Source organism: Streptosporangium sp. NPDC020072 (genome assembly GCF_040631445.1).
Taxonomy (GTDB): domain Bacteria; phylum Actinomycetota; class Actinomycetes; order Streptosporangiales; family Streptosporangiaceae; genus Streptosporangium.
This window is the reverse complement of sequence record NZ_JBEYAB010000004.1, coordinates 191,050-245,932: the sequence shown is the minus strand read 5'-3', so window position 1 is coordinate 245,932 and position 54,883 is coordinate 191,050. Positions and strand designations below refer to the sequence as shown.

The following is a 54,883-nucleotide window of genomic DNA, read 5'->3' as shown; positions in this document are numbered from 1 at the left end:
TCCACGAGTTCGGCCAGGCCCTCGACAACCCCCAAGGGACCTACGGCATCGGGCAGTGGTTCCCCGGCACCACACCCACACCCCGCCTCGGCATGGACGAGCACACCTTCCTGACCGCCTACCACGACCGCACCGGAGTACTCCCCGACTACCCGGCCGTCCAGGCCGTGGCCGCCGCGACCATCGCCACCCACTGCGCGACAACCGCCGGGAGCACCTCACGTACCGCTCTGTGGCAGGCCGCCACCGACCTGGAGACCACCACCCTGTTCGGCGCCTTCAAAATCGACCCCCACACCGGCACCCAACGCGGCCACCAACCAGCCCTCATCAGATGGGGCCCCATCAGCCCAACGCCCCTCTAACCAGCCCACCACACTCAATTCACGGGACCGCGGGAGGCTGGCTGCTCACCTCGATCTGGCGATGTCTCCGTACAGATAGGTGGACTCCTCCAGCAGTTGCGGCGTCATCGTGATCCCGGTGAGGTGCTCGGCCAGGAGGAACGCCGGTCCTGCGTGGGGGTCGGCGATCGGATAGACGGGGGAGTCGATCCGTTCCATGACCTCTGCGAGTTCGTCCGGCATCTCCTCCGAGTAGCCTTCCTGGGGCGGGAACTCAAGCTGGACCTTCCCGTCTTTGATCCAGTGGGAGTAGCCCTCCTGGTGCAGAAACTCGAACCGGATCTTTCCGTCGTCGATCCAGTGGAAGTAGTCCATGCCCTCGATTTCGAGGTAGAAGTGGGAGACAAGGCGGGTGCCCGCCGACAGCGGCACGATGACCTCTTCGGTGACGCCAAGCCCACTGTTGGCCTCGACGAGGAGCACCCAGTCTCCAACGGAGGCGGCGCCGAAGGTCTGCCGCCGGATCAGCCCATCAAGTGTTATGCGAGAGCAGTTCTCAACCCGGGCGCCGAGCCGGACCATCAGTTCCTCGGGCGTCAGGCCGTGGACGTAGGTGAAGCAGTAGGCGTCCGCCAGGTCGGGGAAGCGCTGGGAGAACCAGGAGTGGTCGCCAGGAGTCGTGATCATCCCACCAGACTCGCAGCGCCCACCGACACAACGTGATTGATCGTTCCTGAGATGACAGAACGAGTGGCGAGGCCCCCGTGGGCTCGCCACTCGTGTGGTGCCTAGGCGTGGGCGGCCAGTCTCCGCGGAGTCCTCCTCCTCAGCGTCGCGACGCCCACGGCCGCCAGCCAGGTGGCGGCGATGCCGTTGAACATCGCGACCGCGCCCCAGCCGTTGGAGGCGTAGAACTCGTCGGAGTTGAAGCCGAAGAACATCGACGGCACCCCGGCCAGGTGCAGGGCGGCGATGGCGAACGACGACCAGCCGACCCAGCCGGGAAGGGCGCGGGAACGCAGCACCGCGTATCCGAAGGCGACGCCGAAGACGACCAGCATCAGATGGGTGATGGAGCCGTAGAGCAGGTAGGTGGGCACGGTGCGGGTCGGGTCGATCTCCTCGACGGCCTTGATGGCGCTGCTGCCCTCGATCCCCTTGGCGACCATGTCGACGATCGTCCACGCCACGCCCGCCGTACCGGCGACCGCGCCGAACCATTCGAACCGGGCGTCGGCCTGCGCGATCAGGGGCCGGACGCCGGCCATGAACACCAGGAACAGCGTGAGGGCGAGGAAGTTGAAGAGCGTACGGGTGAGGATCAGCCAGTCCGGCATGAGGCTGCCGGTCTCGACACCGCAGGCCGGGGGGTCACAGGTGGGGACCACGAAGTACAGGGGGAGTTCGGCCATCGCGAAAACGGCGCCGAGGACCGCGGCCAGGCCGATCCAGCGGCGCGCCACAGACGGGAACTGAATCTGTGCATGCCATGAAGTGTTCATGGCATGCACAGTAGCAACAACTGTGTAAGCCGTCTACTATTTCTCTTGGATCTTCGAGAGGACGCAGGCCATGACCCCACGCAAGAGTCACGACCCCGTACCCGCCGACCTTGAGGCGCTGCCGCCGGGCCTGGCCGCGGCCTGGGGCGTGGTCGACACCGGGGGGCGGCGCGGCCCCAAACCGGCGCACAGCGTCGAGAAGATCATCGCGGTGGCGACGGAGCTGGCCGACGAGGAGGGCATCGCCGCCGCCTCGCTGCCGAAGGTGGCCGCCCGGATCGGCGTGACCACCAACGCCCTGTACCGCTACGTCAGCTCCAAGGAGGAGCTCATCGTGCTCCTGGCCGACCGCGCCTGGGGCGACCCGCCCGCGTTGCCGGACGGCGACTGGCGGGAGGCGGCGGCGCTGTGGTCACGCCGACTGTTCGAACGCTTCATCTCCCGCCCATGGCTGCTGGACGTGCCGACGACCGTCTCCCTGACCCCGCACAACGCGGCCTGGCTGAACGCGCTGATCACCGTGCTCGGATCGACCGGCATGGCGGCGCAGCAGACGCTGAACTGCGCGTATCTCCTCGACAGCCACGCCCGGTACGGTGCCAACCTGCGGCGCAACACCCCGACACCGGCCGCGTTGCGCCGGGCGAATCCCGACCAGCAACGGGCGGTGCGCGCGGTCCGCGTCTTCCTGGACGGCCAGCTCCGATCCCGCGACCTGAACGCCGTCGCGGACGCGATGGAGGACCCGATGTTCCTCTCCGACGAACCCCCGCTCGACGGCTTCGAGTTCGGTCTCGCGAGGATTCTCGACGGCATCGAGGCATACGTGCGGCGGTGAGAATGCCGTCACGGCCGGCCTGCCGGATGGGACGCCGTCGAAGTGCGCAGGCCGTACGGCCTCCTCAGCGAACCGAGGAGGCCAGGCCGGTCAAGGGTCAGTAGTCGGCCAGGGCGTTGGGGCCCAGGAGGACCTTGAGGTCTCCGGCGAAGGCGCCGTTGGCGAGGTTGACCTTGTACTCCGGGGCGAGACCGACGAGGACCTTGCGCCGGTTGAGCCGTTCGACCATGAACTGGACCGGGGTGTCGCCCTTGTGGGTCCGGAACATCTGCTTCAGCTCGTCGACAAGCTTTCGGTCGATCTTGCTCTCCTGGAGGGAGATGACGATCGGGTCCTTGTCGCCGGGCTGGGGGACCTTGGAGATGTCGAGGAACTCGAAGGCGACGGCGTTGAAGCTGACGCTGGCGTCCTCGCCGTTCTCCCGGATACGGATCTTGCCGGTGCACGCGACGACGAGGTCGGGGGCGAGGTTGTCGCCGTAGAGCTGGTAGGTGGTCGGGAAACAGGGGACCTCAAGGCTGCCGTCGTGGTCCTCGATCTTGAGGATGGCCCAGACGTTGCCCTGTTTGGTGACCTTCTTCTCGACGCCGGAGATGATGCCGGAGATCTTGATCTCACCGCGTTCCCGGTCGGCGTCGCCGTTGAGGACCTGCGCGATCGAGTGGGTGCGGTTCTTCTCCAGAACGCGTTCCGCGCCGTTGAGAGGGTGGTCGGAGACGTAGAGGCCGAGCATTTCGCGCTCGAAGGCGAGCTTGGTCTTCTTGTCCCACTCGTTCGGCGGGACGACGACGGCGAAGGCCGCGTCACCGTCACCGGAGTCCTCGAAGGCGCCGAACAGGGAGTCCTGCCCCATCGCCTCCTTCTTCTTGACGTCGATGACGGAGTCGATGGCCTGTTCGTGGACCATGACGAGCCCGAATCGCGGGTGGTCAAGGTCATCGAAGGCTCCGGCCTTGATCAGTGATTCGATCGTGCGCTTGTTGCAGACCTGGACGGGGACCTTGGTCAGGAAGTCATTGAAATCGGTGTACTTCCCGTGTTCCTTGCGGGCCGAGATGATCCCCTGGATGGGACCGTCGCCGACGTTCTGAATGGCGCCGAGGCCGAACCGGACGTCCTCGCCGACGGCGGAGAACCGGAGGTTGGACTCGTTGACCGACGGCGGCAGGACCCGGACCTTCATCCGGCGGCATTCGGCCAGGTAGATGGCCATGCGGTCCTTGTTCGTGCCGACCGAGGTCAGGAGCGCCGCCATGTACTCGGCGGGGTAGTTGGCCTTCAGATAGGCGGTCCAGTAGGAGACGAGTCCATACCCGGCGGTGTGGGACTTGTTGAAGCCGTAGGAGCTGAAGGGTTCGAGGACGTCCCAGACGGCCTTGGCGTGTTCCTCGGTGAAACCCTTACTGATCATGCCGGAGGAGAACGTGGCCCACTGTTTGTCCATCTCCTCCTTCTTCTTCTTGCCCATCGCGCGCCGGAGGATGTCGGCGCCGCCGAGGGTGTAGCCGGCGAGCTGCTGGGCGATGGCCATGACCTGCTCCTGGTAGACCACCAGGTGGTAGGTGTTGCCGAGGATCGGCTCCAGGGCGTCCTTGAGGTCGGGGTGGATCGGCTCGACCTTCTGCGTCCCCGCCTTACGCAGCGCGTAGTTGACGTGCGCGTTCGCGCCCATGGGTCCGGGACGTCCCAGCGCGAGGATCGACGAGACGTCCTCGAACTCCGTGGGGGCGATCAGCTTGGTGAGGTCGCGCATCATGGACGAGTCGAGCTGGAACACGCCCAGCGTCCACCCGGCGGCCAGCAGCTCGTAGGCCTTCTTGTCGTCCAGCGGCACCTTGAGCATGTCGAGTTCGATACCGCGGTTGGCCTTGATGTTCTCGACCGCGTCCCCGAGCACGGTGAGGTTGCGCAGGCCCAGGAAGTCCATCTTGAGCGCGCCCATGCTCTCGCTGGACGGCCCGTCGAAGCCGGTGATGCGGGCGCCGTCGTCCTGCCGCATGAAGATCGGCATGACGTCGACCAGCGGCTGGGACGACAGGATGACGCCGGCGGCGTGGACACCGGTGCCCCGGGTCAGCCCCTCAAGGCCGAGCGCGGTCTCGATGACCTTCTTGACGTCGGCGTCCTCCTCGTACAGCTTGCGGAGTTCGCTGGCCTCGGCGTATCGGGGGTGGTCCTTGTCGAAGATGCCGCTGAGCGGGATCTCCTTGCCCATGACGGCGGGCGGGAACGCCTTGGTGATCTTCTCACCGACGGCGAAGGGGTAGCCCAGGACGCGCCCCGCGTCCTTCACGGCCGCCTTCGACTTGATCGTCATGTAGGTGATGATCAGCGAGACGTTGTCCTCGCCGTACCGCTCCGTGACATAGCGGATCATGTCACCGCGCCGACGCTCGTCGAAGTCCAGGTCGACGTCGGGCATCGAGATTCGTTCGGGGTTGAGGAACCGCTCGAACAGTAGCTGGTGCTCGATGGGGTCGAGTTCGGTGATGCCGGTGACGTAGGCGACCATCGACCCGGTGGCCGAACCTCGTCCGGGGCCGACCCAGATGCCGTTGTCGCGGGCGTACTGGCAGATGTCGGCGACGACGAGGAAGTAGCCGGGGAAGCCCATCGTCTCGATCACGCCGAGCTCGTACTCGATGCGTTCGAGGACCTCGGCGGGGACCGGGTCCCCGAACCGGCGCACGGCGCCGCGGGCGCACTCCTTGCGCAGCCAGCTCATCTCCGTCTCCCCTTCGGGGACGGGGAACTTGGCGGCGAGGTCCCGGTGGGCGAACACCTCTTCGTAGGACTCGACCCGTTCGGCGATCAGCAGGGTGTTGTCGCAGCCCTGCCTCCACAGCTCGTCGTGGTCGAGGCCGCGCATCTCCTCGGCGGAGCGGATGTAGTAACCGGCTCCGGAGAAGCGGAAACGGTCGGGCGCGTCGATCTGGGAGTTGGTGCCGACGCACAGCAGCGCGTCGTGGGCGGTCGCCTGGTCCTCGGTGACGTAGTGGGAGTCGTTGGTGACCAGCGGCGGGATGTTGAGTATCCTGCCGATCTCCAGAAGCTGGTCGCGGACGCAGGTCTCGATGAGGATCTTCCCGTGGTCCATCAGCTCCAGGAAGTAGTTCTCCTTGCCGAAGATCTCCTGGTACTTCGCCGCGTGCTCCAGTGCCTTGTCGAACTGGCCCAGCCGCAGCCGTGTCTGGACCGCGCCGGACGGGCAGCCGGTCGTCGCGATGATCCCCTCGTGGTACTGGTCGAACAGCTCGTCGTCCATGCGGGGGTACTTCTTCATGTGGCCTTCGAGCGAGGCCAGCGAAGAGATCTTGAAGAGGTTCTTCAGGCCCTGGGCGTTGTAGGCCCACATCGTCTTGTGCAGGTAGGTGCCTGACGCCGACACGTCACCGCCGACCCCGCGCTGTTCGTCGAACTTGCGCTGGTGCGGCTCTCCCCAGAAGACGGGCTTCTTGTGGAAGCGGGACTCGGGGCTCACGTAGCCCTCGATCCCGATGATCGGCTTGATCCCGGCGCCGGTGACCTTCTTGTTGAACTCGTAGCTGCCGAACAGGTTGCCGTGGTCGCTCATCGCGATGGCGGGCATGCCGAGCTGACTGACCCGATCGGCCATCTTCCCGATCTTCGCCGCGCCGTCCAGCATGGAGTACTCAGTGTGAACATGCAGGTGCACGAACGAATCAGCCACGGTTGATCTTGGCCTTTCGGGGTCGAGCGGTCGGTGCCCCAACCTTATCGACGCGGCTCAGTGGGTGACCCTTGTTACTCCCGGAAGCGCATGATCGACTTGTATGTCCGGCCCCGCCCTTCCATGAGCCCCGGTATGCCCATACGACATGGAGGTCTTGCGCGTGTTGGGACCACCTCGCAGAGTGAGGACCAGACCGCCCGCCCTAAGGCAAGGAGCCCCCATGATTCCCGATCTGACAGGCGCCGAGTTCCACAAGAGCAGTCTCAGCGGCACCCACGACGACTGTGTCGAGGTCGCCGTGAACCTCCCCGGCCTGGTGGCCGTCCGCGACAGCAAAGATCCCTCCGGCCCGGCCCTGGCCTTCGGTGTCTCCGGATGGGACGCCTTCATAGGCCACGTGAAAATTGGAACGTTCGATTTCTGATCGGCGACAACGTCTTCGCCGGGTTCCGGCCGAACAGCGGGCCGTGCCCCGGGCCACCATGGACCACTGCGGGCCACCGTGGGCGCCCCCGCGTACCACGATGGCCCGGCCCTCCCGGGCACCTGCTACGTCAGCGACTCGGCCGGGGCCACGATCGACGGGCCGCCGGTCTCCTCGGGGGCCCGGCCGAGCTGCCTGACCGGCCTGATCAGCAGGAGCGCCGCCGCCACGCCCAACGTCACCAGGGCGGACCCCATGATGAAGGTGCGCGGTTCGATCAGCGTGGTGACCGGACCGGCGATCGCCTGCCCGACCGCCATGCCCGAGACCGACCCGGCCACCTGGTAGGCGTTGACCCGGTTCATCACGTCCGGCGCGACCTTCGTCTGGACGCTGGTCGACCACATCACCGACCAGAACGCCATCGCGACCCCGCCGACCAGGTGCCCGGCCATCAGCATCGGCAGCGGCAGTCCGAGCGCGACCGACAGGGGCGCGGCCATGTAGCCGCTCAGTGCCGTCGCCCCGGCGGCCAGCGGCTTGGCCGGTCTGAGCCTGATCGCCACCAGCCCGCCCAGTACGGTGCCGAGGCCGAGCGCCGCCATCACCCAGCCGTAGTCGGCCCCGATGACCTGCGACGACAGCGGCACGTACGGCCCGATCACCAGAACGCCCCAGAAGACCCAGACCAGGATGGTCGACCACATCCAGTTCATGGCCCTGAACTCCTCCCAGCCCCTGCGCAGGTCGCCCAGCACGTTGGAGGGGCCCGGCTTGGGTACGGCGACCCGGATCAGCAGCAGGGCCACCCCGCTGACGAGGAAGGTCGCGGCGTCGACCGTGTAGACGAAGACCGGGCCGGTGGCGACGATGAGGACTCCGGCCAGCGCGGGACCCGCCAGCTGGGTGATCGCCTCGGCGATCTTCAGTGTCGCGTTGGCCCGTTGCGGGTCCTTCGCGACCAGGGGGACCATGCCGTTGATGCACGGTTCGAACGTCCCGGCGCCGATGCCGGAGAAGAACGCCATCGTCAGCAGCAGGGCGAGCGGCGGGGCGCCGTCCAGGAAGGCGACGGCCACGCATCCCTGGGTGACGACCCTGAGCGCGTCCGCGCCGATCATCAGGCGCCGGGCGCCGATCCGGTCGGCGAAGACCCCGCCGAACAGCATGACCAGCACGGCTGACGTGGTCCAGATCGCGAGCGTGTAGCCGACACCCGCGATCCCGTAGACTTCTCCGACCGCCAGCGCCGAGGCGACGGGCATCATCGCGTCGCCGAGCAGTGAGATCGTACGGGCTCCGAAGTAGAGGCTGAAGTTCCTCGTCCACATAAATCCTCATTCTGAGTTTCTCCAATCCAGGGCGCCGGTGTCCCGAATGACATCATTGGGTACATTTGAGCCATGTCCCTGGACTGCCCGGAACCACCCCCGGCCTCTCTCAGCCTGCATCGTGTGGTCGCCCTGGTCGCTCCGAAGCAGGAGCTCTACCCGGTCACCTCCGCCTCGGCCGTCTTCGGCTACCACGGCTCGGCGATCCCCCAGCACTACAGCTTCGGCCTGTGCGCCGAGCACCCCGGCTCCCTGCCCACCACCCTCGGCGTCCCCATCCAGGTCGACAGCGGACTGGAGGCCGTCGACGACGCCAAGACCGTGATCATCGCGGGCTGGAGCTGGGCTCTCACCCCCTCGCCCGCCGTACTCCGCGCGGTGTCCCAGGCCCACGCACGAGGCGCCCGCATCGTCGCCGTCGGCTCCGGGATCTTCGTCCCCGCCACCCTGGGGCTCCTGGACGGCCGCCGGGCCTCCGTCCACTGGGAGCTCTCCCGCGAACTCGCCGCCCGCCACCCCCGCATCATCCTCGACGACACCATCATCTACGTCGACCACGGCGACGTCGCCACCGCCGGAGCCTCGGCCGCCACCCTCGACCTCTGCCTCCACCAGGTCCTCCAGGAGTACGGCGCCGCCCACGCCATGCGCATCGGCCGTCAGCTCGCCGCCGGTCCGCACCGCGAGGGCTGCCAGCGGCAGTACCCTCCCCTGCCGACCACCGGCCCCATGCCGGCTCCCCTGGCGCCCCTGCTCGAATGGCTGCTCTCGCGCCTGCACGACCCGATCACCGTCGAGGACATGGCCGCCTACTCGGGCGTCTCCCCCCGGACCCTCACCCGGCAGTTCGCCGACCAGCTCGGCGTCCCCCCGGCCCGCTGGCTGCTGGAACGCCGCCTGGCCGCCACCCGCGCCCTGCTTGAGGAGACCGACCTGCCCGTCGAGACCATCGCCACCCGCGTCGGTCTCTCCTCGGCGGTCAACCTCCGCCGCCGTTTCCACACCGCCCTGCGAACCACCCCGGCCGCCTACCGCCGTTCCTTCCGCTGACGCCGTACGGCGCGGACCAGGACGCGCGGTGGCGGTGCGCCAACGGGAGAGCGTCGTCCAAGAAGCCCTCGGGCGGCAGCGGGCCGGTAAGCGGCATGTTGGAGGTCGTTCATCCGGGCGACGGCTTGCCGTAGGGCGCCGTCCTTATGGTGATGGTTCATGACAGCGGGTTTCGAGGACTTCGACCGGTTCCTGGAGGAGGCCCGCCGGGCGCTCGACGCGGCCGACCGGCCGCCGTCCGAGGACGAGCCCCCGGGCGGGAGGGGAACGGCCGCGGACGGGCGGATCGTCGCCGAGGTCTCGCCGGACGGCCTGCTCAGCTCGCTGAGGGCCGACCCCCGGGTCATGCGGATGGGCCTGCAGGAGCTGTGCGACCAGGTCGTGCACGCCGTCAACGCCGCGCTCAACGACCTGCGCTCGAACCTCGACGCCCGTCACGGGGCGGTGGACGTGACGGGGCTGACGGAGACGCTGGGCACCGTCCAGGAGGAGTCGATGCGGAGGATGAACCTCTTCGTGGAGGAGATCGGCGAGCTGGCCCGCCGGATCGAAGGACGCGGATGAAGCCCCTTGAGGTCCGCTCACCCAGCCTCCGTACGGCGTCCGGCGGACTCGGCGGCGTGAGCGGAGATCTGGCCGCCCAGGGGCGCGACCTCGGGTCCTCGACGGCCGCGTTCGGTTCCGGGCCCGTCGGCGGGCTGCTGGGCGACCTCCTGGGCCGGACGCTCGGCGCGATCACCGAGTCGCTGGAGTCGGTCGTGGCCGACCTGGGCGACGCCGGGCAGGCGCTCGGCCGGATGGACGCCGGCTACCGGCGAGCGGAGAGCCTCAGCGAGGAGGCCGTCAGCCAGGCTTCGCGTGGGGGTTCTCCAGCCAGTCCCCCACCGTCACATCGCCCTTACGGGACACCTGGTACGGCCTGGCCCTCATGACGTACTCCGGGGAGACCCCACCGGGGAAGACGACCTCGTCGTAGCTGGAGTTCGGCAGGCGGAGACCGGTGCCGCCGGGGGTTCGGATGTCGTACACCCAGCCCTGGCGACCGTACTCGTGCCACTGGAGATGGATCCTGTCGGAGTAGCTGGTGCTGACGTAGGCGGTCTGGCGTGAACTCGGGTCCAGGTGCTCGACGTATCCGTTCAGGTCGGTGTTGTGCGGGTTCTTCGGCCGGAAGCCCTCGGAGAAGATCTCGTCGGGATGCCGGGTGTCCGACCGGTAGACGGGTTCGCTGTCCCGCCGCCACACCGGCCGGGTGCTGTTACGGAAGGGCGAGCCTCGGAAGCCGGGACGCGGCCGGATCGCCGAGATGTTCACCTCGCGGTTGGCCGCCGCCCTGAGCGGGTCCCAGTCCGCGGGCCGGCCACGCAGCCGGCCCGCGCCGGTGCGCAGCAGCGCCATGGCGCGCCTCATCGGTTCGACCACGCCGCGCGAGAGGAAGCGGACGATGTCGTCCAGCAGCGTGCGCAGGGCTCGGCGGGTCCTGGCGACGGCCGCGGGCAGCGTCGCCGGCGAGGCCGCGGCTCGGGCTGCGACGACCACCAGCGCGACGAGCTGGGCGATCACCCCCAGCTTCCACAGCAGCGTGGCCACGGCCGCCGTCAGGAGGGCCAGGCCCACCAGCTCGGCGGCGTCGGCCAGCCGGTTCGCCCGGTCGGCGGGCGCGTTCTCCGCCATCCACGAGCGGTAGGCGTCCACCCCGTCGCCGGTGTTGTCCCGCCACACCTGGCTCGCGTACGCGTCGGTGTCGCGGACCGAGCCCCGCAGCCGGGCGGCCATCGCCGTGTACCGCGTGCCCTCCGCGTGCAGGAGGTCCTCGTCGAACCCCTCCGGCCACGCCGCCACACCGGTCCAGGCGAGCGGGGCCGCCAGCGCCTGCGGTAACTGGAGGGACATCGACGCTCAGCGGTCGTTCGGGTTGCGGACGCCCGACGGGCCCTCCGCGCTGTTCCGCCGGGAGCCGACCACGCCGTCCGGGTCGAAGGACGCGTCGATCGCGACGACCGACCTTCCGGCCTCCGAACGCGCCTCGGCACGCACACGGTCAGCGATCAGGGATGATTCGGGCCTCTCGGACATCGCGTGGAGCCTACTGGATCGGCCGTCCATGATCCACGCCACCGGAGACCTTGGAAGGCTCCTTCCCCGCCTGAGCCGTGGTTCCGAAGGGAAGGGCCGAGTCAGCGCAGGGGGCGGAAGAAGGTCCTGATGTCCTCCGTCAGAAGGTCGGGGGCCTCCATGGCGGCGAAGTGGCCGCCTCTGGAGAACTCCGACCAGTGCACGACGTTGTGCTCGCGTTCCGCGATCCGCCTGACCCCCGCGTCGCCTGGGAAGACCGCCACCCCGTGGGGCAGCGCCGAGTGCTCGGCCGCCGCGCCCCAGCTCTTCTGCTCCTCCTTGTAGAGGCGGGCGGCCGAGGCCGCGGTCCCGGTGAACCAGTAGACGCTCACGTCGGTGAGCAACTGGTCGATGTCCACCGCGTCCTCGGGGAGTTCGTGGGCCGGGTCGGTCCACTCCTTGAACTTCTCCACGATCCACGTCAGCTGCGCCGCGGGTGAGTCGTGCAGCCCGAAGGCGAGGGTCTGCGGCCGGGTCGCCTGGATGATCGCGTAACCGGCCTGGTCCTGGTTCTGGTACTGGCCGAGGCGGGCGAGTTCCTCAGGGGTGAGGCCCACGAACTCGGCCGGGTCGCCGGTCGGGAAGCCGAGCGCGCCGTTGACGTGCACGCCGACGACGTTCTCCGGTGCGGTACGGCCCAGCATCGGCGAGATGACCGCGCCGCTGTCGCCGCCCTGCGCGCCGTAGCGCCGGTAGCCGAGCCGGTCCATCAGCTCCGCCCAGGCCCGCGCGACGCGCCGCAGGTCCCAGCCGGTCTCGGTGGTCGGGCCGGAGAAGCCGAAGCCGGGGATGGACGGGGCCACGACGTGGAAGGCGTCGGACCGGGCGCCGCCGTACGACACCGGGTCGGTCAGCGGGCCGATGATCTTCATGAACTCGGCGACCGAGCCCGGCCAGCCGTGCGTGATGATCAGCGGAAGAGCGTCGGGTTCGGGTGAGCGGGCGTGCAGGAAGTGGATGTTCTGCCCGTCGATCTCCGTCGTGAACTGCGGGAACGCGTTCAGCCGCGCCTCGGCGGCACGCCAGTCGAAACCGGTGCGCCAGTAGTCGGCCAGCTTGCGCGCGTAGGCGACGGGAACCCCGTACGACCAGCCCACACCGGGCAGTTCGTCCGGCCAGCGGGTCGCCGCGAGCCGACCGCGCAGGTCGTCCAGCCGGGTCTGCGGGATGTCGATCTGGAACGGGTGGATCCGCAGGTCGTTGTTCATGTCCCTCACCGTAGGCAGCGGTTAGGACAGCTTCGGTCCTAGGCTGGACGTCATGTTGGAGACATCGGCGCGGCTGTTGCGGTTGCTTTCGTTGTTGCAGACCCCCAGGGACTGGTCGGGCACCGAACTGGCCGTACGGCTCGGCGTCTCATCCCGCACGGTCCGCCGCGATGTCGAACGCCTCCGCGACCTCGGATACGTCGTGCACGCCACCGCGGGCGCCCCCGGCTACCGGCTCGGGGCGGGGGTCGGGCTTCCGCCGCTGCTGCTCGACGACGAGGAGGCGGTCGCGGTCGCCATCGGGCTCGGCACCGCCGCCGTCTCCGGGGTGACGGGCATCGAGGAGACCTCCGTCCGCGCCCTGGCCAAGCTGGAACAGGTTCTTCCCGCCCGGCTGAGGAACCGCGTCGGCGACCTGCGGTCGGTCACGGTCCCGCTGACGGACCGGGCCTCCGCCGTGGACCCGGCCACGCTCACCGCGATCGCCGCCGCCGTCCGTGCCCGGGAGAGCCTGCGATTCGACTACCGCTCCCACGACGGCACCGAGGACCGTCGTGCGGCCGAGCCGTACCGGCTGGTCAACTCGGGGCGCCGGTGGTATCTGGTGGCGTGGGACACCGGCCGGGGCGACTGGCGCACGTTCCGCATCGACCGGCTGCGGCTGCGCACCCCGAACGGGCCGCGTTTCACGCCCCGCGAGCCGCCCGGCACCGACCTCGTCCAGTACGTCGCGGAACGGATCTCCGTCAATCCGTACCGCTACCGCGGCCGGTTCACGGTGCACGCCCCGGCCGACGCCATCGCCGCCCGGATGCCGCCGACGATCGCGGTGGTCGAGCCGACCGGTGACGACACGTGTGTCCTCAGCACCGGGTCGAACTCCCTGGACGAGCTGGCCATGTGGGTCGCGGGGCTCGGTGTCCCCTTCGAGGTGCACGACCCTCCCGAACTCGTCCGGCACATCCACGCCCTCGCCGCCCGCCTCAGTGAGGCGACCCGGTACGGCCCCCGGCCGCCGACGGTGTCAAAGGATCAAGCAGAATCGCCGTCATGAGTCTGAGCCTTGACGCAACAGGCCATCCGGCACGATGGCCGGGATATGCCACCGCCTTCTGGGGATTCGCCTTCGCCGTCCCGAGTTTCTGCTGGGCGCTCGGTATCGGCCTGGCGGGGGCCTCGACCACGCTCTCACCCCAGCTGGTCGAATTGGCCGCGAGGCAGGACTCCGGCTTCATCACGGCGTTGTGGGTGACGGGTGTGCTCAAGGTCGTCGGCGCGGTGCTGGGCCTGGCGCTCATCCGCCGTCGTCCCTGGGGGCACGGCATGAACCTTCTCCTGCAACTGATGGCGTGGGGCGCGGGGGTCCTGCTCATCTGCCATGGCGCGGGATTCGTCGTGAACGGAATTCTCGTCGAGACGAACGTCGTCGGCATCGATCCCGAGCTGCGGTCGATCAGCCGCTGGTACACCTACCTGTGGGGGCCGTGGTTCGTGGCCGGAGGGGTCGCCTTCCTCCTCGCCGCACGGGCCCACCTGCGCGGAGTCGCCGAACGCCGGAACGCCGTGATCGCGGGGATCGTCGGCGGCCTCGGCGCACTGGCGATCTCCGTCATGCTCCTGATATGGGGCCTGGGATAGTCCCATTCCCTTGACGAACATGCCCGGCCGGACAATGGCGATGACCGTCACCGGGCAACGATTCAACGACCGCGCCCTCGCGGGCGACCGACCCTCACACCCCGAGGGACCGTACGGCCCGCATGACACCCTTTCTGTCGTAGCCGCCGGTGGGGAGGGTGGCGCTGTGGACGTGCCGGATGACGCCGTGGACGTCGACGAGCAGGCTGCCCGACCGCTGCATCGCGCCGAAGACCCTCCTGTCGAGGCCGACCATCTCGTGGGGGGTGCCGCCGCGGGCGGTGAGCACGGGGAACGGAACACGCTGCCGGGCCTTCCAGGTGGCCGCCCGCTTCCTGCTCTCGGGGACCGCGATGAGGACGCGGACGTTCTCGGCCTCCAGGTCGTCGCCGCTCCTGACGAGGTCCTGGACGTTCCTGTTGCAGACAGGGCACGAGGTGGAGCGCACGAAGTAGAGCAGCACGGCGTGCTCGCCCCGGTAGTCGGACAGGCGGACGGTGTCGCCCACGGTGTCTTCGAGCACCATCTCCGGGGCGGGCGATCCGGTTTCGAGCATGGTGGAACTTCCCTTCGAACGTTCGGGGTCTTCAGGAGTCACGGCCTCAGGCTGGTCCGGAGGGCGGTACGGGCTCGGTGCAGGTGGGACTTCATCGCCGGGGTGCTCAGGCCGAGCGAGGTGGCGACCGTACGCCCCGGGTAGCCCAGCACGTCCCGCATGATCAGGACACGGCGCTGGACGTCGGGCAGCTCCTGGATCGCCTGCGCGAGCAGGCCGGCCTCCAGCCGCCGGAGGACCTCCTCCTCGGCGGACGCGGCCAGACCCGCCCCGGCCTCCTCGCCGTGGTGGTCGAGCAGCCGCCGGGCGCGGCGCACGCACTCGTTCCTGACGATCCTGAACATCCAGGACGCCAGTGCCGCCGAGGCCCGCAACGAGCCGATCTTGCGGAACAGGACGATCAACGCCTCCTGCGCCGCGTCCTCGGCGTCCTGCGGGGACGCGCACAGGTGCTCGGCGAACCGCCGTACATGCGGGTGGGCGCCGTAGACCACCGCGGCGATCGACTCCACGTCACCGCCCTGGGCGGCCTCGATGAGCTGCTCGCTCGCCCAACCACCGTCCACCTGGAACCCCCTTCCGGAAAAGGCCGTCCCCCATAAGAGGCTCCGACGTCCGAAAAGGATTCGCGAAACTGATGGGATGAACCAACTTCGGGAGATCGTGGGTCTGGTCGGCGACGTGCTGGGCTCCGGGGTCGTCGGCGGTTACCTCCACGGCTCCGCGGTGCTCGGCGGCCTCAGACCGGCCAGTGACCTCGACGTTCTCGTCGTCTCCCGGCGGAGCATGGACGACCGGGAGCGTGGCGCGCTCCTGCGGGGGCTGCTCGGCCTCTCGGGTTTCACCGCCGGGCTCCGGCCGGTCGAACTCACCGTCGTCGTCCAGTCAGAGGTCCGCCCGTGGCGTTTCCCGCCGACCGGCGACTTCCTGTACGGCGAGTGGCTGCGTGCGGAGTTCACGGCCGGTACGGTTCCCCGGCCGGAGCCGATGCCGGACCTGGCCCTGTTGGTCACCATGGTCCTGGCCGGTGACCGCCCTCTGACCGGCCCGCCACCGGCGCGGGTCCTCGACCCCGTCCCCCACGCGGACCTGGTCAGGGCGAGCCTGGCGGGCCTGCCCGGTCTGCTGGCGGAGCTGGAAACCGACACCCGCAACGTCGTGCTGACCCTCGCCCGGGTCTGGAGCACGCTCGCCACCGGTGAGATCAGGCCGAAGGACACCGCCGCGGACTGGGCTCTGCCCCGCCTCCCGCCGTCTCACCGTCGCGTCCTGGAACACGCCAGGAACCTCTATCTCGGCCACCGCTACTCCGAGGAGACCTGGCCGGAGGGCCTGAGAACCCAGGCGGGGCCGTACGCGGAAAAAGTGCTCGCCGAGATCGACCGGCTTTCTCCCCGCCCGAACTCACCGTGAGGGCCGGGCCGTGCAGAAATCGTCAACAACGACTACCGGAGGCGTCAACGACACCCCGGTCGCATATCGGCAAAATGATTCTCCGTACGGCATGCGACATGGGTGAAAAAAGGAGTGACACGGGTGAGGAAGCGAAGGGTTCTGGCCGCCACGGTGATGGCGGTGTCCACGATGACCACCGTGGTCACCGCGGCACCGGCGCAGGCCAAGGCGATGGACTGGGACAACTGCCCAGAGGGTTATGTATGCCTTTACGGCGACACCTACGGCAGAGGCCGTTACAGCAACACGCCGGGAACCGAAAAAGCCAATGTCGGCGCATTCATCAACGACCTGACGAGTTCCATCTGGAACCGCACCAATGACGCTGTGTGTTTCTACGAGCACACGAACTGGGGCGGTAGGACCCTGATAGGCGTCGGGCCGGGAGAATGGGTGGACAACGTCGGGGTCGCTGCCAACGACAAGATCTCCTCATATCGCGGAAATGTGTGGTGCAGCTGGTGACGGCGGCTCACGGCCAACGCACTTCGGGGGTGCGTTCCACGAACCGCGCGTACCGCTCGAACGCCCGCTCGACCTCCGCCCGGTCGCTTCGGTGGAGTGGGGTGAGCGGCAGGACGGCGACCCGCACCTGGTTCTTCACGAGGGTGCGTTTCCAGGTGGCCACGACCCGGCCTGCGCGGACCACGGTGGCCTGGAAGACCCCGTTGTTACCGGGGATGATGGCCGCCTTGTGCTCGTCGGCGACCATGAGCGAACGGTCCTTGTAGCCCAGGAGGTATTCGTCGAAGCCCGGCAGCACGAGCACCTCGTCGTCACCGGCCGGGGTGGGGGCCGTGTCGAGGAGCGCGGCGTCGGCATATGTCTCCACCCCGTCGACGGTCACCCTGGCCAGCGCGTCACCGGCCACGGCGATGCCGCGTTTGGCGTCGGCCGCGGTCAGGCCGGTCCAGCCCGCGAAGTCCTGCCTGGTGGTCGGCCCCCGGCCACGGAAGTAACGCAGGGCGACGGTGCCCAGCGCCTCGTCACGCTCCGGCCGGTGCGGGTCGGGAACCCACTCGTCGAGCAGCACGAAGCTCTGCTCGTTGCCGATGTTGGGGGCGATGCACAGCACGCCCCGCTGGCTGGCGTACCACAGCAGGTGGTAGCCACGCTGGCCACCGGTGTCGATGCCCTTGTCCTCCAGCACGGCCAGGCACTCCGACCGGCTCAGCCGTCCGCCCCCGGCCAGGGCCGAACCCAGCACCTCCATGGCCTGGACGGCGGTCTCCTCCGAGAGGCCGAGTTGCTCGCGCCGCCTCGCCGCGCCGTTCAGCACCCGGACGCCCATCAGCTCGACCATCCAGCGGGCGTCGCGGGGCGGGACGAAGTGGATGGTGCCGCGCATCGGCCACGTGCGCAGTGCCTCACGCCGCTCCAGCGCGGCGGTGACGTCGGTGACGGTGTGCTCGGGCAGCCGCGCGCCGAACGACCACAGCCCGCTGGCCAGGTCTTGAGCCTGCATCGCTCCGAGCCAGGTCACCACCTCGGCCACGGTCGTCGCCCGCGCCGCGCCGCCGGACGACCCGCGGAGCAACAGGCTGGACAGCCGCAGGCCGAGCGCCTGCCGAGGGGTGAGTTCCACCCGATCACCGTAGCCTTCGCCACCGACAATCCCGCCACCACACCGTCAGCGCGGGACACGGCCGAGGTAGCGGAGCAGGTCGTCGACGACCGGGGTGGCGGAGGGTCCGCCTACGGCCTCGACCACGGGGCCGTAGGCCCCCCACTGGCGCAGCGGTTCGACGATCTCCCGCGCGGCGGCGAGAAGGTGGCCCGCGAGCTCGTCGTCGAGCGGGGACGGCCTGCCCGTGGCGATCGCGATGTCCCACGCGTGCACGGCGGCGTCGAGCGCGCACATCACCGCGGCGACCGGGGTGGGCAGCTCACCGTGCGGCAGCGGCGTCGGGACGCTCTCGCTGTCGTCGGGCACCGCCGCCCACGCCGCGCCGGTCCTCTCGACGGCGTCCCCCACCAGCTCCGCCGCGGTGCCGTCGACGGCTCCTGAGGGCGTGAAGGGGTCGTAGGCCGGACCGTCTCCGACGCCGAGCATCTTCGCGTAGGCGAGCTGGTCGCCCGCGGCGTGCTGGATCACCTGGGTGACCGTCCACTCCGCACACGGGGTCGCGTTGTCCCATTCGCCGTCCCGCACACCCGCGACGCTGTTCTCCAGCGCCCGATACGAGGCGGCCAGCACCTCACGCCAGACGGGCCGCAGGGAGGTGACGGTGACGTTCATGATCTTGCCCTTCGGTCTCTTCCTTGCCTGTGACATCAGCCTATGGGCCCATTAGGCTAGTTTTATGCCTAATTACTGCCGGGGGTGAGGGATCAATGGCTTCGACGACGGCCCGGGTTCTGCGCCTGCTGTCCCTGCTGCAGGACCGGTCCCACACGGGCCGTGAACTCGCCGAGCGCCTCGGTGTCGCCGAACGCACGCTGCGGCAGGACGTCCAGCGCCTTCGCGAACTCGGCTACCCGGTGCACGCCACACGCGGGGCGGTCGGCGGATACCGGCTCGGACAGGGCGCGAAGATGCCTCCGTTGCTGCTCGACGACGACGAGGCGGTGGCCGTCGCGCTGGCCGTCGGCCTGGCCGAGGACGGATCGACCGGGATCGAGGACATCGACGCCAGCCTCACCCGGGCGCTCGCCAAGCTCCAGCAGATCCTGCCGAGACACCTGCAGCGCAAGGTGACCGCCCTGCGTTCCGCCACCGCGGTCGGGCCCGCCACGGTCGGCTCCCGCGAGCCGGACGCCCCGGTGCCCGCCGCCATCCTCACCGTCGTCGCGGCCGCGATCCGTGACGGCGTGACCCTGCTGGTGACCCGCGACGGCACCGAGACCGAGGCGGAGCCCTACCGCCTGATCAGCTGGCGCCGCCGCTGGTTCCTGGTCGCCTACGACCTCGGCGCGCACGCCTGGAGGGCGTTGCCCGTCGCCGGCCTGGCCCGTGTCCGGTCCGCGTCCCGCCACTTCGCCGCCCGTTCCCTGCCCGACGACGACCTCGTCGCCTTCGTCCTGCGCGAGGTCGCGCGGACCGGCTGGAAGGTCCACGCCCGTGTCACCGTCCTGGCCCCCGCCGAGACCGTGATCGCCCGCATCAACCCGGCCGTCGGCATCGTCGAGGCCGTCGACGCCCACACCAGCGTCCTCGTCACCGGTGCCGACGCCCTGGAGACCATCGCCGTCTACCTCAGCATGCTGATGATGGACTTCCGCGTCGACGGGCCACCCGAACTCGTCACCCACATCCGCACCCTCGCCCGCCGCTACGCCGAAGCCCTACCAGGCGACGGCGAAGCCTCATAGGCTCTGGTGCCCGTGGCCGAATCCTCCTCATACCTCGACACGACGGCGAACGCCTACGACGCCGTCGCCGTCCTCTACACCGAACTCACCAGGAACTACCTCGACCCCCTTCCGCTCGACCGCGCGGTGCTCGCCGTGTTCGCCGAGCTCGTACGGGACTCCGGCCCCGTCGCCGAGCTGGGATGCGGTCCGGGGCGGACGTCCGCGCACCTCAGAGACCTGGGGGTGGACGTCTTCGGCGTCGACCTGTCACCGGTGATGATCGACATCGCCCGTGAGGCGTATCCGGACATGCGGTTCGAGGTCGGTTCCATGGACGCCCTGGCCCTGGCCGACGACGAGCTGCGGGGCGTCCTGTCGTGGTATTCGATCATCCACGTCCCGCCCAGGGAGGTGCCCGCGTACTTCGCCGAGTTCCGGCGGGTGCTCGCGCCCGGCGGGCACCTGCTGCTCGGCTTCTTCGAGTCGGAGGGCGATCCGGTCACACCGTTCGACCACAAGGTGACGACGGCCTACCGATGGCCGATCGACGACCTCGCGAAACTGGCCACCGACGCCGGATTCCTCGAAATAGGCCGAATGCTCCGTGAACCCCTCGAAGGCGAACGATTCCGCCGGGGCCACCTGTTGATGCACTAGTCACCTTAGAAAAAGACTTAAGGCCATATTTCGGGATTCGAGGCATGGGGCTGCCGGCTCAGCCCAGGTCGTTCACACCGCCACGGCCGAGATACGCCCTGCACGGACACGGTTCCTACCGGGTCAGAACCGTATCCGCGAACTCTAGGGGCGCAGCACGGCCTCGGCGCCGCCGTCGGCGTAGAGGATCTGTCCGGTCATGAACGCGTTGCCGGGACTCACCGTCCAGGCGAGCAGCGAGGCGACGGCCTCGACGGGGCCGGGGAAGCCCAGTGGCTGCGGCATCAGGGCCTCTATCAGCTCCCTGGCGGCCGGGTCGTCGATGACGAACCTCCTGGCGGTCTCGGTGTCCACGACGCCCGGGGCGACGGCGTTGAGCGGGATACCGGCGCCCGCCCAGTCGGGACCGACCGCGGCGCGGCGCAACCACCGGTTGAGCGCCAGCTTGCTCGACGTGTAGACGGTCTGGCCGTTCCCGGCCTCGACGATCTTGGCCGCCTCCTCGGCCGCGGCCTCCTCGTCCAGCGACAGGCAGGCCTCGACCAGGCCCTCGTCCGCCGCGACGATGGCGCCCAGCGAGGAGACGACGACGGCGCGGGGCCGTTCCGAGCGGGCCAGCAACGGCCGGACCGCGTCGAGTGTGGCGAGGGTGCCGAAGAAGTTCACCCGTACGGGGGCCGGGCTCAGGTCGCCGACCCCGGCCACGGCCACCAGGCCGTGCACGGTGCCACCGGAGGCGGCGGCGACGCCTTCGGCCAGTCGCTCCCGGCCTTCCCGCGTGCTCAGGTCGGCGAGCACGTCGGCGTCGTTCAGGTCACAGCGGATCACCCGATCGCCTCCCGCGGCGAGGAGGTCGGCTGTGACGGCGCCGATGCCGGAGGCGGCGCCTGTGACTACGTAGGTACGCGGTTCGTTCTTCACGTGATCACGGTAAACACATATTCACGTTGTCGGAGCAACTAGAACGGCCGAGGCTCCGTTGCCGCCTTCGTGAAACCGGAAACCCCGTCCGGTCGACCATCGCGAAAAGGACTCACGTCGCTTATTCAAAAACCATGCCCGGGAGGTCAGGCGCCTCGGCCAAAGGAACGACATGGGCGATCATCCGGGAAAGCCGGGACCCCGGGCCAGGCCTTTCGAGACACCGACCGGCCCGCGCCCCGACAACGACTTCTGACATCGGCGGCCTTCGCCCCCGAGAAACGCCGAAGCCCCCGAGAAACGCCGAAGCCCCCGAGAAACGCCGAAGCCCCCGCCAGGAAGGCAGGGGCTTCGGTGCGGAAAGATCAGCGGAGGATGAGGGCCATCGCTTCCGCGCGGGTCTTGTCGCTGCTGCGGAAGTCGCCGCGGACCGCCGAGGTGATCGTCTTCGCCCCGGGCTTGCGGACACCGCGCATGGTCATGCACAGGTGTTCGCACTCGATGACGACGATGACGCCCCTGGGCTCCAGCACGTTCATGAGCGCGTCGGCGATCTGGGAGGTCATCCGCTCCTGCACCTGGGGGCGCCGGGCGTAGACGTCGACGAGGCGGGCGAGCTTGGACAGGCCGGTGACCTGCCCCTTCTCGTTGGGGATGTAGCCGATGTGGGCGACACCGTGGAACGGGACCAGGTGGTGCTCGCAGGTCGAGTAGACCTCGATGTCCCTGACGAGCACCATCTCGTCGTGGTCGACGTCGAAGACCGTGGTCAGGACGTCCTCGGGGGTCTGCCCGAGCCCGGCGAACTGCTCCGCGTAGGCTCGCGCGACCCGTGCCGGGGTGTCCCGGAGGCCGTCACGGTCGGGGTCCTCTCCGATGGCGTAGAGGATCTCGCGGACGGCCTTCTCCAGCCTTTCGGAGTCGACCTTGAGGGGATTGACGCTCACACTCAGTTCCCGTCCCTGGGGACCACAGAGTCGGTGTGCCCGGCGCCCGCGGGGAGCGCTCCGTTACCCGACTGCTCCTTCGGGGTCAGGATAGGCGGCCGGTTGGAGGGCAGCCGCTTGCCGTACCCCGAATAGGAGGGGCGCTTCTCCTTGACCACGACGGGCGCGAAGATCTGCAGCACCTGCTCGCGGGAGAGGGTCTCCTTCTCCATGAGTTCGAGCACCAGGTTGTCGAGCACGTCACGGTACTCGACGAGGATCTCCCACGCCTGGTCGTGCGCGGACTCGATGAGGCGGCGGACCTCCTCGTCGATCGCGGAGGCGATCTTCTCGGAGTAGTCGCGCTCGTGACCCATCTCACGTCCGAGGAAGACCTCGGCGTTGCCCGCGCCGAACTTACGGGCGCCGAGCTGCTCGCTCATGCCGTACTCGGTGACCATGCGGCGGGCGATGGAGGTGGCCTTCTCGATGTCGTTGGAGGCACCGGTGGTGGGCTCGTGGAAGACGAGCTCCTCAGCCGTGCGGCCGCCGAGCAGCATCGCGAGCTGGTCCATCATCTCGGAGCGGGTCGCCAGGAACTTGTCCTCCATGGGCAGCGTCATCGTGTAACCGAGGGCGCGTCCACGGGACAGGATCGTGATCTTGTGGACCGGGTCGGAGTTGGGCAGCGCGTGCGCGACCAGGGCGTGTCCACCCTCGTGGTACGCGATGATCTTCTTCTCCTGGTCCGACATGACGCGCGACTTGCGCTCGGGACCGGCCATCACGCGGTCGATGGACTCCTCAAGGGTCTCCATCGTGATGAGCTTCTGGTCGGCGCGGGCGGTGAGCAGCGCGGCCTCGTTGATCACGTTGGCCAGGTCGGCACCGGTGAAGCCGGGCGTCCGGCGGGCGATGACGTCGAGGTCGACGCCCTCGGCGAACGGCTTGCCCCTGCCGTGCACCTTGAGGATGCCCTTGCGGCCCTCAAGGTCGGGGCGGTCGACGGTGACCTGGCGGTCGAAACGCCCCGGGCGCAGCAGCGCCGGGTCGAGGATGTCGGGCCGGTTGGTCGCGGCGATCAGGATGACGCCGCCCTTGACGTCGAAGCCGTCCATCTCGACGAGGAGCTGGTTCAGCGTCTGCTCGCGCTCGTCGTGACCGCCGCCGAGACCGGCGCCACGGTGACGACCGACCGCGTCGATCTCGTCGATGAAGATGATGGCCGGAGCGTTCGCCTTGGCCTGCTCGAACAGGTCGCGCACCCGGGAGGCGCCGACACCGACGAACATCTCGACGAAGTCGGAACCGGAGATCGAGTAGAACGGGACCCCGGCCTCACCGGCGACCGCCCTGGCGAGCAGGGTCTTACCGGTTCCGGGCGGGCCGTAAAGCAGGACGCCCTTGGGGATCTTGGCGCCGATGGCCTGGAACTTGGCGGGGGCCTGGAGGAACTCCTTGATCTCCTGGAGCTCCTCGATGGCCTCGTCCGCGCCCGCGACGTCGGCGAAGGTGGTCTTGGGGGTGTCCTTGGTGATGAGCTTGGCCTTCGACTTGCCGAAGTTCATCACCCGGGAGCCGCCGCCCTGCATCTGGTTCATGATGAACAGGAAGAACAGCACGACGAAGACGATCGGCAGGAAGCTCATCAGCAGGCCGAGAAGGAAGTTGTCCCTCGGCACGTCGACGGTGTAGCCCTTGGCGAGCTTCCCGGCGTCCTTGGCGGCCTGGAGCTGGCCGGTGAGCTGGACACCCTGGCCGGTCACCCACGAGGAGTAGTAGCGCTTACCGTCGGTCAGAGTGACCTCGATGCGCTGGTCCTTGTCGATGACCTTCGCATTGGAGATCTTGCCCTCGTTGATCCAGCTGACGATCTGTGAGGTGTCGGCCTTGTCGATGCTGCCGTCGCTGTTCCACATCGTGGTGACGAGCAGGAGCAGCACGACGATGCCCAGGATCCACAGCAGTGGCCCACGTGTAAATCGCTTGAGATCCATCCGATGCGGAACCCCGGCGGGCCCGTCCCTTCCTGACCATGGCCTGGCAACCCCGGACGGAGCCCGGGGCTCGCGGTCTCCCTAACCGCTCCAACTGACGACCAAGAGTTGGCGGGCGAAGCCGCCCTCTTGATCGTCCGAAGGTACACCGGTGTGCCGCACGGAGTAACCGCCCGGACAGCACCGGCTTTGCCCTACCAACGTACGTCAGGTGGGCGTGTGTTCCCCTCCCCTATGGCGAATGTCGTACGCAGGAGGGGCAGACTTCGCCCAGGGCGTACTTTTTCAGCTGGCCCCATACACATGGGGCGCGAGGGTCCCAATGAAGGGAAGATTGCGGTATCGCTCTGCGTAGTCGAGGCCGTAACCGATCACGAACTCGTTCGGAATGTCGAATCCGATGTATTTCACGTCGAGCGGCACCTTGACCGCGTCCGGCTTGCGCAGAGCCGCGCAGATCTCCACCGAGGCGGGGTTTCGGGACTTCAGGTTGTGCACCAGCCACGAAAGGGTCAGGCCGGAGTCGATGATGTCCTCGACGACCAGCACGTGCCGCCCGGCGATGTCGGTGTCCAGGTCCTTGAGAACCCGGACCACGCCCGAGGTCTTGGTGCCCGCGCCGTAGGAGGAGACCGCCATCCAGTCCATCTGGACCGGCAGGTGGAGTGCTCTCGCCAGGTCGGCCATGACCATGACCGCGCCCTTGAGCACGCCCACGATCAGCAGGTCCCCTCCCGCGTAGTCCTCGTCGATGCGGCCCGCCAGCTCCTTGATCTTTGCCTGGAGCTCTTCTTCGGTGATGAGGACCCTTTCGAGGTCCTTGCCCATGTCGGCTGCGTCCACCTGGGATTTTTCCTTACGAGATGGGGCTTGCTGGGTGTCTGGCGAACACCAGGGTGCCATACCGGCGCACCACCCCAATCCCTCCGGGGACCTCTACGCGGCGCTGCCCCCGCCACGCGGTGACCAGGCGGTCCACCTGGAGGACGTGGGCGGCGGCGAGCGTCCCCGGCGGCGATCCGGCCTCGATCGCCGCCCTGCGCAGCACCCGGCGCCGCACCGCGGAGGGCAGATCCACCACCTCCCGTACGGCCAGCACCACCGCCCCGGGTTCGTCCGCGATATCGCTAAGAGCTGAATCACCCGCGCCCCGGGCGACCGCCTCCGCGTACGCCCGTCCGGCCCAGCCGTCAAGGGCGTCGGCGTCGTCCCGGCACAGGTCGGCGGTCCTGGCGAGCGCCTCGGCGACGCCGGGCCCCAGTTCGTCCTCAAGGGCGGGCAGCAGCCGGGTCCTGACCCTGACCCGGGTGTAGCGGGGATCGCGGTTGTGCGGGTCCTCCCAGGGGCTCAGCCCCATCCCCGCGCAGGCGGCCGCGGTCGTCCGCCTGCCCAGCCCGAGCAGCGGCCTCAGGTACAGCCCCGCCCGCGCCGGCATCCCGGCCAGTGAGCGGGTGCCGCTCCCCCTGGCCAGGCCGAGCAGGACGGTCTCCGCCTGGTCGTCCCTGGTGTGTCCGAGGAGCACGGCCGCCGCCCCGAGGCGCTCTGCGGCCTCGGACAGCGCGGCGTATCTCGCCTGCCTGGCCGCCGCCTCCGGCCCCCCTTCCGTCCCGACGCGGACGCGCACCGCCTCAGCCGGGTCGAGGCACAGCGAGGGGGCGAGCCGTACGAGGTCGCGGGCGCGGTCGTCGGAGCCGGGCTGCAGGTCGTGGTCGACGGTGAGCAGTCCGGCGCGCAGCCCCGCGCGGGGGGCGACGAAACCGGTCGCCGCGGCCAGCGCCAGGGAGTCGGCGCCGCCGCTGCACGCGACCAGCACGAGAGAGCCCGGCGCCGTGCCGTCCAGCGCGAGCCGTACGGCCCGGCGGACGTCGGCGACGGCGGGAGGCGGACCCATGCCCGCCATTGTCCGCCCTGTGACGCCTCTCCCACGCCAGGCCGGGCCCGGGAGCACTCCAGGCGAGGCTCGGGGGCACTCCGGGGAGGGCTCAGGAAGGGCCTGTCAGGCCGCCGGGCCCTCCTCCGGGGCGACGGCGGTGCCGTTGGCGCCGGGCAGGGCCCGGGTGCCGACGACCCTGGCGATCCAGCGGCCGGGGTCGCCGATCTCGTCCTGGGTCGGAAGCGTCTGCGGGGAGGTCCAGATCTTGTTGAAGTCGTCCATCCCGACCCGCTCGACGACCGTGCGGACGAAGGTCGAGCCCTCGGCGTACTGCTTCATCTTGAGGTCGACGCCGAGCAGCTTGCGGACCGTGCGGTCGAGCCGGGAGCCACCCTCGCGGCGGTGCTGGAACTTGGCGCGGATGTCGGCGACGGTCGGCACGACGGCGGGGCCGACCGCGTCCATCACGTAGTCGCCGTGTCCCTCGACCAGGGTCATCACCGCGGTGAGCCGGTCGAGGATCTCCTTCTGCTCGGGGGTCTGGATCGCGTCGATCAAGTTGCCCTCGCCGCCCCTGACGGCGTCGGCGACCGCGTCGGCCGCCGAGCGGAGCCGGTCGAGGAGCGTGCTCAGGTCCATGTCGGAGGCGAGCAGGAAGTCCGTCATCTGGGAGCGGACGTACTCCCTGAGCCAGGGCACACCGGTGAACTGCACCCGGTGGGTCTCCTCGTGCAGGCAGACCCACAGCCGGAAGTCACGCGGGTTGACGTCGAGCTCCTGCTCGGCGTGGACGATGTTGGGCGCCACCAGCGTCAGACGGCCCGCGGGCTGCCTGCCCGAGGGGTCCGGGGGCAGGAACAGCTCGTACTGCCCCAGGACGCGGGAGGCCAGGAAGGCCAGCACCGCGCCGACCTCGACCCCGGTGATGCGGGAGCCGACCGCGGTCACGATCGCGGGCGTCTGCTCCTTGCGGGCGGCCATCCGCTGGGTCAGCGGTTCGAGCACCACCCGGAAGCCCTCGACGTTGGCCTTGATCCAGCCCGGCCGGTCGACGACGGTCGCGGCCACGGGCGCGGTCTCGGTGTCGATCCGGGTGAACTCGCGGACGTGCCCCTCGGCGATTCTGGAGAGTTGCCGCAGCTCGGCGACCGCCCTGCGGGCCTCCTCTCGGCTCACTTGCGGCCCGGGGCGCACCAGGCGCGTTCCGGTCGCGACGGCAAGGTCCCAGTCGATCACCTGCATACCGTCCACCGTACGTGGTATCCGTACCGCCCGCGCGGTCAGTGTCGTCAATCAGCCTGCGGCGACGATGGCGGCGAGCCTGTCGAGGGCCGCCTCCGCCTTGCCCCAGCCGGGCGGGACCTTGTCGGCCATGAAGGCGAAGGTCACCAGGCGTCCGCCGCGTGTCACGGTCGTCCCGGCCAGCGCGTTGACCCCGTCCAGGGTGCCGGTCTTGGCGCGGATGAGGCCGTGGACCGCGTCGTCCTTGACGAAGCGGTGCCCCAGCGTGCCGGTGAACCCGGCGACGGGCATGCCGCTGATCACCGAGTGCAGGTGGGGGTTGGCCGGGGAGGTGGCCGCGGCGACGAGCCTGGCCAGGGCGGCCGGGGCGATGCGGTTCCTCGGGGACAGGCCGCAGCCGTCGAAGACCCGCACCCCCTGGGCCAGCTTCAGCCTGCCGAGCACCCCGAGCACGGCCTGCGCCGCCCCCTCGAAGGAGGCGGGCCTGCCCTCCTTGAGGGCCACCTGCCTGGCGAGGGCCTCGGTGAGGTCGTTGTCGCTGAGCGTCAGGGCCCGTTCGACCAGGGCGTAGACGGGAGCCGAGTCGACCCTGGCGATCTCCTGGGCCTCCTTGGGCGCCCTGACCCTGGCCTTGGTGACCTTGGCGGCCTTCACGCCGTACTTCGTCAGCAGCGAGACGAACGTGGCGTAGGCCGTACGGGAGGGGTCGGAGACCCGCTGGTGGCTGCCCGGCGCGACCTTGCCCTCGTCGATCGCGAGCGCCGTCACGGGGGCGACGCTGCCCTCGGGCACGTAGCCGGGCTTCCAGGTCGGGGCGGTTCTCGGGCCGGTGTAGAGGCTGTCGTCGTAGGTGACGTTCACCGTGGTGATCCCGGTCGCCTTGAGCGCCCTGGCCGTACGCATGGCCAGGGCGGCCAGCGAGGCGGGCTGGGGGTAGACGCCGGGGGTCTTCCTGGCGCTCAGCGTGGGATCGCCCCCGCCGACCAGGGTGATCGACTTCGACGTCGGGCCGCGCACGACGCGGGTGCTGATCGTGGCGTCGGGGCCCAGGGAGGCCAGCGCCGCGACGGAGGTCGCGACCTTGGTCGTCGAGGCCGGGGTCACGCCCGTCTCGGCTCCGCTGCCGAAGAGCAGGGCGCCGGTCTCGACGTCGACGACCGCGGCGCCGACGCTGTCGCCCAGTGCGGGGTCCCCCAACGCCTTGGTGAGCTTCGCCGCCAAAGTACCCTTGGCAGGGAGAGGTCCGTTCCCCCGCGCGGCCAGCACCGGACCCGCGGTGATGACCGGGACGGGTGGAGGCGGCTCTGCCGAAGCGACCGGTTCGGGCGCCTTCTCAGTCAGCTCGTCGCTGGTGAGCAGGTGAGCGCCGGCCGCGACGACGAACAGTTGCAGCAAGACGAGAGTGACCAAGGCCACCCCCCGCTCGCGCCGCATTATGTCGCCGACCTCTCATCATTCGATACTTCTACGAGACATTAACGCCCATCCGGGGGTGCCCGGGGGCTTGAGCGGAGGAACACGCGGTGGAGTTCGACGTTCTCGTTGAGATTCCCAAGGGGCAACGGAACAAGTACGAGGTGGACCACGAGTCCGGCCGCATCAGGCTCGACCGGATGCTGTTCACCTCCACGCAGTACCCCGCCGACTACGGCTTCATCGAGGACACCCTCGGCGAGGACGGAGACCCCCTCGACGCTCTGGTGCTGCTTCAGGAGCCGACCTTCCCGGGGTGCCTGATCAAGTGCCGCGCGGTCGGGATGTTCCGCATGACGGACGAGAAGGGCGGTGACGACAAGGTGCTGTGCGTCCCGGCGACCGACCCGAGGATGGAGCACATCCGCGACATCCACCACGTCCCCGAGTTCGACCGCCTGGAGATCCAGCACTTCTTCGAGGTCTACAAGGACCTGGAGCCCGGCAAGTCGGTCGAGGGCGCCAACTGGGTCGGCCGCGTCGAGGCCGAGGAGGAGATCGCGCGGTCGATTAAGCGCGCCGAGGAGGCCGGCCACCAGCACTGATCCGCCGCCTGTCTGACACTGCGGATCCGCGCCCTCAGGCGGGGCGGGTCGCGCCGATGAGGTCCTTGCGCCACATCGGCGCGACCCGGACCACGTCCCCGGTCTGCGGGGCGTGCACCATCATGCCGTTTCCGATGTAGATGCCCACGTGCCGGATGTCGGCGGGTCTACGGGTACCACGGCCGAAGAAGAGCAGGTCCCCACGCTGCAGCCGGTCGTACGGCACGTGCCTGCCCGCGGTCCACTGGGTGCCCGTCCAGTGGTCCATCTTGACCCCGACCCTGGCCCAGGCCTGCATGGTGAGCCCTGAGCAGTCGTAGCCGGACGGTCCCGCGCTCGCCCACACGTAGGGCTTGTCGATCTGGGTCAGCGCCCAGTCCGCGACGACGTTCCCGCGTGTCTGCTCCGTGAGCGCGGCGACCTGAGTCGTCTGGACCGGCTGAACGACCTGGGTCGTCTGAGCCTGCTGGGCCTTCTGCGCCTGCTGGGCCGCCGCGCGCGCCCTGGAGCGCCCCTTGGCCGCCCTTCGCCTCCTCCTGGCCGCCTCCCGCTCGGCGACCAGTCGCTGCGCGGTGGTCAGCGCCGTCTCGGCCTCCGTCCTGAGCCGGGCGCGTTCCAGGCTGAACCTGCGGACCTCGGCCGCCTGCCCGACCACGTCAGGGCCGAATCCGGAGACGGTCGTCCCGCTCTCGCCGTCCGGGCCGACGTTTCGCGCCTGGACCAGGATCTCGTCCTCGTCCACCTCGGGGTCCGGCCCCACGGCCGTTGCGGCGGAGGCGCCAGGGGCGTCGGGGAGGGCCGAGGGCGCAGGGGCCGGCCCTCCCGCGCGTTCCAGGGCGACCAGTTCCTCCAGACGCCGTCTGGCCTCGTCCAGCCTGGCCGTGGCGTCGTCCAACTGTTTACTTCGCTCGACGGCTGCGGAGCGCGCCTCGGCGACCTCCTCGGCCGTGGGGCCGGTTCGGGTCTGGGACCAGGCCGTGGCTCCTGAACCGGCTTCCACGCCCGCGACCAGGCAGCATGCCAGTCCGGAGACCACCGCGACGACGTGACAACGCCTTCCGCGTACGGAGTGCATATTTCACCTCTCCCATAACGCCAACGAATCAGCGCATATCGCTATGTGTCACTGCATGACAGCTCGCTTGACTCCAGATTCCCCATAGTCACTCTTCGCACACATGTAACACACATAACGCGATCGGCGTCGTTCAGTGGGATTTCCTCTCAGGCGCATCAGGCATGGAAAATGCCGGGAACAACGCCCGAAGAAGGACCTTTCCCGCACAGATCACCTGGTTCTCCCCCAGCCTTCATTACTCCCACATTCCCCGAAATTTCCCCCACCTTTTAAAAAGGCCAGAAAGCCTGGAAAAATCACATCGAAAAGCGTGCACAAAAAAGGGCTCCGGGTCTGCGGAAGACCCGGAGCCCCACCAAAAGGGTGAAACACACTAAATGCCCGAAAGGCCCAACGTCACGGTCTGGCGTCCCCCGCGGCCATTCCCTGCCTGCCCCGGTCCCTGGCGAAGGCGGCCGTCGTCGGCTTGACCGTGTGTACCGGCACGCTGCCGCCCAGCGCGAGCTGCTCGTAGGGACGGCTGCTCGACCCCCAGGTGTGCGCCTCGACCTCGGCCTTCGCGATCTGCTTGGTGTTCGGGACGCTCTCGATGTGCATGACGAAACGCCGCGTACTGTCCGAGCGGACGTCGTCGACGAACGCGCTCCCGCCGCCGAGCAGCTTGCCGTCCTTGTCCCGCAGCAGCGCGGTGACCTCCAGGCTGCCCGCGGGCAGCCGGTACGGCGTGCCGACGTAGCCGACGACCACGTAGCCGTTCTCCCTGCGCACGGTCATCACGTCGGTGACCGGGAACGGCTGGAAGGCCGAGACGATCCGCCCGGCGAGCCGCCACTCGGCGGGCCGGTAGTCGATGTCGACCCGGGTCGGCTGCTCGGTGGCGACCACCTCACCGCTGAACGGCAACAGCCCGGCGGGCGGCACGGCGTCCAGGGGCTGCTGCAACCGGATGATCTCCTTGCCCGCGGCGTCCTTGGCGATCACCGTGGCCACCACGTTCTCCCCGAAATGCCAGGGATTGCTGTTGGCGAGCACGCCGGCCCAGTTCACCACGTACCCCCCGTCCTTCTTGACGACGGACGAGACCTGCTCCTTGACCGTGAGCGGCTTGAGCGGAGCCGCCTCCCGCTGTTCGGGACCGGTGGAGCATCCGGCCAGGAGCAGCAGGGCGATGGCGCCGACGATTCGGGTACTGTGCGTCACATAGCCGTGATAACCCGTGGTTATTCGGGCTCACACCGGACACGCACGCCTCGGGGGAATTCTTTAACTGAGATTCCCTATGCCGGATTATTTGTACAGAATCCCCAAAGGCATGTTTCAGCGCTTCCTGACCACCCGGGTCTCGTCCCAGACGGGCTCCGACGACTCGTAGACCCTGCCGTCGGAGCCGAAGACCAGATAGCGGTCGAAGTCCTCGGCGAACCAACGGTCGTGGGTGACGGAGAGCACCGTCCCGTCGAAGGCGTTGAGCCCCTCCTGGAGGGCCTCGGCGCTGGCCAGGTCGAGGTTGTCGGTCGGCTCGTCGAGCAGCAGCAGGGTGGTCCCGGACAGTTCGAGCAGCAGGATCTGCAGCCTGGCCTGCTGTCCGCCGGACAGCGTCTCGAACCGCTGGTCACCCACGTCACCGGCCAGCTCGTAGCGCGAGAGCGCCTTCATGGCCTCGTTGCGCAACTTCGCGTGCTCGGTCATGACGATCTCGCAGGGCGTCTTGCCGAGCAGCTCGGGACGGGCGTGGGTCTGCGCGAAGTGACCGGGCACGACCCGGGCCCCGAGCCTGGACAGCCCGGTGTGCCGGATCTCCTCCCCGGCCAGCAGGCGCAGGAAGTGCGACTTGCCCGAGCCGTTCGAACCGAGCACCGCGACCCGCTCGCCGTACCAGACCTCCAGGTCGAACGGCTTCATCAGGCCGGTCAGTTCGAGGCTCTCGCAGATCACCGCGCGTTTGGCGGTACGGCCGCCGCGCAGGCGCATGCTGATGTTCTGGTCCCTCGGCGCGACCTCGGGCGGCCCGGCCTCCTCGAACCTGCGCAGCCGCGTCTGGGCGGAGTGGTAGGCGGCGGCCATGGTGTCCATGTACTTCGCCTTCTGGCCGAGCATGACGACCAGGCGCTTGAGCTTGGCGTGCTCCTCGTCCCATCGGCGCCGCAGCTCGCCGAGGCGCTCGTTGCGGTCCTTCCTGGCCTGGGCGTAGGTGGCGAAACCGCCACCGTGGATCCAGATGTTTCCGGACTCGACGGTGACGATGCGGTCGGCGGCGTTGGCCAGGAGCTGCCGGTCGTGGCTGACCAGCAGGACCGTCTTGGGCGTCTCGCGCAGCGCCTGCTCCAGCCAGATCTTGCCCGGCACGTCGAGGTAGTTGTCCGGCTCGTCCAGCAGCAGCGTCTGGTCGGGCCCGCGCAGCAGCGCCTCAAGGACCAGCCGCTTCTGCTCACCGCCCGAGAGCGTGTTGACCTCGCGGTACTTGCACCGGTCGTACGGCACGCCGAGCGCGGCCATGGTGCAGGTGTCCCAGAGCACCTCGATGTCGTAGCCGCCGACGTCCCCGTAGTCGGAGATGGCCTGCGCGTAGCGCATCTGGGCCTTCTCGTCCTCGCGTTCCATCATCACCAGTTCGGCGGCCTCAAGCTTCTCCGCGGCCTGCCGTACGCCCAGGGGGGAGACGCCGAGGAGCAGGTCGTGCACGGTGCGTCCGTCGCGGATGCTGCCGATGAACTGGCGCATCACCCCCAGGCCGCCCGAGCTGGCGACGCTGCCCTCGACGGGCTGGAGGTCGCCGGAGATCAGGCGCATCAGCGTCGTCTTGCCCGCCCCGTTGGGGCCGACGAGCGCGGCCTTGACCCCCTCGCCGACGCGGAACGACACGTCGTCGAGCAACGGCCGTCCGTCCGGGAGAACATAGGTCAGATGGCCAACCTCAACGTGCCCCACGCAAACCCCTCCTCAGGTCCTCGCGCAGGGTATCCGCCGATGTGAGAGGTTCGCACATCATTAATCCGCCGGGTACGGCGCCCGTACCCGGCGGCGGTCGGAGATCCTCGTCCCTGATGACCTCGGGGACCGTCTCCCGGCGCCCCCGCAGGCCGGAGAACAGGCCCTAGTAACCGGTGCTGAAGCGCTCCCTGACGAAGGAGCCGTTCTCCAGGACGTCGATCAGGGCCGCGGCGTAGTCGGGAACGGTGATGCGGGTGGCGATGCCGTCGATCGGGGTGTCGCCGCCCCTCACCTGGTAGACGCCGGTCCGCTCGCCGTCGACCAGGTAGGCCGGGGGCGGGCTGCCGTAGGACCAGTCGAGTGCGTCGCCCTCGGCCCGCAGCAGGTCGAGCGCCTTCGCCTGGGACGTGGCCTCCTCCAGATACTCCTTGGGGAAGTCGGGGCCGTCGACGAAGCGCTGTCCCGGGGCGGCCTCAAGGCTGCCGCCGCCGCCCACGACCAGCACCCGTGTCACACCGGCTCCGGGCAGCACGTCGATCAGGTTCCGTACGGCCCCCGGCACGTCCCCCTTCACGGCGAGGACCACCGCGTCGTAGCCGGACAGTTTCTCGGCGACCGAGGCGGGGTCGAGCACGTCGATCGCGACGCCGTTCTCCAGCCCGGAGACGTTCCTGGCCAGACCCACGGCCTCGTGGCCACGGTCACCGGCCTCCTTCAGTACGGCCGAGCCGATGTGGCCGGTCGCTCCGACGACTGCGATCTTCATCCGTTGTCCTTTCCGACACGCTCAAGGAAGTCGGCGATAAGAGGGGTTATTTCCGGAAGTTTCTCTTCGAGAGCGAAATGGCCGGTATCGAAAAGGTGCAGCTCGGCCTCGGGCACGTCCCGCAGGTACGCCCTGGCCCCCTCCGCGACGAAGAAGGGGTCGTTGCTCCCCCAGACGACCAGCGTCGGCGGCCGGTTGGCGCGCAGCCACTCCTGCCACTCGGGGTAGCGCGCCACGTTGCTCCGGTAGTCGAAGGCCAGCGCGACCTGCGCCTCCTTGCGACCGGGCAGATCGAGGAAGTGCTGGTCGAGGGTCCAGCCGTCAGGAGAGATCGTCTCCGGGTCCGACGTCCCGCCCTCGTACTGCCCCCTGGTCGCCTCCAGGGTCAGCAGCCCCCGGACCTGGTCCTCCTGACCCGGGCCGAGCGCGATGAACCCGCGCGCCTGCTCACTCAGCCCCTCCTCGTAGGCGTTGCCGTTCTGCACCACCAGGCCCGCGACCAGCTCGGGCCGCCGTACGGCCAGCCGGAAGCCGACCGGCGCGCCGAAGTCGAACATGTAGACCGCGAACCGCCCGAGCCCGAGCCGGTCGACGAAGCCCTCGACCACGTCGGCGAGCCGGTCGAAGGAGTAGACGAACCCGTCGGGGGCCTGGGTGTGCCCGAAGCCGGGGTAGTCGGGAGCCACGAGGTGGAACCGGTCTCCCAGGGCGTCGATCAGCCTTCTGAACTGGTGTGACGCCGACGGAAAACCGTGCAGCAGGAGCAGCGTCTGAGCGTCGGCGGGACCGGCCTCACGGTAGAAGACCCGCACCCCGTCCACGTCGACGAACCGGTGGGCGATGTTCATCACATGCTTCTTTCGCTCGAAGACGCATTAGTTATAGCGCTCGATCATCTAATGCGTCAACGCGACGAAGTACCATTAGAGCTATGGACCTCCCGCTGACCGGCGAGCCCCTCGCCCTCGACCTGATCAACACCAAGGGCGGCTCCCCCGAAGGGCCCGTCGACCACCTCGCGACCCTCGACGGCCTGCGCCGGTGGCTGGCCTCGCAGGAGCACCGCCTGCCCCAGCCCACCGCCGCCCTGACCGAGGCCGACCGCGCGGCCGTCGTCGAACTGCGCGAGGCCGTCGCGACCGTGGTGGATCTGGCGCGCCGGGGCCTCGAACCGCCGGAGCGGGCGCTGCGGGCGCTGAGCGACGCCGACCGGCTGGCCTCGCCGTACCGGACGTTGGACTGGCGGGAGGGGCGGGTGGTCGTGGGGGCCGAGCGGGAGGGCGACTACCGCTCGACGCTGCTTTCGCTGCTGGCGGGCGCCACGATCGACCTGCTCGCCGGGCCGATCGGGACCGTGCGTGACTGCGACGGGCCGGGCTGCTGCATGCTGTTCCTGCCCGCGCACCCCCGGCGCCGCTGGTGTTCGCCCGAGCTGTGCGGCAACCGGGTGCGGGTCGCGCGCTACTATCGCCGCCACGCGGGCCGGGAGCCCCAGGCGTAGGATCACCGGCATGCCCGAGGTGATCGTCCGGCCGTCCGCACGGATCCTGCTGGTCGACGACCGCGACCGCGTCCTGCTCTTCCACGGACCCGGCATGGGGAAGGACTCCAGCCACGCCTGGTTCACCCCCGGCGGGGGCCTCGCGGACGGTGAGACCGCGCCACAGGCCGCGGCCCGCGAGCTGTTCGAGGAGACCGGGCGGCGGGCCTCGCCCGAGGACTTCGGCCCCGTCGTGGCCACCAGCTCAGGGCACTGGGTCCACAAGGACGGCAGGCTGTTCCTCTCCCAGGACTCCTTCTTCTTCCTGCGGACCGGCGGGGGCGAGATCGACGACTCCGGCATGGAGGACCTCGAACGCTCGATGATCGACCGGTCCCGCTGGTGGTCGCTGCCCGACCTGCGCGCGACCCGGGAATCGGTCGTCCCCCTCGGTCTGGCCGCCCTGCTCGGAGACCTGCTCGCCGGCGCCGTGCCCGCCGAGCCCGTCGTCTTCCCCTGGCACCACCCGGAGCCGCCGCTCTGATCCTCGCCCCGGATCATCCAGGCGAAAACTGACATACCTGGCTATTACAGTGTTGATCCTTGTCGGGTGATCGCCTCGGGGAGACGTCAGATGCAAGCCAAGGGGCAGTCAGCCGAAATCATGGTCGCCGAGGCCCGCAAGGCCTTCTGGACGATGGTCGGCTTCCTGGCCCTCATCTGGGCGGTCCAGGTCGTCAACTGGATCTCCGGTTACGCCCTGAGTTACCAGTACGGCGTGCGCGGCTGGACCCCCTCCACCCTGCCCGGCATCGCGACGTCGCCGTTCCTGCACTGGAGCTGGGAGCACATCGAGGCCAACTCGGGACCGCTGTTCGTCTTCGGCTTCCTGTCCGCCTACCGGGGAGTCGTCAGGTTCCTCGGCGTGACCGGCCTCATCATCCTGGTCAGCGGCCTGGGCGAATGGCTCACCGCCGGCTCGACGAGCGTCGCCGTGGGCGCGAGCGGCGTCGTCTTCGGCTACTTCGGTTACGTGCTGGTGCGCGGCGCCTTCGACCGGCACCTGATCGACATCGTGGTCGGCGTCGTCATGGCGCTGTGCTTCGCCTACCAGATCACCGGGGGGCTGCTGCCCCAGGAGGGCGTCGCCTGGCAGGGCCACGTGTTCGGCTTCCTGGGCGGTCTGCTCGGCGGCTGGCTGTTCCGGAACCGTGCCCACGCCGCCGCCGCCCCCGCCTCCAGGGCGGGCGCCGCCAAGCCCTCCTCCCCTGAGGACTCCCGGGCCGCCCTGCTGAAGGAACTGGACGACCTCGGCCTCTGAGACACCCCGCCGGGCGTCGTCGTGCGCATGGTGGTCAAGGGGTTCCCCATCGTCACGAAGACCAGGGGTCGCCTGGCCGGCGTCACCCGCCCGGACCGTCGCCGGTCATTCGGTCACCTCGATTTCCCCCGTCTTCCAGAAGCGCCGCAGCGGGCCGCAGCAGTACCACACCAGGAAACCGGCCGCCGCGCACATGAGACCGGCCGTCGGCACGTCGCCGCTGAAAAGCGTGACGATCCCACCGATGGCCAGGCCCAGCGTCATCGGCACCAGGAGAAGGAGAGCGAGCACGACCCAGAACCGCCGCATACCGCGCACGGTGTCGCCGGTCGTGGATTTCACCGCCGCCCAGACCTCCCCGTGATCCGTTCGCTCGGAGAGACCGTCCGGGGAGGCGGAAAGCGGTGAAGGGTTCCCGGGCGGCGACGGGGGATTCGTCGGCGCCCGAAGCGCGGAGTCAGGGAGGGTGGGCGGGGCCGGCGGGGCGGTGACCTGCGCCTGCGGAGAGCCGGTCTTTCCCAGAAGGGCCTGGAAGCCCTTCCAGGTGAAGGACGCGGCACCGAACCACAACACGAGTTTTCCGAACAGGTCCAGCCACCAGAGCCAGCCCGCCAGGGCACATATTCCGGCCAGCCCGAAAAGTGAAAGGCCGATGTAAACCCGTTCCTTCTTCACGCCGCACCCCTCAAGAGAGTCGGGACCTTCCTGTTGAGACGAACGGCGGCCGCTCATTGTTCTGAGAGAGCGGGCAATGACCGACAGCGTTTCTGAGGGCCGGTCGTGAAGCCGCCCCACAGCGGGCAGAAAACGGAAACGACACGACGCCCTTTTCCATCCCCCTGATCTCACGGATGAGCGGTGGGCGCTGATCGAGGCACCGCTCCCGGCGCGCACCGGACGGCCGCGGGCGCCGGGACATCGTGGATGCGATCCCGTCCGCGGTGCGGACCGGTCGCGCCCGGTGACGGCGCGCCCGGCCGATGCCCTGGGCCAAGCCGGGGCAGGGGTTCGCGGCCCGGGCCACGGTCGCTCGAACGGGTCCGACGAGACCGGTGATCGACGCCCGAACGCCCCCCGGTCCGGCGGGACGAACCGGGGTGCAAACCACCGCCAACCCCATCGAACTGGTCGAGTTGCCCTGGCCTCACTAAGGCCGTCAACAAAGCGGTCTCTCCAAAGACACGGAAAAGAACGCGCCAGTACTTGGTCAGGTTCTAACTTGCACCCCATGCCTCCACGCGAAGAAACCGCCCTGCTCCTTGATGGGCGGCCGCCATTACTGTCCAGAGCGCTTTTGTTGCGCTTTGTAACCGTGGTCGGCGCTCTGGGAAGTCTGTTCCTCCTGATGTCGGTCGTGCCGCTGCGCGCGACGGCCTCCGGCGGGCAGGACGCCGCCGGGCTGACCACGGGAGCGCTGATGCTGGCCACGGTGGTCGGCGAACTGGCCGCCCCGCGCGTCGTCACCCGGTACGGCCACCGCCTCCCCCTGGCCGCGGGACTCGTCCTGCTCGGCGTGCCCGCCCTGCTGCTGACCGTCTCCGACGACCTCACGTGGACCGTGGTGATCTGCCTGCTGCGCGGCCTGGGGTTCGCGCTCACGATCGTCGCGGGCGGCACGCTGACCGCCGCGCTGATCCCGCCGGAGCGCCGCGCCGAAGGGCTGGGGCTCGTCGGCGTCGTGTCCGGGGTGCCGTCCCTGGTGGGACTGCCGCTCGGGATCTGGCTGGCCAACCGCGTGAACTACGAGACCGTGTTCGTCCTGGCGGCCCTCGTCGCGCTGGTCGCGCTCCTGGCGGTACCCGGCCTTCCCGAGGGCCGGGACCTGCCGGGGCCGACGATCGGGGTGGCCGCGGGCTTCCGCACCGGCGCCCTGGTCAGGCCCGCGACCGTCCTGGCCACCACCGCCCTCGGCTCGGGGATCGCCGTCACGTTCCTGCCGCTTGCCGTACCGGACGAGCTTGACGGTCTGGTGGCCACGGCCCTGTTCGTGCACCCGGCCGCCGCCACCGTCGCCCGCTGGCTCGCCGGCCGTCACGGCGACCGGTACGGATCCGCCGGGCTCGTGGTGCCCGCCCTGCTGGCCTCGGCCGCCGGGATGCTCCTGACCGCGCTGACCAACGACGCCGTCGCCGTCGTCACCGGGGTCGTGCTGTTCAGCGCGGGCTTCGGGATCGCCCAGAACGCCACCCTGACGTTGATGTACGCCCGGGTCACGGCCTCCGGGTACGGCACGGTCACCGCCCTGTGGAACTTCGCCTACGACGCGGGCATGGGGATCGGCGCCGTCGCCTTCGGCATGGTCGCCCAGCGGACCGGCTATCCCCTCGCCTTCGCCCTGACCGCCGTCCTCACCATGACCGCCCTTCTACCCGCCCTCACCGATCGCGCAGCCAACGGCTGAGCCGGAGACCCCCCGCGCCGGACGAGCCCGTCAAGCCTGCCGCGCGGGGCTGAGGAGACCCTCCCACCGTTCGACGGGTACGGCACGGCCTGGCCTGCCGCCGCGCCGTCGATCTCTCTCATCGGCCCCGGACGCCCGTGCGCTCACCCGTAGACGGCGGAGAGCGCCCCGCCCCGGGAACGCACGCCGTACCTCGTGAGAACCACACTCCGCCACGGCGATTTCTGTGCGCCGAAACTGGGGTTTTCGGTGCGTCCAGGGAAGGAAACCGCCCCATCGTTTCTTTAGTGGCTGTTCGGGAGGGTTCAGCGGATTCTCACACTTTTGCCTGGTGTCTGCCGTGTTCGCATGACTTGGCCATCGGATAAATCCATATGTGTCCCATTACACACGCCATATCCGGCAACCCTCACCCGGGTGTCAACCGTCCGTCTTCTGGCCCCTGCCCGCCCCTGCCCCATGCCCCGCGAACGGAGACGACCATGACCGACCATGAGCGGCGGCTGATCGACCTGCTCGGCAGCATTCATCGCGGCTGGCGCTACGAGGCACGCGACCTGCCCGGCCTGCCCCGGTGGTGGGCGCACCGCTACCAGCCGGTCACCCCCACCCAGCACGCCGCGGGGGCGCGTGACTCCGTCGCTCGCACCACCATCCACCGTCTCGCCCGGGCCCTCGGCCACCAGGACGAGATCATCCACCTCATCCGCAACTGACCCCGTACAGGAACCCTTCATGACCAGCATCGTCAGCCCCGACGGAACCTTCACCACCGAAACCGGCGCCACAGAACGGCTTCTCACCCCCGCCGAGGTCGCCCGCGTCTTCGGCGTCGACCCCAAGACCGTCAACCGATGGGCCCTGACAGGAAAGATCCCCTCCGTCCGCACCCCCAGCGGCCAACGCCGCTACCGCGAAGGCGACATCCGCGCCCTGCTCCACCCCGACCGCCAGGGATGACCGCCGGAACGGCCGCGGAACCGGATCGCGGCTGACACAAAAATCGATATTCATGAGCGTCGAAAGAATGCGCTGACGCCGGAGAATTGAGCGGGGCCCGCTCGGGTGACCAAGGGGGGAGCCCACGAGTCGCGCCCCGCGCAATCATCGTCCGGCAGACATCCTCACGAATCCAGAATATGAGTTGCCGAAGCCGCCGGGAGAACCGCAGGATTTTCCCTGTTCCCCTCTCCTCGAAAGGCGTCGAGATGGCACTGTCGTGTTCTTTTCTGGTCGCGACGACGTCGCTGACCCTGCTCGCCCCACACCAGACGGCCCTGGCGTCACCGGATCCGGTGACGGTCATGGAAAAGCTCATGACCCCGGGAAACGGGGTGACCATCTCGGCGAAATGGAAGTTCTGGCTGCGTGACAGACCGGCCACATCGACGGTCGTCCTCCACACCACGGGGGTCCTGGCCTTCGGAAAGGGCCGGGTGGTGGCAGCGGACGCCACCCGCCTCTTCAAAGGCGGCAGGAAGGTCAGGTTCCGCGTCGTCGGAGGGAGGACCTACGCCTCGGGGGGAGCCTGGTCGGACATGCTGCCCCAGGGAAAGACGTGGGCCCGCAGCTCGATTCTCGATTACCAGCCGTACGAGTTCACCGAGCAGGACATCAACATCTTCGAACCCACGACCCTGCGTGAACTTCTGAAATCCGCCCGGTCCGACAAGGGAACCACCACGACACGCTATTCCGGTTCCATCACCGTGAAAGCGCTGTGCGCGGTCTCACCCTCATGCAGGTCGGAGTACGGCAAGAAGGTCAACGCCGATATCTCCTGGCAGCTCTGGACCAACGAAAAGGGCCAGGTGGTGCGGCTGTTCGCGAAGTGGGTTCTTGCGAAGACCGCCAAGAACCCGGTCAACGGCACCACCGAGATCGACACCTCCTACAGCGGCTGGGGAAGCCGGGTCTCCGTCAGCGTTCCTCCCGCGAGCCAGGTGGCCAAGGTCGACTGACCGCACGCGTCCCCGCCTCCCGTGGGGAACCCGCGACCGGAGGACTCGACGGTGGACGTCCGGACCACGAACGCGCGGGTCGCGAAGGCCGTCCGCCGCGACCCGCGTTCGGTTCAGGGAGCGCCGTCCGAGGTCGCCTCGGGCTTCGTGTGGAGGATCTCGCGGGCCTGGTCCGCGGCGCGGACGATGCTCTCGGAGACAAAGGTGACGAAGCGAGCGATGTTCTCCAGGCGGGCGGCAGCCGGGGTGCCGGGGCCGAGAACGCGGACGCCCTGCCGCGCGACCTCGCCGAGATGGGCGGTGGCGCGGGCGCTGGCCATCATCGACTGGTACAGGACGTCGTCGTCGACCACGTAGCGTTCACGGCGACGTTCGTCGCGTTCACGACGGACAAGGCCCTGGTCCTCAAGGAACGCGATCGCCTTGGAGACGGACGCGGGGCTGGCCTGGAGGCGCCCGGCGAGTTCGGAGGCGGTGAGGCTGCCCGCGTCGGTGGCGTAGAGGCTGGCCAGCGCCTTGGCCGTCATCTTGGGCAGGCCCGACCGCATGAAGACGGTGGCGAACTCCTCTTCGTACTCACGCACCGCCTCGGCATCGCGTCCGTGGGCCTGCGGGGCCGTGTCGAGGCTCCGGGGCGCGGCCCTCCTGCGGCGGACACGGCGTTCGGTGGCGCGGTGGGCCAGGTCGGCGCGGTAGGCGGTGGGACCGCCGTTACGCATCACCTCGCGTGTGATCGTCGAGGTGGGACGGTCAAGGCTCCTGGCGATCTCCGCGTAGGCCAGGCCGTCGGCCAGCCCCAGCGCGATCTGCTGACGGTCCTGCTGGGTGAGCCTGCCTCCTGGCATCAGGGTCTCCTTCGTGGTCTGCGACCTGTCCAGCATAGCGTTCAATTTCGATCCATTGCAACGCACCAGCCGATGTCCGTTGCGTTGAAAACGGACCCATCGCAACGATTTACATGCTTCCACCTGCTGGTTTGCCACTTACACGCAACAGTGATGTTGCCCAATCTCAAAAGGCAACGTAGCGTTTCCATTGTTCGAAACGACACCCGCAGGAGAGCACATGAAGACCTTCAACACCCCCGCCCCGATCTCCGCCGTCCTGGACGTCCCCGCGGGACGCGTCCAGCTCATCGCCGCCGACCGGGCCGACACCACGGTCGAGATCCTGCCCACGGACCCCTCGAAGGGCCGCGACGTGACGGCGGCGGAGCAGACCAGGGTCGAATACGGCGACGGCGTCCTGCGGGTCACGGCCCCGGCGGGGAGGAACCAGTTCCTCGGCCCCTCGGGATCCGTCGAGGTGACCGTACGGCTGCCCGCAGGCTCCCACGTCGAGGCAAAGGTGGCCGACGCCGAGTTCCGGGGCGTCGGACAGTTCGGCGACGTCGCCTTCGAGGGCGCGCACGGCCCGGTCGTGATCGACGAGGCCGCGAGTGCCCGCATCACCACCGCCGCAGGCGACATCTCGGTCGGTCGGCTCAACGGTCCCGCGGAGATCAACGTCAGCAAGGGCGACATCCGCGTCACCGAGGCCGTACGCGGCACGGTCGTGCTGCGCACCGAGGCCGGAGGGGTGTCGATCGGCGCCGCCCCCGGAGTCTCGGCCTCCCTGGACGCCGGCACCTCCTACGGCCGGGTCCACAACTCGCTCAACAACACCGAGGGCGCCGCCGCCCAGCTCGTCATCCACGCGACCACCGCCCACGGCGACATCGTCGCCCGCGGTCTCTGACCCGCGACCTTCGTCCGTCCGCTCGACGTTCACCACGGTTCACAGCAGAAGGAGCGCACCACCATGTCCGTCACCCACACCAGCCAGGATCGTCCGGAGCTGCGGAAGGCCGTCCAGGAGATCGTCGATTCGGGTTTCACCGGGGTGCACCTGCGCGTGCACGACGACCGGGGCGAGTGGACCGGTAGCGCCGGGGTGAGTGAGCTGGGCGGGTCCGACGAGCCACCGGCCAACGGACACGTCCGGATCGGCAGCAACACCAAGACCTTCGTCGCGGCTTTGGTCCTGCTGCTCGTGGCCGAGGGCAGGATCGAGCTGGACACCCCGGCGGACGACCACCTGGCCGGGTTCGGGCTTGACCGGCGGATCACCGTACGAATGCTGTTGCAGCACACCAGCGGGGTGTTCAACTTCACCGGCGAGTACTACGACGACGCGACGTTCGCGCCGGGAATCCCCTGCCAGGGCAAGGAGTGGGTGGACGGCCGGTTCAGGACCTACCGGCCGGAGGAGTTGGTACGGCTGGCGCTGTCCAAGCCTGCGCGGTTCGAGCCGGGGACGGACTGGAGCTACTCCAACACCAACTACGTGCTGGCCAGGCTGCTGGTCGAGAAGGTCACCGGCCGCTCACTCGCCGAGGAGATGCGGCGGCTGATCCTGGAACCGCTCGGGCTGTCGGACACCGTGGTGCCCGACGGCCCGGAGATCCCCGGGCCACACGCCCACGCCTACTACCGCTACCAGGACGGCGACCTGCAGAGGACGATCGACGTCACCCGCCACGACCCCTCCTGGATCTCCAGCGGCGGTGACATGATCTCGACCGCCCGGGATCTGCACACGTTCGTCTCCGCGCTCGTGGGCGGCAGGCTCCTGCCGGCTCCGCTGCTGGCCGAGATGTGCACGCCGCATCCCAAGGCCGGCTACGGCCTGGGCGTGTTCGTGCAGGACACGGAGTGCGGCGGCACCGTCATCACCCACAACGGCGGCATCACGGGCCATGCGGCGCTGATGTACAGCACACCCGACGGCGGCACGACCCTGACCGCCTCGCTGAACTACGTGGACGACTCCGCGATGTCCCTGGCCGGGGCGTTCCAGAAGGTGATCCGGATGCTCGTCTCGGAGGTGTTCTGCGGCGGGCGGTCCGGATCGCCCGACGAGACGGCCGACCCGGCACAGCCCGCGAACTGAGCGTCGCCGTACTCCGGAGGCGTCGTGGTGAAGGATGCGGGAATGAGCGCTTTCGAGATTCGGCCCGCACGGGGCGGGGACGGCGACGGGGTCGCGGGGGCTTGGCGGGACTCGGCCGAGTACTACCGGGAGGTGGCGCCGAAGGAGTTCCAGGTTCCGTCCGAGGACGGCCTCTCCGAATGGCTGGAGAACAAGCTGGTCGACCACGACGAGAGCACGCTCGCCCTCGTCGCCGACCACGCCGGACAGGCCGTGGGGTTCGTCCACGCCACCTTCCTGCCGCCGCACGCGGAGGCCGAGCGGCAGATGACCCGGGACGTCGGCCTGCCCAGGGTGTTCGTCAACGCCCTGGCCGTACGGCGTGCGCACTGGCGGGGCGGGGCGGGCACCGGGCTGATGCGGGCGGTCGAACGGTGGGGGCGGGAGCGCGGGGCCCGGCTGCTCACCCTGGAGGCGTTCGCGGACAGCCCCGTCTCCGTACCGTTCTACGAGAACGGAATGGGCTACGACCGCTATGCCATCGTCTTCGCCAAACCGCTCTGAGACATGACGATCGCGGTCGGTGACCGCTTCTGAGCGGTGAACGCGGCCAACCGGCGGGGAGCCGCTCCCCCGCGCTACCGGGGGGCGAAGGCGGCGAGGAAGACGCGGACGCCCTCGTCGGCCAGGGCGGTCAGCTCCTCAGGAGAGCCGACGGCCTCGTCGCCCAGGAAGGCGGCCCGGTTGGTGGGGATCGAGACGACCAGCCAGGTGAACATGTAGGCGGCACGCTCGGGGTCGGGGACGTTCAGCAGGCCACGCTCGGCGAGCTTCGCGAAGGTCTCCGCCAGGAGCTTCAGGGTGCGGCCCCAGCTCCGCTCGAAGTACTCACGTCCAACGGCCGGGAAGCGCTCCGCCTCGGCGATGACGAGGCGTCGCATCTGCAGGATCTCCCGGTCCGTCAACCCGGTGAGCGTCATCCGGGCGTGGTCCCGCAAGGCGGTCTCAAGGTCGTCGGTCTCCGCGAGCGTGCGGATCGCGGGCTTGAAGTACTCGTAACCACGATCGACGGTGTCCAGCACGACGCCGGTGAACAGTTCCTCCTTGTCGGCGAAGTACTGGTACACCGTGCGCTTCGAGGCGCCCGCCGCGGCGGCCACCGCGTCCATGCTCGTGCCGACGTAGCCGTGGGCGGTGAACACCGCCCGCGCGGCCGTGAGGATCTCCTGGCGCTTGCGCGCCGAGCGGGCCTCGGCCCGTGTCGAAGCGGTCAACGAACTACCTCCTTGACAGAGAACACTACCCGGTTTAGTTTACAGCCAGCATAAACGGTACCGTTTAGTTTACTTAGAGGTGGACCGTGGGTAGCGTGATCTCCGTCATCGCCGCGTCGATCGTGGCGTTCGTGCTCAGTTCGACCTACTACGCCTTGCTCACCCCGACCGAGAAACGTCTGCTGGGTGAGCGCGCCCCGGATCGGGGCGACCGGCCGCCGCCGCTGAAGGTCCTTCTGGAGCTGGCGCGCGGCCTCGTGGTCGCCTCGGTGATCGCGGGCCTGGCCCGGTACGCCGGCCTCACCGACGTGTGGTCGACGGTGGTACTCGGCCTGGTGCTCTGGGCCGGGTTCCCGGCGGTGCTGCTCACCGGCTCCATGATGTGGGAGAGGACACCCGCCGTCACCGCGGCGCTGCACGCCGGTGACTGGCTGGTCAAAATCCTCGTCATCTCGGCGATCGTGGGGGCCTGGCTGTGAACGACGTACGGCCCTATGAGACGGACCCGCGCGTGGACGACTACATCGAGGCCCTGCCCCGGTGGCAGCAGGACATCTGCTGGCAGGTCCGAGACCTGATCCACGCCGCCGACCCCGAGGTCACCGAGACCGTCAAGCGGACGGTCCGGCCCTATTTCGTGCTCAAGGGCAACGTATGCGCGCTGCTCGCCGCCAAGGACCATGTCAACGTGTTCCTGTACGACGGCGGCATCGTCCCCGACCCCGAAGGCATCATCACGGCCGGCCACCACAACAAGACCGCCCGTACGGTGGCCTTCCGCGAAGGGGAGGCGATCAACGCCCCTGCCCTCACCGCCATGTTCCGGCAGATCATCGCCGACAACCGCGCCGGCGGATGGCGCAGGTTGAAGGATCGGCCCAGGTAGGCGGCGGGGTCCCCGCGGGGCGATGACTCCACCGGGACCCAGGACAGACACGTCACCCGTCCGGCCTGACCCTCCTGCCCGTCCCCGCCCGCGACCGGAGCCCGTCGTGGACGGCCGTCAGCCGAGCAGGGCGGCCGCGCGTTCCAGGTCGGTGTGGATCAGGTCGGCGTTGAGGGCGGCACCGGCGCGGTATCCGGCGCTGGCGGAGTTCACCACCTGCTCGGCCGGTCCGGTGGCGTTGCCCACGGCCCACACGCCCGGCACGCTGGTCAGTCCCACGGGGTCCACCTCGACGAACGGCCCCGCCGGGGTGTCCTTCGTCCGGGCGCCGAGCTTGGTGAGGAGCTCGTCACGGGGCACCATGCGCGTCGGCACGACCACGACCGAGCGCGGGAACATCTGTCCGCCCGCGAGCCGTACTCCGGTGAGGCGGTCGTCCTCGACCACGACCTCCTCGACCTCACCGTCGGCCACGCGCACCCCGGCCGCCCTGAGGAGCCGCAGGTCGGAGTCGGCGAGCTCGTGGGCGCCGGAGAACAGGACCACGTCATTCGAGAGCTGACCGAACAGCAGCGCCTGGTGGATGCCCGTGGCCCTGCCGTACAGCACGCCGATCGGTTCGTCGCGCACCTCCCAGCCGTGGCAGTAGGGGCAGTGGATCACGTCCCTGCCCCACCGTTCGGCGACGCCGGGGAGGTCGGGAAGCTCGTCGACGAGGCCGGTGGCGACGACCAGGCGGCGGGCGTGCACCCGGCCGCCGTCTCCGAGCGTCACCTCGAACTCGCCGTCCCCGTCGGGTTCGGCCGCCGTCACCCGGTCACGGACGAGCTCGACGCCGTAGGCGGCGACCTCCCTGCGCACCTCGGCCAGGAACTCCCCCGGTGGCGTGCCGTCGCGTGAGGGGTATCCCTGCATGTGCGCGGCCGGGGTGTTGCGTTGCTCGCCCGCGTCGACCACCAGGACCGAGCGGCGCGACCGCCCGAGGATCATCGCCGCGGTCAGCCCCGCGATCCCGCCGCCGACCACCACGACCTCGTAGCCGTCCTGCTTGCTCCGCATGGGAGATCACCTCACGTGTACGAAGGGAACGTCACCTACGACGATGCATCATCCATCCAGTTTTGGCAAAGGTCTTTGCTTAAACAGCAAGGCAACCTCGGTGCCCGTCAGCCGGTCGTGCAGCATCCGGCCTTCGGGGTCGAGGAGTGCCCACGCCCCGTCCACGATGAGGACGAGCGGCCCGTGGACCGGCACGAAGACCAGGAGCGGGAAGAGCAGCGCGCGCAGCGCCGTCCTCGCCGTACCCGTGCGGACGAGGTGTATGCCCATCAGCCGTTTGCCCGGCGTCCTGCCCCACAGGGCGTGCTGTCCCCAGAAGTACAGGAAGACCGTGGGCAGGATGACCAGCTGTTCGAGATCCACGTCGTCCAGTGAGAGGGAAGCCCGGTTCAGCAACCCGTGGTCCAGATGGAAGTCCTCACCGGCGAACAGGGGGACGAGGGTCAGGACCACGAGGATGATCGCGTAGTCGGCCAGGAGCGCCGCCGCCCGCCGCCAGGTCACCCCGGACGGGGACGGGACCGCAGGGCGTTCCATGGCGGCACTCGCCCACAGGACGAGTACGGCGGCGCCCAGCAGGCAGATCTGGGTCTCTCCCAGGACGCTCAGCACCGTGTCACCCCATTCGGCGCTGAACAGGGGGATCGAGCCGCATCCGTCGATGGAGGCATAGTCGGGAGTGAGCGGCTGGACCACCGCGACCAGGACGAGGAGCACCGCCGTCCGCCGTCCGACGCTTCGCGCGTCCCGGCCGCCGAGGCAGGCGAGAAGCCCCACCAGCACCAGTCCCGCCGGAACCGCCCACGTCAACACGTTCGTCATGATCCGATCGAGATCACCGCGCAACGAGGTCAACGGGGAGGCGTCCCATGAGAGATCGCCCAGGCAGACCCGGAACTCGCCGCTGCCGAGTTGGGCCAGGAAACGCCACTCCTGCCAGGTCGGGAAGGCCGCGACGGCCACGGCCGCCGCCCAGGTCAGCAGTGCCGTTCTCGGTAATCGGTGGTTCATCATCGTGGCCTTCGGGTCAGGTGGGTGTGTTTGAGGTAGGGGCCGGTGATGCCGGTCTCGATGTGGGTCACGCCGTCGATGCCGGCCAGGGTCGTGCTGACGTACTCGTAGAGGTCGCGAACGGTCGCGGTCACCACGGCCGCGAACAGGTTGACCGGCCCGGTGACCGCGGCCACGAAGGTCGTCGGCGCGTGCCGGGCGAGGGCGGCGCCCGCGGTGCGCAGGTGCCGGGGATCGACGTCGATGTGGAGGGTCGCGCTGACCGGACAGCCGAGGGGAGCCGGGTCGAGGTCCCGGTCGATGTGGATCGCCCCGGAACGCAGCAGGACGTCGAGCCTGCGCCGTACGGTCGACTCGGGCTGGTGGGTCTCGGCGGCGAGGGCGGCGGCCGGGCGCCGGGCGTCGTGCCGCAGCGCGTCCAGCAGGACCCGGTCCTGGGCGGTCAGGCCGGGGACGTTCTCCGGCACCGGGACGGACCCGACCAGCTCACGCTGCCGCTCGGTGAGCGGGTCGGGAAAGCCCTCCCAGTCGGCGTGACCGGGCGTCCGGTAGTGGTGCAGCAGTTCGTACGCGGTGACCCGGGTGACCCGTCCCGTCCTGGGCAGCTGGTCGAGAATCAGGTGGTCGCGTTGTTCCGCGGAGGCCGCGCGGACGCCGCACATGATTTCCGAACCGACCCCCGCGGTCCTGACCCAGGAGACGTCGTCGCGGCGGACGAGCGCGTCGGCCAGCCGGGCCGCCGACCCCGGGTGGACGTGGAGCCTGAGCATCTGCCCCATGTCCTCCTCGCGCGGCGTGGGCGCAGCCACCACACGGACGACGCCGCGCTCGACCAGCGCCCGGTATCTCCGCGCGACCGTGTGCTCGGTCGCCCCGAGCGCCACGGCGAGCCGGCGGAACGACACCCTCCCGTTGATTCCGAGGGCGTGCAGGATCTGGTGGTCGAGTCTGTCCACGACCACTCTTATAGCGCGGTCTCGTGCTCGTTCCGCTCACTTCGAGCCCACTTCATGTCTGGAACCGTACGGCGCCTCTCATGCTGTGCGGGTGAGTCCCTCCTCCACCCCGACGCGGCGCCGGATCGCCCTGACCGGGCTCCTGGTCGCCGAGGCCATGAACCTGCTCGACTCGACGATCACCACCGTCGCCGCCCCCGTGATCAGGGCCGGCCTGTACGGCACCGCCTCCGACACCCAGTGGATCGCCGCCGCCTACACGCTCCCGTTCGCCGTCGCACTGGTCCCCGGCGGTCGCCTCGGCGACATCCACGGCAGACGGCGTCTGTTCGTCATCGGCGTGTGCGGCTTCCTGCTCGCCTCCACGGCCTGTACGGCGGCGCCGACCATGACGGCGCTGCTCGTCGCGCGGGTCGTCCAGGGCTGTTTCGCCGGTCTGGTCGTCCCGCAGACCATCGGGCTGATCAGGGCGGCCTTCGACGGCCCCGCGCTCGGCAGGGCGCTGAGCCTCATCGGGCCGGTCATGGGACTGACCGCGGTCGCGGGTCCCGTCCTGGGCGGGCTCATCACCCACGCCGACCTCGCCGGACTCTCCTGGCGGGCGGTGTTCCTGGTCAACGTCCCGCTGGGACTGCTCACGCTGGTCTGCGCCCGGTTCCTCGACGAGGACCGTCCCGCGCGCCGCCCCGGGCTCGACGTGCCGGGGTTCCTGCTCAGCGGCGCCGTCGCCGCGGCCTTCGTCATCCCGACGATCAACGGCGGGACGTCCTGGGTCCTGCTCGCCGCCGGTTTCCTCGGCGCCGCCGTACTGGCCGCCCACGTACGGCGACGCGGTGCGAGCGGCCGGGACCCGGTCTTCGAACCAAGCCTGTTCCACGACCGTGGGTTCCCCGCCGCGCTGGCCTCAAGCGTCCTGTACTTCGCCGTGTCGACCGGCGTCGTCTTCACCGTGGTCCTCCACGTCGAGGACGGCCTGCACCGCTCGGTTCTCGCCTCCAGCCTCACCGTCCTGCCGTTCTCTGCCGGTCTGGCGGTCTCGTCGCTGCTGGCCGGGCAACTGTTGCTGCCCAGGACGGGTCCGGGGCTGATGTTCGCCGGGATCGTCCTGCTCGCGGCCGGACTGGTCTGGGGTGTCGCCGTTCCCTCATGGCTGCCCGCCGCGCTGGGCGTCTCCGGTCTCGGTGGCGGGCTGGTCACCGTCCCCTTCTTCGCCGTCGCGCTGTCCCGGGTACGGCCCCACGAGACGGGTTCGGCGGCCGGTCTCCTGAACGCGGTCCAGCAACTCGGCGGCACTTTCGGCGTGGCCGTACTCGGGGGTGCCTATCTCGGCACCCGGTCCCTCACGGCGCCCTTCGTCGTCTCCCTGGCCCTGGGCGCCGTCCTGACCCTGAGCGTCGCCCTCATGCTCGGGGCCCGAGCCGGCGGGACGGCGCACAGCCACGCCCCATGTGACTGTGCGCCCGGGTGATGCGGAGCCTCCCCGCTCCTACCCCTCCTGCTCCAACGAATCAGGCGGCTTCAGACCGCCGATCCCGTCGCAGGACCTCCATGAACCCCCGGCGGCCAGGCCCGGATCCGCCTGTGCCGGGAACCCCGCCCCCGCCGTGCCGGACCGCGTGACTGTCATCTCTCCTCCCGAGAGCCATGTGAACGACCGGCCCGGCGAATCACGAGAAACGCCGGACCACGCCGCCCAAAACGTCAGGCGTTTTTCGTACGGCCTTCGCCGATCGGGTTTCCACCCCCATTGCCCGCGCGTCGTCCCACGCGTTCCTCCGCGTTTCGTTTCGCGTTTCGTTCCGTGGTGGAGGCCGTACAGCCCCTGTTTCCGCCTGAGACGATCAGGTGCACCTGTACATATGCTCGCAGCGAGGGAGCAGGGGCGTCATTGACTGTGAGCGCTCAATCGTTTGCCAGGAGCGCACTACTCCACGGCGTACGTGTCCGGCTCTTCGAGCGCCCGGCGCCGGAACTCCCCCGGCGGAACACCCTGCGCGGCTCGGAAGACCCGGCTGAACTGCACGCCGTCGGTGAACCCCCAACGGGTGGCGACGGCGTGGACCGGCACGGTGCGCAGGGCCGGGTCGGACAGGTCGCGGCGACAGCGGTCCAGCCGGCAACGCCGGATCCAGGCGGCCACGCTGATTCCCTGGGCCTGGAACAGCCGGTGCAGGTAGCGGGTGGAGATCTGGTGGGCGTTCGCGATGGTCTCGACGTTGAGGGCCGGATCGCTCAGGTGCCGTTGGATGAAGGCGTGGATGCGCGCCCGCAACGCCTGGCCGGACGACCCGGCCTGCGGGGAGGATCCCGCTTCGAGGACATGGGCGCAGGTCGCGGCGACCAGGTCCAGAGTGATCGTGGACAGCCGGGCGGCGTCGGCGACGCTGTAGCCGGGAGTGTGCCGGGCCAGCTCGATGATGTGGCGGCGCAGCAGGGCACCGACCCCGGATGAGCAGGGAAGACTCCGGCCGGTGAGCCGTACCAGAGAGTCGGCGGGCAGCGGCATCAACGCCTTGGGGATGTGCAGGATCATGCTCTCGTTGCTGCCGGTCGCGTCGGCCAGCAGCCGGGTGTGGAAGGGCCGGGCCGCGTCGTAGAGGAGCAGGTCCCTCGGGCCCGCGGTCACCCGGCGGTCGCCCTGGTCCAGCACCTTGCCGCCGCGCAGGGGCAGCGAGAGACAGTACGTCTCGGCGTCGGAACGGCGGATCAGCACGTCGGTGCGCCAGGCCCGCAACGGCGGGGACGAAAGCCGCGACAGGTACAGCGCCCCGAGGCTGATCCGACGCAGGACGGCATGGAACGTCCCTTCGTGGTCACTGCGGATGGCCATCGGCATCAGGGGACCATCGGTCGTCTCCCGGCGCCGGGAGAAGCGGTCGGCGGCGGGCAGATCATGGATGCGGAAAACGACCTCGCTCATCGCCCGTTCCCCAGAACTCGCGGTTCTTTTTCACCCGCTAAAAATCCATTGCCACACATGAAAAAAACCTCCCCCACGGCGCGAAACAATTCTGGCCTTTTCACGGTATAACCCCCGGCCACCGACGGCCCGCGCCTTCAATAAACGGCCGCCCTCAGCCGGGATTCACGGGCAGGCGAATCTCGGTCACCCTCGCCACTCCGACGGGGTCCCGGGTCTCGTGCATGGTGACGACGTCACCCGGCCTGAGATGTCTCCAGAACCCGAAGGTCAGGGGAATCAGCCTCGCCGCCCCGCGGCCACCCGGCTCCAGGAACCTCACCCCGTCGATCCAGAGGCCCGCGACGCCGAGCAGGGGATCGCCGTCGGGCGTGGTCCGACCGACATCCCACATGGGACGGAGCAGCCCGCAAGAAGGCACGGGGGATCTCCTGGGCCCGAGACGGAGCTCGGCGAGAACGACTCCGCCACGGGCCTCGACGCTCCGCCAGCCGTACCACCGGGCATCGTCGTGAAGCCACAGCAGGCGCGCCGCGTCCGCCAGCAGGTCCCAGAACTCGGACGGCTGGGGAAACACCTCGGCCGACTCCTCAAGAAGGAGCAGAGCGGCCTCCCAGTCGTCCTGCTCCAACAGCTCCGACACCTCGGCCGCCCCACGAGCGCCGGGAGGAAGAAACCGAACGGCCCGAGAAAGCGGACCCGTTCTCGGCGCCCGCCCCCGTGGGTCGCGGGGTCCTTCGATCTGCGGCACCTCGGAGACCATGGCCGCCATGGACTCTCGGAGGGCTCGCGCCCTGGCGGCGGCATCCGTCTTGACGAGCTGGGCGCAGTAGTCAACCGGGGCATCGCCAATACGAATTTTCCCATTATGACGCACATAGATGGATTTACTCTGGCTGAAATCCATATAGCGGATGATACATCTCACTCGCCATAAAAACGTTATTTTTCTAACCAGCCGTGACGTTCCGGTTTCCGAAAAGGCGACGTCCAGACGGCCCTTCCTTCGAAGGAACCGGCGCGAGAGCGGCGATGAGCGCGGCCAGGAGGGACAGAACCAGGGGCAGGGCGGCGATCAACAGCCATGGCGTCTCGAAGGAGACCCGCGGTATCGGCTCCCATTCGATCGGGGCGGTGAACGGCCAGGCCAGGAGCAGGCCGACCACGCATCCGGTGACCGTGCCGACCGCCGTGCCGCACGCCGTACCGATCCCCACCCTGCAGGCGGCGAACAGCCGTGGGGAACCACCGCCGAGCCGGGGCAGCACCCGCGTCGTCCGAGGGCCGCCCCTGCCCACGAACAACGCGGCGCCGAGAGCGAGGACGACCGCCACCGCGACGATGGGACGCCAGCCGGTGGAGGGCTCGAACCCACGCTCGACGTAGGTGGTCGCGGTGTCGCCAAGCCGACGGTCGATCCGCTCCTGCTCGGCCCGCGAAGTACGGTGAGCGGAGGGGTCGATGATCAGCTTGTCCAGCTGCGGCTGGTAGCCGAGATCCCTGATGACCTTCGCCGGGACGAACAACTCCTTCACCTCGGGGTCGGTCGGCCTGACGACGATCGCGGGCACGTTCCTGGACGAGAGCGCATCGGCCCCCTCAAGGGGACCGTAGGAGATCGTCACCGTGTCGGCCTTCACGTCGTCGGACGTGACCACCACGGCCGTGTTCTCGTCGTACGGCGTCGCCGGGTCACCGGTCAGATAGTGGAGCAGTTCCCCCTCCCCGAAGACGCCGACCGGGGTGACGGCTTCGAAGTCCGGCAGTTCCAGATTCTCGACGTCCGGGATGAAGTGCCAGGCGCCCGCGCGGAGGCTCCGCACCATGGGCACCCCGGGCAGTTCCCGCTGGACGGCCGCGTGCACGACGGCCACATCCTCCGCGGAGGAAACCTCGACCAGGAGGGCACCGGGGCGCCCCTGCGGGAAATACCTCACCCTTTCCTGCGCCGTCGTCGCGGTCGCGACGATCGTCACGATGACCGCCATGGCCGTCAGCACCATTGTCGTCGTGACGACGGCGGCCGACCTGGCCCGATTGTCGGCGAGGTCACGGACCGCCAGACGCATCAGTGGCGGCAGCCGTACGGCGCGCTGTACCAGGACTCCCAGCAGCCAGGAGATGAGCGGGCCAAGACCGAGGAGGAGCACCGACGCGCTCGTCACGGCCAGCAGGATGGTCGTCCCCGCTGCGAAGTCGTCGTAGTGCTGATCCTCGTGAGTCCACCACGCGACGCACACCAGCACCACGAGGTTGAACGCCGACAGGGCCGACCCCCGGCGCAGAGGAGCCCGGAGCATACGGGCGTGACGACCGTTCGGGGCGGACCGTGCGGCGAACCTGACAGAGCCGAACGCGGGTACGAGCACGAAAACGACCAGTATCCCCGGGATCAGCACATCCATCAGGAAATGATAATGGCGACAAAAACATTATTTCCGATTATCAGCCGATAAAGCGAGGTGGTCCTGAAGGGCCGCGTGGCGGAACTGATAGATCGGGCCCACCGTGCGTAGCAGACCGAGCCGGTGCGCGTCGTCGAGGAAGGGCATCAGGTCGCGGGGCAGCAGACGACGGCGGGCGAGCCGGTGGGTGGCGACCAGATAGGCCGGCCACCCGTGGTGCTCCCCCACCGAGGCCGCGAACAACAGCCCGAACATGAGCGCCACCCCCACCGTGCTCACGACCCCGACCACGACCCTGTGCTCCGCCACGGGGACGGCCCCGGGCAGGAGCCCGTAGGCGAGCCCGAACAGCACGGTGAACACGACGTCGAGCACGACGAGGCGGACGAGATTGAGAGCGCGGTCGTCCCGCAGACTCGACAACGGAGTGCCCGCCGTACC

The 54,883-nt window shown here is 69.3% G+C and carries 59 protein-coding genes (2 of these 59 running past the window's edge); 26 read left to right on the top strand and 33 right to left on the bottom strand.

All coding sequences use genetic code 11. The features are described from left to right. Positions 1-365, top strand: partial view of an ABC transporter substrate-binding protein gene (locus ABZ470_RS10710; protein WP_362911160.1) — the end only. The gene continues 637 nt to the left of window position 1, outside the view; 365 of the gene's 1,002 nt are visible here — the last part of the coding sequence; the start codon falls outside the window, past its left edge; the stop codon is at positions 363-365. A 45-nt stretch (positions 366-410) separates the two neighbouring features. Here ABZ470_RS10710 and ABZ470_RS10705 read toward each other — a convergent pair whose 3' ends face one another. Both ABZ470_RS10705 and ABZ470_RS10700 read right to left on the bottom strand, forming a co-directional pair. Continuing rightward, complete coding sequence (locus ABZ470_RS10705; protein ID WP_362911159.1) at positions 411-1,031, bottom strand: DUF6461 domain-containing protein; 621 nt, start codon at positions 1,029-1,031, stop codon at positions 411-413. A 101-nt stretch (positions 1,032-1,132) separates the two neighbouring features. Continuing rightward, entirely contained in the window at positions 1,133-1,807 is a 675-nt protein-coding gene (locus ABZ470_RS10700; protein ID WP_362911158.1) for a hypothetical protein, read from the bottom strand. A 109-nt stretch (positions 1,808-1,916) separates the two neighbouring features. On the opposite strand from ABZ470_RS10700, the gene ABZ470_RS10695 reads away from it, so the two are divergent. Continuing rightward, positions 1,917-2,684, top strand: a complete 768-nt coding sequence (locus tag ABZ470_RS10695) for a TetR/AcrR family transcriptional regulator (RefSeq protein ID WP_352014760.1) — start codon at positions 1,917-1,919, stop codon at positions 2,682-2,684. A gap of 97 nt (positions 2,685-2,781) precedes the next feature. Here ABZ470_RS10695 and dnaE read toward each other — a convergent pair whose 3' ends face one another. Continuing rightward, positions 2,782-6,375 carry a DNA polymerase III subunit alpha gene (dnaE, locus tag ABZ470_RS10690; protein ID WP_352014761.1) on the bottom strand — a complete coding sequence of 1,198 codons (3,594 nt, stop codon included), beginning with the start codon at positions 6,373-6,375 and terminating at the stop codon, positions 2,782-2,784. A 223-nt stretch (positions 6,376-6,598) separates the two neighbouring features. Between dnaE and ABZ470_RS10685 the strand changes: the two genes are divergently transcribed. After that, positions 6,599-6,802 (top strand): DUF397 domain-containing protein, encoded by a 204-nt coding sequence (locus ABZ470_RS10685; RefSeq protein WP_352014762.1) that lies wholly within the window; start codon positions 6,599-6,601, stop codon positions 6,800-6,802. Between the two features lie 125 nt (positions 6,803-6,927). On the opposite strand, the gene ABZ470_RS10680 is transcribed toward ABZ470_RS10685, so the two are convergent. Continuing rightward, a complete protein-coding gene (locus tag ABZ470_RS10680) occupies positions 6,928-8,133 on the bottom strand; it encodes an MFS transporter (RefSeq protein ID WP_362911157.1) in 1,206 nt (401 codons plus the stop codon). A gap of 72 nt (positions 8,134-8,205) precedes the next feature. Between ABZ470_RS10680 and ABZ470_RS10675 the strand changes: the two genes are divergently transcribed. The 3 genes from ABZ470_RS10675 (at position 8,206) to ABZ470_RS10665 (ending at position 10,115) form a co-directional block, all read left to right on the top strand. Next, entirely contained in the window at positions 8,206-9,183 is a 978-nt protein-coding gene (locus ABZ470_RS10675) for a helix-turn-helix domain-containing protein (RefSeq protein ID WP_362911156.1), read from the top strand. Positions 9,184-9,342: 159 nt separating this feature from the next. Then, positions 9,343-9,747 (top strand): YbaB/EbfC family DNA-binding protein, encoded by a 405-nt coding sequence (locus ABZ470_RS10670; protein WP_362780942.1) that lies wholly within the window; start codon positions 9,343-9,345, stop codon positions 9,745-9,747. Continuing rightward, positions 9,744-10,115, top strand: a complete 372-nt coding sequence (locus ABZ470_RS10665) for a hypothetical protein (protein WP_362911155.1) — start codon at positions 9,744-9,746, stop codon at positions 10,113-10,115. Before ABZ470_RS10670 ends, ABZ470_RS10665 begins: the two co-directional genes overlap by 4 nt. On the opposite strand, the gene ABZ470_RS10660 is transcribed toward ABZ470_RS10665, so the two are convergent. From ABZ470_RS10660 to ABZ470_RS10650, 3 genes are all read right to left on the bottom strand, one after another. Next, complete coding sequence (locus tag ABZ470_RS10660; RefSeq protein ID WP_362911154.1) at positions 10,027-11,076, bottom strand: hypothetical protein; 1,050 nt, start codon at positions 11,074-11,076, stop codon at positions 10,027-10,029. The genes ABZ470_RS10665 and ABZ470_RS10660 overlap by 89 nt on opposite strands. Positions 11,077-11,082: 6 nt before the next feature. After that, the gene (locus tag ABZ470_RS10655) at positions 11,083-11,259 is read right to left on the bottom strand and encodes a hypothetical protein (RefSeq protein ID WP_362911153.1); all 177 of its coding nucleotides are present in this window, start codon (positions 11,257-11,259) and stop codon (positions 11,083-11,085) included. 101 nt (positions 11,260-11,360) lie between these two features. After that, positions 11,361-12,506 carry an epoxide hydrolase family protein gene (locus tag ABZ470_RS10650; RefSeq protein WP_362911152.1) on the bottom strand — a complete coding sequence of 382 codons (1,146 nt, stop codon included), beginning with the start codon at positions 12,504-12,506 and terminating at the stop codon, positions 11,361-11,363. A 52-nt stretch (positions 12,507-12,558) separates the two neighbouring features. Between ABZ470_RS10650 and ABZ470_RS10645 the strand changes: the two genes are divergently transcribed. After that, the gene (locus tag ABZ470_RS10645) at positions 12,559-13,560 is read left to right on the top strand and encodes a WYL domain-containing protein (RefSeq protein ID WP_362911151.1); all 1,002 of its coding nucleotides are present in this window, start codon (positions 12,559-12,561) and stop codon (positions 13,558-13,560) included. Next, positions 13,557-14,144 carry a DUF3995 domain-containing protein gene (locus tag ABZ470_RS10640; protein WP_362911150.1) on the top strand — a complete coding sequence of 196 codons (588 nt, stop codon included), beginning with the start codon at positions 13,557-13,559 and terminating at the stop codon, positions 14,142-14,144. The genes ABZ470_RS10645 and ABZ470_RS10640 overlap by 4 nt, the downstream gene beginning before the upstream one ends. A 94-nt stretch (positions 14,145-14,238) precedes the next feature. On the opposite strand, the gene ABZ470_RS10635 is transcribed toward ABZ470_RS10640, so the two are convergent. Beyond that, a complete protein-coding gene (locus tag ABZ470_RS10635; RefSeq protein WP_362911149.1) occupies positions 14,239-14,700 on the bottom strand; it encodes a peroxiredoxin family protein in 462 nt (153 codons plus the stop codon). Between the two features lie 38 nt (positions 14,701-14,738). Continuing rightward, the gene (locus ABZ470_RS10630; RefSeq protein WP_362911148.1) at positions 14,739-15,266 is read right to left on the bottom strand and encodes an RNA polymerase sigma factor; all 528 of its coding nucleotides are present in this window, start codon (positions 15,264-15,266) and stop codon (positions 14,739-14,741) included. A gap of 76 nt (positions 15,267-15,342) precedes the next feature. Between ABZ470_RS10630 and ABZ470_RS10625 the strand changes: the two genes are divergently transcribed. Next, positions 15,343-16,113: an aminoglycoside adenylyltransferase family protein gene (locus ABZ470_RS10625; RefSeq protein WP_362911147.1), complete on the top strand. Its 771-nt coding sequence runs from the start codon at positions 15,343-15,345 to the stop codon at positions 16,111-16,113. Positions 16,114-16,236: 123 nt separating this feature from the next. After that, positions 16,237-16,620, top strand: a complete 384-nt coding sequence (locus ABZ470_RS10620; protein ID WP_362911146.1) for a peptidase inhibitor family I36 protein — start codon at positions 16,237-16,239, stop codon at positions 16,618-16,620. A 7-nt stretch (positions 16,621-16,627) separates the two neighbouring features. Here the strand turns inward: ABZ470_RS10620 and ABZ470_RS10615 are convergent, their stop codons facing one another. Both ABZ470_RS10615 and ABZ470_RS10610 read right to left on the bottom strand, forming a co-directional pair. Continuing rightward, entirely contained in the window at positions 16,628-17,740 is a 1,113-nt protein-coding gene (locus tag ABZ470_RS10615; protein ID WP_362911145.1) for a winged helix DNA-binding domain-containing protein, read from the bottom strand. Positions 17,741-17,785: 45 nt separating this feature from the next. Beyond that, entirely contained in the window at positions 17,786-18,394 is a 609-nt protein-coding gene (locus tag ABZ470_RS10610; RefSeq protein ID WP_362780920.1) for a TIGR03086 family metal-binding protein, read from the bottom strand. A gap of 95 nt (positions 18,395-18,489) precedes the next feature. Between ABZ470_RS10610 and ABZ470_RS10605 the strand changes: the two genes are divergently transcribed. Both ABZ470_RS10605 and ABZ470_RS10600 read left to right on the top strand, forming a co-directional pair. Then, entirely contained in the window at positions 18,490-19,467 is a 978-nt protein-coding gene (locus tag ABZ470_RS10605; protein WP_362911144.1) for a WYL domain-containing protein, read from the top strand. A gap of 3 nt (positions 19,468-19,470) precedes the next feature. Continuing rightward, entirely contained in the window at positions 19,471-20,106 is a 636-nt protein-coding gene (locus ABZ470_RS10600) for a class I SAM-dependent methyltransferase (RefSeq protein WP_362911400.1), read from the top strand. 144 nt (positions 20,107-20,250) lie between these two features. Here ABZ470_RS10600 and ABZ470_RS10595 read toward each other — a convergent pair whose 3' ends face one another. From ABZ470_RS10595 to dacB, 7 genes are all read right to left on the bottom strand, one after another. Further along, positions 20,251-21,027: an SDR family oxidoreductase gene (locus ABZ470_RS10595; RefSeq protein ID WP_362911143.1), complete on the bottom strand. Its 777-nt coding sequence runs from the start codon at positions 21,025-21,027 to the stop codon at positions 20,251-20,253. A gap of 365 nt (positions 21,028-21,392) precedes the next feature. Further along, a complete protein-coding gene (folE, locus tag ABZ470_RS10590; RefSeq protein ID WP_352014780.1) occupies positions 21,393-21,974 on the bottom strand; it encodes a GTP cyclohydrolase I FolE in 582 nt (193 codons plus the stop codon). Positions 21,975-21,976: 2 nt separating this feature from the next. Next, positions 21,977-23,950 (bottom strand): ATP-dependent zinc metalloprotease FtsH, encoded by a 1,974-nt coding sequence (gene ftsH, locus ABZ470_RS10585; RefSeq protein ID WP_352014781.1) that lies wholly within the window; start codon positions 23,948-23,950, stop codon positions 21,977-21,979. Between the two features lie 285 nt (positions 23,951-24,235). Further along, entirely contained in the window at positions 24,236-24,793 is a 558-nt protein-coding gene (gene hpt / locus ABZ470_RS10580) for a hypoxanthine phosphoribosyltransferase (RefSeq protein WP_352014782.1), read from the bottom strand. A 13-nt stretch (positions 24,794-24,806) separates the two neighbouring features. Next, positions 24,807-25,841: a tRNA lysidine(34) synthetase TilS gene (gene tilS, locus ABZ470_RS10575; protein ID WP_352014783.1), complete on the bottom strand. Its 1,035-nt coding sequence runs from the start codon at positions 25,839-25,841 to the stop codon at positions 24,807-24,809. A gap of 105 nt (positions 25,842-25,946) precedes the next feature. Next, on the bottom strand, positions 25,947-27,065 hold the full coding sequence (locus tag ABZ470_RS10570; protein ID WP_352014784.1) for a zinc-dependent metalloprotease: 1,119 nt from the start codon (positions 27,063-27,065) through the stop codon (positions 25,947-25,949). 51 nt (positions 27,066-27,116) lie between these two features. Beyond that, positions 27,117-28,481 (bottom strand): D-alanyl-D-alanine carboxypeptidase/D-alanyl-D-alanine-endopeptidase, encoded by a 1,365-nt coding sequence (gene dacB / locus ABZ470_RS10565; RefSeq protein WP_362911142.1) that lies wholly within the window; start codon positions 28,479-28,481, stop codon positions 27,117-27,119. 107 nt (positions 28,482-28,588) lie between these two features. On the opposite strand from dacB, the gene ABZ470_RS10560 reads away from it, so the two are divergent. Continuing rightward, complete coding sequence (locus tag ABZ470_RS10560) at positions 28,589-29,083, top strand: inorganic diphosphatase (protein ID WP_352014786.1); 495 nt, start codon at positions 28,589-28,591, stop codon at positions 29,081-29,083. 34 nt (positions 29,084-29,117) lie between these two features. Here the strand turns inward: ABZ470_RS10560 and ABZ470_RS10555 are convergent, their stop codons facing one another. The 5 genes from ABZ470_RS10555 to ABZ470_RS10535 all read right to left on the bottom strand — a co-directional run bounded on the left by ABZ470_RS10555 (position 29,118) and on the right by ABZ470_RS10535 (position 34,706). Then, positions 29,118-30,158, bottom strand: a complete 1,041-nt coding sequence (locus ABZ470_RS10555) for a C40 family peptidase (RefSeq protein ID WP_362911141.1) — start codon at positions 30,156-30,158, stop codon at positions 29,118-29,120. Between the two features lie 399 nt (positions 30,159-30,557). Then, positions 30,558-31,361 (bottom strand): hypothetical protein, encoded by an 804-nt coding sequence (locus tag ABZ470_RS10550; RefSeq protein ID WP_352014788.1) that lies wholly within the window; start codon positions 31,359-31,361, stop codon positions 30,558-30,560. 117 nt (positions 31,362-31,478) lie between these two features. Next, positions 31,479-33,089 carry an ATP-binding cassette domain-containing protein gene (locus tag ABZ470_RS10545; protein ID WP_362911140.1) on the bottom strand — a complete coding sequence of 537 codons (1,611 nt, stop codon included), beginning with the start codon at positions 33,087-33,089 and terminating at the stop codon, positions 31,479-31,481. 166 nt (positions 33,090-33,255) lie between these two features. Then, on the bottom strand, positions 33,256-33,858 hold the full coding sequence (locus ABZ470_RS10540; protein ID WP_362911139.1) for an NAD(P)H-binding protein: 603 nt from the start codon (positions 33,856-33,858) through the stop codon (positions 33,256-33,258). Next, the gene (locus tag ABZ470_RS10535) at positions 33,855-34,706 is read right to left on the bottom strand and encodes an alpha/beta hydrolase (RefSeq protein ID WP_362911138.1); all 852 of its coding nucleotides are present in this window, start codon (positions 34,704-34,706) and stop codon (positions 33,855-33,857) included. Before ABZ470_RS10535 ends, ABZ470_RS10540 begins: the two co-directional genes overlap by 4 nt. A gap of 83 nt (positions 34,707-34,789) precedes the next feature. On the opposite strand from ABZ470_RS10535, the gene ABZ470_RS10530 reads away from it, so the two are divergent. The 3 genes from ABZ470_RS10530 to ABZ470_RS10520 all read left to right on the top strand — a co-directional run bounded on the left by ABZ470_RS10530 (position 34,790) and on the right by ABZ470_RS10520 (position 36,659). After that, positions 34,790-35,359 carry a CGNR zinc finger domain-containing protein gene (locus ABZ470_RS10530; RefSeq protein ID WP_352014792.1) on the top strand — a complete coding sequence of 190 codons (570 nt, stop codon included), beginning with the start codon at positions 34,790-34,792 and terminating at the stop codon, positions 35,357-35,359. Between the two features lie 10 nt (positions 35,360-35,369). Then, entirely contained in the window at positions 35,370-35,882 is a 513-nt protein-coding gene (locus ABZ470_RS10525; protein WP_362911137.1) for an NUDIX domain-containing protein, read from the top strand. Between the two features lie 90 nt (positions 35,883-35,972). Further along, positions 35,973-36,659 carry a rhomboid family intramembrane serine protease gene (locus ABZ470_RS10520; protein WP_362911136.1) on the top strand — a complete coding sequence of 229 codons (687 nt, stop codon included), beginning with the start codon at positions 35,973-35,975 and terminating at the stop codon, positions 36,657-36,659. Positions 36,660-36,764: 105 nt separating this feature from the next. On the opposite strand, the gene ABZ470_RS10515 is transcribed toward ABZ470_RS10520, so the two are convergent. Further along, positions 36,765-37,454, bottom strand: coding sequence for a hypothetical protein (locus tag ABZ470_RS10515; protein WP_362911135.1), 690 nt, complete (start codon positions 37,452-37,454; stop codon positions 36,765-36,767). 433 nt (positions 37,455-37,887) lie between these two features. Here ABZ470_RS10515 and ABZ470_RS10510 point away from each other — a divergent pair, with 433 nt between their 5' ends. The 4 genes from ABZ470_RS10510 to ABZ470_RS10495 all read left to right on the top strand — a co-directional run bounded on the left by ABZ470_RS10510 (position 37,888) and on the right by ABZ470_RS10495 (position 41,021). Continuing rightward, positions 37,888-39,060 (top strand): MFS transporter, encoded by a 1,173-nt coding sequence (locus ABZ470_RS10510; RefSeq protein WP_352014796.1) that lies wholly within the window; start codon positions 37,888-37,890, stop codon positions 39,058-39,060. 482 nt (positions 39,061-39,542) lie between these two features. Next, entirely contained in the window at positions 39,543-39,776 is a 234-nt protein-coding gene (locus ABZ470_RS10505) for a hypothetical protein (RefSeq protein WP_352014797.1), read from the top strand. 19 nt (positions 39,777-39,795) lie between these two features. Continuing rightward, the gene (locus ABZ470_RS10500) at positions 39,796-40,020 is read left to right on the top strand and encodes a BldC family transcriptional regulator (RefSeq protein WP_352014798.1); all 225 of its coding nucleotides are present in this window, start codon (positions 39,796-39,798) and stop codon (positions 40,018-40,020) included. A 344-nt stretch (positions 40,021-40,364) separates the two neighbouring features. Next, on the top strand, positions 40,365-41,021 hold the full coding sequence (locus ABZ470_RS10495; RefSeq protein WP_362911134.1) for a hypothetical protein: 657 nt from the start codon (positions 40,365-40,367) through the stop codon (positions 41,019-41,021). Between the two features lie 113 nt (positions 41,022-41,134). Here ABZ470_RS10495 and ABZ470_RS10490 read toward each other — a convergent pair whose 3' ends face one another. Next, the gene (locus tag ABZ470_RS10490) at positions 41,135-41,866 is read right to left on the bottom strand and encodes a helix-turn-helix domain-containing protein (protein WP_352014923.1); all 732 of its coding nucleotides are present in this window, start codon (positions 41,864-41,866) and stop codon (positions 41,135-41,137) included. Positions 41,867-42,086: 220 nt separating this feature from the next. Here ABZ470_RS10490 and ABZ470_RS10485 point away from each other — a divergent pair, with 220 nt between their 5' ends. From ABZ470_RS10485 to ABZ470_RS10475, 3 genes are all read left to right on the top strand, one after another. Continuing rightward, on the top strand, positions 42,087-42,758 hold the full coding sequence (locus ABZ470_RS10485; RefSeq protein WP_362911133.1) for a DUF4097 family beta strand repeat-containing protein: 672 nt from the start codon (positions 42,087-42,089) through the stop codon (positions 42,756-42,758). Between the two features lie 63 nt (positions 42,759-42,821). Then, positions 42,822-43,952, top strand: coding sequence for a serine hydrolase domain-containing protein (locus tag ABZ470_RS10480; protein ID WP_362911132.1), 1,131 nt, complete (start codon positions 42,822-42,824; stop codon positions 43,950-43,952). A 42-nt stretch (positions 43,953-43,994) separates the two neighbouring features. After that, a complete protein-coding gene (locus tag ABZ470_RS10475) occupies positions 43,995-44,495 on the top strand; it encodes a GNAT family N-acetyltransferase (RefSeq protein ID WP_362911131.1) in 501 nt (166 codons plus the stop codon). A gap of 74 nt (positions 44,496-44,569) precedes the next feature. Here ABZ470_RS10475 and ABZ470_RS10470 read toward each other — a convergent pair whose 3' ends face one another. Further along, positions 44,570-45,205: a TetR/AcrR family transcriptional regulator gene (locus ABZ470_RS10470; protein WP_362911130.1), complete on the bottom strand. Its 636-nt coding sequence runs from the start codon at positions 45,203-45,205 to the stop codon at positions 44,570-44,572. A 95-nt stretch (positions 45,206-45,300) separates the two neighbouring features. Here ABZ470_RS10470 and ABZ470_RS10465 point away from each other — a divergent pair, with 95 nt between their 5' ends. Beyond that, positions 45,301-45,684, top strand: coding sequence for a DUF1761 domain-containing protein (locus ABZ470_RS10465; protein WP_362911129.1), 384 nt, complete (start codon positions 45,301-45,303; stop codon positions 45,682-45,684). A 32-nt stretch (positions 45,685-45,716) separates the two neighbouring features. Next, on the top strand, positions 45,717-46,091 hold the full coding sequence (locus ABZ470_RS10460; RefSeq protein WP_362911128.1) for a DUF1801 domain-containing protein: 375 nt from the start codon (positions 45,717-45,719) through the stop codon (positions 46,089-46,091). A 117-nt stretch (positions 46,092-46,208) separates the two neighbouring features. Here ABZ470_RS10460 and ABZ470_RS10455 read toward each other — a convergent pair whose 3' ends face one another. The 3 genes from ABZ470_RS10455 to ABZ470_RS10445 are packed head-to-tail and all read right to left on the bottom strand — an operon-like array spanning position 46,209 to position 49,117. Beyond that, entirely contained in the window at positions 46,209-47,150 is a 942-nt protein-coding gene (locus ABZ470_RS10455) for an NAD(P)/FAD-dependent oxidoreductase (protein ID WP_362911127.1), read from the bottom strand. A gap of 48 nt (positions 47,151-47,198) precedes the next feature. Next, positions 47,199-48,164 carry an RDD family protein gene (locus tag ABZ470_RS10450; protein ID WP_362911126.1) on the bottom strand — a complete coding sequence of 322 codons (966 nt, stop codon included), beginning with the start codon at positions 48,162-48,164 and terminating at the stop codon, positions 47,199-47,201. Next, entirely contained in the window at positions 48,161-49,117 is a 957-nt protein-coding gene (locus ABZ470_RS10445) for an Lrp/AsnC family transcriptional regulator (RefSeq protein ID WP_362911125.1), read from the bottom strand. The genes ABZ470_RS10450 and ABZ470_RS10445 overlap by 4 nt, the downstream gene beginning before the upstream one ends. A gap of 91 nt (positions 49,118-49,208) precedes the next feature. Here ABZ470_RS10445 and ABZ470_RS10440 point away from each other — a divergent pair, with 91 nt between their 5' ends. Further along, positions 49,209-50,585, top strand: coding sequence for an MFS transporter (locus ABZ470_RS10440; RefSeq protein WP_362911124.1), 1,377 nt, complete (start codon positions 49,209-49,211; stop codon positions 50,583-50,585). 456 nt (positions 50,586-51,041) lie between these two features. Here the strand turns inward: ABZ470_RS10440 and ABZ470_RS10435 are convergent, their stop codons facing one another. From ABZ470_RS10435 to ABZ470_RS10420, 4 genes are all read right to left on the bottom strand, one after another. Continuing rightward, the gene (locus ABZ470_RS10435; RefSeq protein WP_362911123.1) at positions 51,042-52,037 is read right to left on the bottom strand and encodes a helix-turn-helix domain-containing protein; all 996 of its coding nucleotides are present in this window, start codon (positions 52,035-52,037) and stop codon (positions 51,042-51,044) included. 154 nt (positions 52,038-52,191) lie between these two features. After that, on the bottom strand, positions 52,192-52,680 hold the full coding sequence (locus ABZ470_RS10430) for a hypothetical protein (RefSeq protein ID WP_362911122.1): 489 nt from the start codon (positions 52,678-52,680) through the stop codon (positions 52,192-52,194). 307 nt (positions 52,681-52,987) lie between these two features. Next, positions 52,988-54,442 carry a hypothetical protein gene (locus tag ABZ470_RS10425; protein WP_362911121.1) on the bottom strand — a complete coding sequence of 485 codons (1,455 nt, stop codon included), beginning with the start codon at positions 54,440-54,442 and terminating at the stop codon, positions 52,988-52,990. A 27-nt stretch (positions 54,443-54,469) separates the two neighbouring features. Beyond that, positions 54,470-54,883, bottom strand: partial view of an NACHT domain-containing protein gene (locus tag ABZ470_RS10420; protein WP_362911120.1) — the 3' end only. Its footprint extends 1,770 nt past the window's final position; the window shows 414 of its 2,184 coding nt (coding positions 1,771-2,184); the start codon falls outside the window, past its right edge; its stop codon occupies positions 54,470-54,472.

Bases quoted from the DNA above. Each gene is read 5' to 3' on its own strand.
- ABZ470_RS10685 (WP_352014762.1), top strand. From the start codon at position 6,599: ATGATTCCCGATCTGACAGGCGCCGAGTTCCACAAGAGCAGTCTCAGC.
- ABZ470_RS10475 (WP_362911131.1), top strand. From the start codon at position 43,995: ATGAGCGCTTTCGAGATTCGGCCCGCACGGGGCGGGGACGGCGACGGG.
- ABZ470_RS10435 (WP_362911123.1), bottom strand. From the start codon at position 52,037: ATGAGCGAGGTCGTTTTCCGCATCCATGATCTGCCCGCCGCCGACCGC.
- ABZ470_RS10675 (WP_362911156.1), top strand. From the start codon at position 8,206: ATGTCCCTGGACTGCCCGGAACCACCCCCGGCCTCTCTCAGCCTGCAT.
- ABZ470_RS10625 (WP_362911147.1), top strand. From the start codon at position 15,343: ATGAACCAACTTCGGGAGATCGTGGGTCTGGTCGGCGACGTGCTGGGC.
- tilS (WP_352014783.1), bottom strand. From the start codon at position 25,841: ATGGGTCCGCCTCCCGCCGTCGCCGACGTCCGCCGGGCCGTACGGCTC.
- ABZ470_RS10645 (WP_362911151.1), top strand. From the start codon at position 12,559: ATGTTGGAGACATCGGCGCGGCTGTTGCGGTTGCTTTCGTTGTTGCAG.
- ABZ470_RS10610 (WP_362780920.1), bottom strand. From the start codon at position 18,394: ATGAACGTCACCGTCACCTCCCTGCGGCCCGTCTGGCGTGAGGTGCTG.
- ABZ470_RS10510 (WP_352014796.1), top strand. From the start codon at position 37,888: ATGCCTCCACGCGAAGAAACCGCCCTGCTCCTTGATGGGCGGCCGCCA.
- ABZ470_RS10500 (WP_352014798.1), top strand. From the start codon at position 39,796: ATGACCAGCATCGTCAGCCCCGACGGAACCTTCACCACCGAAACCGGC.
- ABZ470_RS10695 (WP_352014760.1), top strand. From the start codon at position 1,917: ATGACCCCACGCAAGAGTCACGACCCCGTACCCGCCGACCTTGAGGCG.
- ABZ470_RS10520 (WP_362911136.1), top strand. From the start codon at position 35,973: ATGCAAGCCAAGGGGCAGTCAGCCGAAATCATGGTCGCCGAGGCCCGC.
- ABZ470_RS10650 (WP_362911152.1), bottom strand. From the start codon at position 12,506: ATGAACAACGACCTGCGGATCCACCCGTTCCAGATCGACATCCCGCAG.
- ABZ470_RS10450 (WP_362911126.1), bottom strand. From the start codon at position 48,164: ATGATGAACCACCGATTACCGAGAACGGCACTGCTGACCTGGGCGGCG.
- ABZ470_RS10505 (WP_352014797.1), top strand. From the start codon at position 39,543: ATGACCGACCATGAGCGGCGGCTGATCGACCTGCTCGGCAGCATTCAT.
- ABZ470_RS10660 (WP_362911154.1), bottom strand. From the start codon at position 11,076: ATGTCCCTCCAGTTACCGCAGGCGCTGGCGGCCCCGCTCGCCTGGACC.
- ABZ470_RS10490 (WP_352014923.1), bottom strand. From the start codon at position 41,866: ATGCCAGGAGGCAGGCTCACCCAGCAGGACCGTCAGCAGATCGCGCTG.
- ABZ470_RS10425 (WP_362911121.1), bottom strand. From the start codon at position 54,442: ATGGATGTGCTGATCCCGGGGATACTGGTCGTTTTCGTGCTCGTACCC.
- ABZ470_RS10555 (WP_362911141.1), bottom strand. From the start codon at position 30,158: ATGCACTCCGTACGCGGAAGGCGTTGTCACGTCGTCGCGGTGGTCTCC.
- ABZ470_RS10705 (WP_362911159.1), bottom strand. From the start codon at position 1,031: ATGATCACGACTCCTGGCGACCACTCCTGGTTCTCCCAGCGCTTCCCC.
- ABZ470_RS10530 (WP_352014792.1), top strand. From the start codon at position 34,790: ATGGACCTCCCGCTGACCGGCGAGCCCCTCGCCCTCGACCTGATCAAC.
- ABZ470_RS10640 (WP_362911150.1), top strand. From the start codon at position 13,557: ATGAGTCTGAGCCTTGACGCAACAGGCCATCCGGCACGATGGCCGGGA.
- ABZ470_RS10540 (WP_362911139.1), bottom strand. From the start codon at position 33,858: ATGAAGATCGCAGTCGTCGGAGCGACCGGCCACATCGGCTCGGCCGTA.
- ABZ470_RS10485 (WP_362911133.1), top strand. From the start codon at position 42,087: ATGAAGACCTTCAACACCCCCGCCCCGATCTCCGCCGTCCTGGACGTC.
- ABZ470_RS10670 (WP_362780942.1), top strand. From the start codon at position 9,343: ATGACAGCGGGTTTCGAGGACTTCGACCGGTTCCTGGAGGAGGCCCGC.
- ABZ470_RS10480 (WP_362911132.1), top strand. From the start codon at position 42,822: ATGTCCGTCACCCACACCAGCCAGGATCGTCCGGAGCTGCGGAAGGCC.
- ABZ470_RS10665 (WP_362911155.1), top strand. From the start codon at position 9,744: ATGAAGCCCCTTGAGGTCCGCTCACCCAGCCTCCGTACGGCGTCCGGC.
- ftsH (WP_352014781.1), bottom strand. From the start codon at position 23,950: ATGGATCTCAAGCGATTTACACGTGGGCCACTGCTGTGGATCCTGGGC.
- ABZ470_RS10525 (WP_362911137.1), top strand. From the start codon at position 35,370: ATGCCCGAGGTGATCGTCCGGCCGTCCGCACGGATCCTGCTGGTCGAC.
- ABZ470_RS10495 (WP_362911134.1), top strand. From the start codon at position 40,365: ATGGAAAAGCTCATGACCCCGGGAAACGGGGTGACCATCTCGGCGAAA.
- ABZ470_RS10570 (WP_352014784.1), bottom strand. From the start codon at position 27,065: ATGCAGGTGATCGACTGGGACCTTGCCGTCGCGACCGGAACGCGCCTG.
- ABZ470_RS10535 (WP_362911138.1), bottom strand. From the start codon at position 34,706: ATGAACATCGCCCACCGGTTCGTCGACGTGGACGGGGTGCGGGTCTTC.
- ABZ470_RS10635 (WP_362911149.1), bottom strand. From the start codon at position 14,700: ATGCTCGAAACCGGATCGCCCGCCCCGGAGATGGTGCTCGAAGACACC.
- ABZ470_RS10605 (WP_362911144.1), top strand. From the start codon at position 18,490: ATGGCTTCGACGACGGCCCGGGTTCTGCGCCTGCTGTCCCTGCTGCAG.
- ABZ470_RS10655 (WP_362911153.1), bottom strand. From the start codon at position 11,259: ATGTCCGAGAGGCCCGAATCATCCCTGATCGCTGACCGTGTGCGTGCC.
- ABZ470_RS10455 (WP_362911127.1), bottom strand. From the start codon at position 47,150: ATGCGGAGCAAGCAGGACGGCTACGAGGTCGTGGTGGTCGGCGGCGGG.
- ABZ470_RS10680 (WP_362911157.1), bottom strand. From the start codon at position 8,133: ATGTGGACGAGGAACTTCAGCCTCTACTTCGGAGCCCGTACGATCTCA.